Here is a 47,145-nt window from a genome sequence, read left to right on the forward strand (position 1 = left end):
CATATTGCCCAGCAGGTGGTCGCTCAGGTCGGGGTGGTCTTCATCATTCTTGGAGGCAGCCGCTTCTGCCGCGCGCATGCTGTCACGCACCGTGGCAGGGTCAACCTCGGATACCAGAGGGCCGGAATTGCCCAGACGCCGGCGGTCCTGCTCCAGCTGTGTCTCCGCATTCTGCGCAAACGCGGCTGCGGGCAAAAGCACACCGGCAGCACCTACGGACTGGCACAAAAGCGCCAGACGCCAGCGCATACGGGCTGTTTTTTGTAAAAAAATCATGGAATCAAGCCTGTTTTCCCCACCCCGGAGCGGGGCGTGCTGTTGAATGAAATGCGCGTATGGGAAAAAGGGCCGTCAGGGATAAAGTAGCATGGTCGAGCATCCATCTCCGGCACCCCCGTCCGGCGATCAAGGCATGAGCGGCAACGGCAGGTCTCCTGACTTGCGGATCAACGCATCGGGCCCAACCTTCCCGGTTGCGGGGCAACCAGTGGCAGCGATGCACAACACCGCTCGGGCCAGATACTCTCCGCCTACAGTTGCGGGGGCAGTCGCCGACTGATCTCCCACGGGGGAGAATACGGCATTCCCTTTTATTCCGCTTGCGCGGGACCGTTGGCTATAATGAACTGCGCAATAGCCTATATTTTAACCGATTTGCAACGCAAAAACCCCACCTACGCCCCATACCGCCCCAACATGGCCAGAGGCAAACATGGGGCGGGTGCTTGCTTTTTGGGCCATTTACCCTCCAATGGCGGGCCAGCCACCCCGGACATGACCCAGCACACCAGACCCATGGACCCACGCTACCGTATTCCCCCCCTGTCCGCCCTGAACGCCTTTGTCGCCTTCGCCCGCACGGGTGGCATCCGGCGGGCGGCCACGGAACTGCGCGTGGACCACGCCGCCATCAGCCGCCATATCCGCGACCTTGAACTCTCTCTGGGCATCACCCTGCGCGACAAGACCACTGGCGGGCTCACTCAGGCAGGCCAGACCTATTACGACCGCATAGCCCCCCTGCTGGACGGTTTGGCCACGGCCACGGCAGATATGCGCAACCGCGTAGCCCCCCTGACCGTGACCTGCGTGCACGGGTTTGCCTACCACTGGCTGCTGCCCCGGCTTTACGCCTTTCGCAAACTGCACCCGCATATGGAGGTGCAGCTCCGCTCGGTGGATGCCAGTGCGGCCTTCCACATCAGCGGTGTGGAATCCACCAACCATGCCCAGATCGGCTATGTGCGCGATGGCAGCACAACGCCAGAACCACGCACCATCCGGCATATGGCCATTGCCCGCCCGCCGGTTTTTCCCGTCGCATCTCCCCAGTGCATTCAGGCCCTTGGCGGCCAGCCCCACACAACCGAAGACCTGCTGGACGCCCCCCTGCTGCATGAGGAGGACGATACGGAATGGCGGCGCTGGTTTGCAGCGCAAGGGGTTCAGGCCGCCACCATTCCCACCGCAGGCAGGTTATGGCAGGCCCATATTACGTTGGCCGCCGCCCGCGCGGGGGAGGGTATAGCCCTTGGCAACCCGTTTTTGCTTGGTGATGACCTGCTTAGCGGGCGGCTGGTGCGCGTGCAGCCCACACAAACCCCGCTCAAGGCCACACCGCTGGGGGCCTACGTGCTGCGCGCCTCCGAACAGATGTGGGAAAAACCCTCCCTGCGCACCTTCCGCACATGGCTGATGGAACAGGTTGCGCAGGAGGCGGACACCCCCCTGCCCCCTCCGGCGTAAACTGCCAGAAGAACGGGTCTGGCGCCGAAGGGTCGGGTGTTGATTTTTCATCACCACCCACGCACCAAAAAAGCGCCTCCCCGCGTGCAATAAAACCACTTACGGAACGAACATGTTTGTCCCGCCCCAAACACGGGCCGGACCATATGACCGCCAACCGGAGCCAAACCTGACATGAGCACCACCAACAAAGACCTGCTGGCCCGCCGTAACAACGCCGTGCCGCGCGGGGTTTCCACCTCCACCCCCGTTTTTGCAGACCGGGCCGAAAACGCGGAGCTGTGGGATGTGGAAGGCCGCCGCTACGTTGACTTTGCAGGCGGTATTGCCGTGCTGAACGTGGGCCACCGCCACCCCAAGGTGATGGCTGCGGTGGCAAAGCAGCTCGAACGCTTTACACACACGGCGTTTCAGGTTTCGGCTTACGAATCCTACATTGAACTGGCCGAAAAGCTGAACGCGCGCGCGCCCTTCTCCGGCCCGGCCAAGACCATTTTCTTCACCACGGGTGGGGAAGCAACCGAAAACGCGGTCAAGATCGCCCGTGCCGCTACCGGCCGTAATGGCGTGATCGCCTTTTGTGGCGGGTTCCATGGCCGCACGCTGCTGGCTTCGGCCATGACCGGCAAGGTACTGCCCTACAAGGCACCTTTTGGCACGCTGCCGGGCGAAGTGTACCATGTCCCCTTCCCCGACCATGACATTACGGTGGAAGACAGCCTGAAAATGCTGCACTTCCTGTTTGCTGCCGATATTGCCCCAAGCAATGTGGCCGCCATTATTATTGAACCCGTGCAGGGCGAAGGCGGGTTCCGTGTGGCCCCCACAGCACTGCTCAAGCACCTGCGCGCCCTGTGCGACCAGCACGGCATTAAACTGATTGCCGATGAAGTGCAGAGCGGCTTTGGCCGTACCGGCAAGCTGTTTGGCATTGAGCACTCCGGCGTGGAACCGGACCTGATCTCCGTTGCCAAATCCCTTGCAGGCGGCATGCCGCTCTCTGGCGTGATTGGCCGCGCGGACCTGATGGACAGCGTGCCCCCCGGCGGGCTGGGCGGCACTTATGCCGGCGCACCACTGGCCTGCGCCGCAGCCCTTGCCGTACTGGACGTGATTGACGAAGAAAAACTGCTCGACCGCGCCAATGCCATGGGCGAACGCCTGAAGGCACGCATTACCGCATGGCACAAGCGCACGGACATGCTGCCCATCAGCATGCCGCGTGGTCTGGGCGCCATGATCGCCTTTGACGTTCTTGAACGCCACGCAGGTGTGGAACAGCGGGCAGGCTTTGCCTCCAAGCTCTGCGCCAAGGCATGTGAAAAAGGGCTGATTCTGCTGGCTTGCGGCGTGCAGGGTGCGACCATCCGCATTCTGACCCCCCTGACCGCATCTGACGCGCTGCTTGATGAAGGGCTGGACATTATTGAACAGATCCTGATCGAAGAAGCCAAAGCCTGATCAGCTCCCCTTACGGGGCTGAACCTGCGGCAAAAGGCGGCTCTCCTTCCCCCACGGGGGCGGGGGAGTCGCCTTTTCTGTATGTCCGGTCACGGGCGGTTGCCTGCACAGGTCAGTCCGGGGTCATAGTCAGGCCATGATTCCCCATTAGGTTAAAAAAGAATTTAAACCGATGGGGGTCACGCGCATGACCGCGTTTGCAGCCTACTGGCAGGCCGTAAAAACAGGGCTGGGCACGCTCCGCTCCGCGCACCGTACCTTCTGGCGGGTCCGTAACGCGGACCGATAACGCACGGACCGCACTCCGCCCTTAATGCTCCGCAGGGCAGGCATGGCGGATAAAGATTGACATCCCTTTCTCCCCGGATCGACAATACCCCGAGTTTTTAAAACCAGCTGATAAGCGAGGCATCCCTTATGTCTTCTTCCATTTCAAATCTGAGCGGCAGCAGTGCTGTGAGCAGCCTGTTTGGCACGTCTTCCTCCTCCAGCACGGCTTCTGGCTCTTCCGCTTCGGGGAGCAGCAACAGCAGCTCCTCCTCTTCTTCCTCTTCCACCACCACAAGCCAGACATTTAATGCCGATGGGTCCATTACAACCATCGTCAAGGATGCCAGCGGGGACATCCTTTCCAAAACCACAACGGGTGGTTCTTCCGGTTCGGCCTCCGATTCCGCACAGAACGACACCAGCGTGCTGGACACCTTCGCCTGATACGGGGCGGACAGTTCCGGCCTGCCGTGCAGAGCCCATAAAAAAAACCCCGCCCTTTCCATTCCGGAGGGCGGGGTTTTTTACAGGCCAGAGTTATCCGGCCTTATTTTTTGTCATCATCCGTAAAGCCGTTACGAATATCGTGCCCGACGGCGGTGCTGGTGTTGCCGATTTTCTGGCCCGTGCGTTCGCCCCACTTGCCTACGTCATGCGCTGCATCGGTGGTGCCGGTTTTGGTTTTGTCCCACGCTTTTTCGGTCCCGGACTTGGTCTTGTCCCAGACCTTTTCCGTGCCAGATTTGGTTTTATCCCATGCCTTGTCCGTACCGGCTTTGGTCTTGTCCCAAGCCTTGTCGGTGCCAGCCTTGGTTTTGTCCCAAGCTTCGGTTGTGCCTTCTTTTGTCTTGTCCCATGCCTCGGCCGTGCCGGACTTGGTTTTATCCCACGCCTTTTCCGTTCCCTGACGGGTGGAGTTCCATGCTTTTGTCAGAGCACCATCTTCCGCATGCACAGGGGCTGCGGGCAGGCTTACAGCAAATACGGCGGCACCCACCATGGTCATTAAAGCGGTAGCAAACGACTGCTTGGTCATTGGGTATTCCTTCTCAAATATCTTGTAACGTCTCTTGTATGCCTAGGTTTGCGGGCCATTTGTGGCAAATGTAAGCCCCTAATCTGGAATCAGAAAGGCGTGATGGCGCTGGGCATGCTGTCCAGCGCTGCCTGCAAAATATAGGCGGCGGCCAGTTTATCCACCGCTTCCGCCCGCTTGGCGCGGGACAGATCGGCCTCCTGTATGAGCATCCGGTTAACCGCGGAGGAGGACAGGCGCTCGTCCCACAGGCAGGTAGGCAGGCCGGTCTGGGCCGACAGGTCCATGGCCCAGTCCCGGCTGGCCTGCGCCGCCGGACCAAACGACCCGTCGAGCGAGAGAGGCACCCCCACAACCAGCCCCGCCACCCCATGCTCCTGCGCAACAGCACGGATAAAGGTAGCCATCTGCCCCAGCTTGCCGCGCTTTACGGTCTGGAAGGGGGAGGCCACCATGCGGGACACATCGGACAGCGCCAGCCCCACCTGTTTGCGCCCGGGGTCTATGCCCAGAAGGCGGGCATGTCTGGGCAGGGTGGCAGCTAATTGGGGAAGAGTGAGAAGAGTCATGCCCATGGTATGTTGCCTTCCGCGTGATTATGCTAGGTGCAATTCTCTATTCAGACTGAAGAAAGAGGGGCCCACTCTCATGTCGCTAGACCTTGCGACCACCCGACGCATCGCAAAACTGGCCCGTATAGGGCTTGAGGAAAACGAGCTGGAGGCCACGCGCCAGAAGCTTAATGGCATTCTGGGCTGGATTGACCAGCTTGCCGAAGTGGATGTTACCGGTGTGCCGCCCATGGTGGGAACAGAAACCGAAACCCTGCGCCAGCGTGAAGACAAGGTGACCGACGGCAACTGCCGCGATGCCCTGCTGGCCTGCGCGCCCGAAACATCTGGCCCCTTTTATACCGTACCCAAGGTGGTGGAATAATGCTGACCGGTCTAACCCTAACCGAAGCCCGCGCCGGGCTTGCCGCCCGCAAGTTTTCCGCGCGGGAGCTGGCACAGGCTCACCTGGACGCCATTGGCCGCCTGAACACCGCCCTTAACGCCTACATTACCGTTCTGCCCGAAGCCGACGTACTGGCCAGTGCTGACGCCGCAGATGCCCGCTACGCAGCCGGCACGGCCGGTATTATGGACGGCCTGCCCATTGGCGTAAAAGACCTGTTCTGCACCAAGGGCGTGCGCACCACAGCTGCAAGCAAGATGCTGGCCGAATTTGTGCCCCCCTATGAGAGCACGGTCACCGCCAATCTGCTGAACGCAGGCGCGGTGTTCCTTGGCAAGACCAATCTGGACGAGTTTGCCATGGGCTCGGCCAACATCAATTCCGCCTTTGGCCCGGCCACAAACCCGTGGAAGCGCAAAGGGGACGAGGCCACCGCCCTTGTGCCCGGTGGCTCCTCCGGTGGGTCCTCCGCTGCGGTTGCCGCAGGCATGGCGCTGGCCGCAACGGGCACGGATACAGGCGGCTCCATCCGCCAGCCCGCAGCCTATTGCGGTATTGTTGGCCTTAAACCCACCTACGGCCGGTGCAGCCGCTGGGGCACCATTGCCTTTGCCAGCTCGCTCGACCAAGCTGGCCCCATGACCCGCAGCGTGGCCGATGCCGGGCTGATGCTGGAAGCCATGGCAGGTTTTGACGCCAAGGACAGCACAAGCTCCAACCGCCCCGTGCCCGCATTCCACAAAGCCGTGGGCAAAAGCGTTAAGGGCCTGCGCGTGGGCATTCCCGCAGAATACCGCGCACCCGGCCTGCCAGCCGAAATTGTGGCCATGTGGGAACAGGGCATTGCATGGCTGAAGGCCGCAGGCTGCGAAGTGGTGGATGTCTCCCTCCCCCATACGCGCTACGGGCTGACCACCTACTACATTATTGCCCCGGCTGAATGCTCCTCCAACCTTGCACGGTATGATGGCATCCGCTTTGGCCTGCGCAAGGACGCTCCCTCGCTGGATGGTGTGTATGAAGCCACCCGTGCCGCAGGCTTTGGGCAGGAAGTGCGCAACCGTATTCTGATGGGCACGTATGTTCTGTCCGCCGGGTATTACGATGCGTATTACCTGAAGGCGCAGAAGGTCCGCACCCTGATCAAGCGTGACTTTGAAAACGCGTTTGAAAACGTGGACGTGCTGCTGACCCCCACCGCCCCGTCCGCCGCCTTTGCACAGGGCGAAAACATGGACGACCCGGTGCAGATGTACCTTAACGACATCTTTACCGTGCCCGCCAGCATGGCCGGCGTGCCCGCACTTTCCGTGCCCGTAGGGCTGAACGATGCCGGGCTGCCGCTGGGGCTACAGGTTATTGGCAAGCATTTTGATGAAGAAACCGTGCTGTCCATTGGCGGCGCGCTGGAAGCGGCGGCAGGCTTTACGCACACGCCATCCGTCCATGCGGGAGCAGGCGCATGAGCTACACGATTGAAGGCCGCACCGGCACGTGGGAAATTGTGGTCGGGCTGGAAGTCCACGCACAGGTTATCAGCCATTCCAAGCTGTTCTCGGGTGCATCCACCACCTTTGGGGGGGACCCCAACACACAGGTCAGTCTGGTGGATGCCGCATTCCCCGGCATGCTGCCCGTCATCAACCACGAATGTGTGGCGCAGGCCATTCGCACAGGGCTGGGGCTTAACGCGCAGATCAACCTGTTCAGCCGGTTTGACCGCAAGAACTACTTCTACGCCGATCTGCCGCAGGGCTACCAGATCAGCCAGTTCGAGCACCCCATTGTGGGCAAGGGCACCATCAGCATCGAACTGCAAAACGGGGATGTGCGCGAAATTGGTATTACCCGCCTGCACCTTGAGCAGGATGCGGGGAAGCTGCTGCATGATCAGGACCCCACAAAGTCCTTTGTGGACCTTAACCGCTCCGGCGTGGCGCTGATGGAAATCGTGAGCGAGCCTGACATCCGTGAGCCCGAAGAAGCCGGGGCCTACCTGCGCAAGCTACGCCAGATCCTGCGTTACCTCGGCACCTGCGATGGCAACATGGAAGAAGGCTCCATGCGTGCTGACGTCAACGTATCGGTCCGCAAGGCGGGGGAACCCTTCCGCACGCGCTGCGAGATCAAGAACGTCAACTCCATCCGCTTTGTCATGCAGGCCATTGAGGTGGAAGCCGCCCGCCAGGTGGAAATCTGGGAAAACGGGGGCGAGGTGGACCAGGAAACCCGCCTGTTCGACCCCGGCCGGGGCGAAACCCGGACCATGCGCTCCAAGGAAGATGCGCATGACTACCGCTACTTCCCCGACCCCGACCTGCTGCCGCTGGTGCTGGAACAGGCATGGGTGGACGAACTGGCCACCAAACTGCCCGAACTGCCCGATGCCAAACGCGCGCGCTTTCAGGCCGAATACGGCATTGCCTTTTACGATGCCGGGGTGCTGATAGCCGAGCAGGCCGTAGCCGACTATTACGAGGCCGTGGCCCGTGGGCGGGACGGCAAGCTGGCAGCTACGTGGGTTATGGGCGACCTGTTTGCCGCCCTCAACCGCACCAGCAACACGATTGAGACCAGCCCGGTCAGTGCGGATGCACTGGGCAAGATGCTGGACCTGATTGCGGACAAGACCATTAACGGCAAAATTGCCAAGGAGGTCTTTGAAGACATGGTGGAAACGGGTGAAAGCCCCGATGCCATCGTGGAAAAGAAGGGCCTGCGGCAGGTTACCGATACGGGTGCGATTGATGCGGCCATTACCGCCGTGCTGGAAAAACACCCCGACAAACTGGCCGAATACCGCTCCGGCAAAGACAAGCTGTTCGGCTTTTTTGTGGGGCAGGTCATGAAGGAAACCAAGGGCAAGGCCAACCCGGCCATGGTGAACGAAGCCCTCAAGACCCATCTGGACGCGTAAAAACGACCAGATAAAAAATAACACCAAATTACGCATCAGGGGGTTTGACGGAACGCGCCAAACCCCCTAAAAGCAGCGATGCAAACGTCGTGTCTGCACTCTTCGGCGGAGGGGTGGCCGAGAGGCTGAAGGCGGCGGTTTGCTAAACCGTTATACGATGTCAAGTCGTATCGAGGGTTCGAATCCCTTCCCCTCCGCCAATCACCCTTACAATCCAGTTTTAAGCTGCATCACAAATGGCGGATTTCTGCGGATATCCTCTCATTTCATGTTGCATCCCGACTCATCAAATTGCACTCTATCCCACATCACGCGTGGTATGGAGTGTGGGAATAGATGGGCCGGTTATCAGCGACCTCTGTAAAAGCCACCAAAGAGCCTGGACGCTACGGAGATGGCGATGGGCTCTATCTCGTCGTGACGCCGTCAGGCAGCAAATCCTGGGTTTGCAGGGTTCAGAAGAACGGAAAGCGACGGGATATCGGATTAGGCAGCGTCAAGAAGGTACCCTTGGCCCTCGCAAGAGAGCGTGCCGTTAAAACGCGAATGCAGGTCGAGGTCGGAATCGACCCCGTCTCAGAGCGCCGTAAAGAAGCGGGTATGGCCATCACCGGACGTTGGGCTTCTGCACGCAAGAACGCTCCTGACAGACGCAGTGTCTCGCGTTGTGTCGTGGCGAGCCCGAATAAGAGTCCGCTTACAAGCGCCACGAACAAGATGATGAGGAACCCCTGACGCGCACGGGCGCCGCTCTCCGCGCGTCGAAGGGCGCGCAAAGCTTGGGCATGACCAAAGACAAACGACAGCGTAAAGCCGCTGCTGAGCTGGCAGACCGCTATATCAGCGGCACGCAACTCGTCTCAGCCCAAACGCTCGCTAAGGCCACGACCAACCCCGATGATCCAGCGGCACTCTTCATCGGATCAGTGCCGATCCCGCGCGGTTTTGAAACCCGCCATTTTGAAATGGATGGCTCGACGGGGTCCGGCAAGACCACAGCCATGCGCCAGATGCTTGATGGCATCGAGGCCCGTGGCGAGCCTGCGATCGTCTATGACATCTCCGGCAGTTTCGTCGCTCAGTATTATAACCCCGTGCGGGGCGACATCATCCTCAGCCCTTTTGATGCCCGCGGGGTTTATTGGAACCTCTTCGACGAAATCCAGCATCCGGCGGATGCAGCGCGTCTTGCGCGCTATCTGATCAATGAAACTGGTGACCGGGATCGGGATGTCTGGTTGGAGACAGCGCGCATCCTGGTCGCCAATATCCTGCGCCAGCTTTGGGAAGAACAACGCGGAACACCGACCGCGTTGATTGAGGCCCTGCAATATATGACGAGCGAGGAGCTGGGCCGATGGCTGGCGCATACCTCCTCAGCACGCACCTTTGCCCAAGATGCAGAACGTGCCACAGCCAGCGTGCTCTTCATGCTCGCCAAGGCGGTCAACCTTCTGATGTTCCTGCGAGCCGATCCGGAACCGGGCGCGACAAGCTTCTCTTTTACTGCGTTCTTCGGTGGCCTGGACAAGCACAAAGGCGGAACACGCGCGCCTTGGGTCTTTGTGCCGCGCAAGGAAGATTACTTCGAAGCCGTCAAACCGCTCATGGCGCTGTGGCTCGAATGCGCGGCCTCGGCGACACTGGCTTTGCCGCCCTCGAACACGCGTCGTTTGTGGTTTGTGCTCGATGAGTTCCCCGATCTTCCCCGCGTCGACAATATGACGCGTCTGCTCCCCCATTGGCGGAGTTTAGAGCCCCGCGCTCTGTATCAACTCCAAAAGCAGCTTGGTGCGCTTTATCGCCAGGAATTGGCGCATGAGGTGACAAAGCTGGGCTACGAGCTCACCAAAGGCAAAGATTCGAGCTTTGAGATTGCCGCTCTCTCTCCTGGGAGCTTGGAGGCATTTAGCCAAAGAGCGCAGGCGATTGAGGCTCAACTGGCGGAGCGTGGGAAGTCGCGCGCTCAGGCGAGTGCCGCCGAAAAACAGACGATCGCGCTTGATACCCGCCAGACCAAAGAGGCCGTGCCCCAGGCTGAGCTCGTGCAGGCCTGGAGAGAGGCCGCAGACTCAGCCGGTCTGACAGAGGAAAAGCGCCGTCAGCTTGTGGCAGAGGCTCAGGGGCGCCTGGCGGCGCAAGCCGATCAAGAGAGTTCCAACACGTTTGGCCGGGAGCTGTTAGCGGATCAAGCTGTTGCTCAAGGGGCGGCGATGCTGGGCGAGCGCAATTCTGTCTTTGCCACGACAGCGCTGCATGAGGCGGCAGGACGTTTTGCGCTTGGCTCGATCAGTCAGGCCGAGATTGCTGAGGCGATCACGCGGGCTGAGACGGCTGGCGGGCTAGAGAGACGGACCTATCTTGATTATCGGGGCGCCGCCTTTGACGGCATGACGACGGCGGCCAATATCGCCAATGAAATGACACTCTTGCGGTTGGAAGAGGACGGACGCCACAAAGCCGCTCCCATTCTCTCACCCCTTGAGGCGGGAAAAACCGTGGCTCAGGCTGAGCAGCGCTCAGTCCTCAAAGCGCACGCCTGGAATGAGGAGCAGCGGACTGCGACCGCGCAGATCCTCACAAGCCGCAATCAGATCGTTGGACTCCAAGGCTACGCAGGCACCGCCAAGACCTCAACCGTTCTGGCAACAGTGGCGAAAAGCGCGGAATTGCAAGGCTATCGCGTCACGGCCCTGGCCCCGACCGCCTCAGCCGCGCAGGTTCTGGGAGATGCGCTCGACAGTCGGGCCGATACCTTGGCGCGGCATCTGCTGGCATCAGGACGCCCGACCTCCCAGCCTCAGCTCTGGATTGTCGATGAGGCGTCGCTTGTCTCTGCAAAGGATATGGCGAAGCTGCTGAGCACAGCGCAAAGCCACCGAGCGCGGGTGCTTTTGGTGGGCGACATTAAACAGCTTGGCTCCATTGAGGCTGGAGCCGCTTTTGAGCAGCTTCAAGAGGCGGGCATGGAGACGGCCAAGCTGACGACGATCTTGCGCCAGACCAATGAGCATACGAAGGCGGCTGTAGAGGCCAGCTTGGAGGGGAACGCCAAGAAGGCCTTGGAGGCCTTGGACCGTGGCGGCGGGCGTGTGGTGGAGATTGCCAGTCGTGAAGCCCGTTTTGCGCAGATTGCTGCGGATTATGCAGCTCTCAGCCCAGAAGAACGGCAGAAAACGTTGGTCATTGAGCCATCACGTGAAGGACGGGATGCTCTAACCAAGGGCATTCGGAATAAACTCATCGAAAGCGGTCAGCTTGGCGCTGAGGCTCGGGTTTTTGCCAATGCGGAGAGTTCGGCCACGCATCTTTTGGAGCAGAAGAGCTTCTATGTGGCCCTCTCACGCGCCAAGGCGGAGAGCGTGCTTTACACGGATGACCGATTTGAAATGCAGGTCGGACTTCAGGAGCGGGTAGGAATAGGGACTCTCGCAGTTAATAAACTCGAAGCTAAAATTCAGGGCGGTAAAGTCCGACATAGCGACAAGGTCCAGAAAATAAGCCTCGCCATGTGAAAATTTTTCTGATGGTGGACCTAATGGGTTTTCAAAAGGCTTAGCCAATGACTCAGGCTCTGGATATGGACGAGATAACAACGAGGCCGTCTAGCTGGAACTATACGTAAAACGAAGCACTTCTTCCTCTGATTTGACAGAAGAGAAGTGGGAATGCCTTGCGACGTCCTTAGTAAGCGGCAGCTAGCCTTTTAATGAGTGGCACGGTAGTATAACCCCTAAATTTTGCTCGTAGAAAGTGTCGATAGCATGGAAATCATCAAGGGCTCAGCCAAGAAGCCGGTATCTACCGATCGGTTGGTAGAGATTTTTGAGAGGCATTTTTCCGACGAGCAAGGTGTTCTCTATGTTGGCTATCCCGTCTTATCCACACCAGACGATGCTGTATCAATCGATGCTCTCCTTATCTCCAAACGACATGGTGTGATTGCTTTCCATCTGATCGAAGGCAAGGAAGCAGGGTCATTTGGAGACGTGCAGGACGACATTGGAAGTCTGCTTGAGACCAAACTAAAAGCTCACAAAGCTCTGCGAAAAGGAAGAAATCTTCTTGCCGAGCCATATACAATCACTTATGCGCCAGCAATAAAATATCTTCCTGATGATGAAGATCATATTATTGCTAACGACTTAAATTTAATAGAAGAGATAAATAAAGTAGACTGGGAAAATCCATATCTTTATGAGTCTGTCCTTTCTGTTATTCAGTCTATTTCTACTATTAGAAGAAATAGACGGCGCAGAATAAACAAAAAATCAGATTCCCATGGCGCTGCACTTCAGGCATTAGAGGATTCAATTGCAAATCTTGATTCTAGGCAAAGCAAAGCAGTAATTGAAACAGTTAAAGGCGTTCAGAGAATACGAGGGCTAGCTGGTTCTGGAAAAACTATTGTTTTAGCATTGAAGGCAGCTTATCTACACACTCAAAATCCCGACTGGAAAATTGCGGTAACCTTTAATACACGCTCATTAAAAGAACAGTTTATTCGTCTCATAGAAACTTTTGTTCTGGAACAAACTGGAGAACCACCTAACGATAATTTAAAGGTAATAAATGCTTGGGGTGCGCCAGGAGGAGAAAGTAGATCTGGTATTTATTATAATTTTTGCTTAGAAAATGGTGTTGAATACATTGATTTTCAGGCGGCAAAAAATAAATACGGATATGATAAGGCATTCTCTGGAGCTGTTACTTCAGCACTATCGTCTACAAAAAATTGCAAACAGCTTTATGATGCAATTTTGATTGATGAAGCTCAAGATTTCGACGCTTCATTTTTGAAGCTTTGCTACCATTCGTTAGGCGCTGATAAGCGTCTTGTATATGCATATGACGAGCTTCAGTCACTTACAGATGCTAGCTTACCTTCCCCGGAAGAAATTTTCGGAAAAGATAAGAAAGGGCAGCCTCTAGTAAAGTTTGACGGATCTGTCGAAAGCCAAGATATCATTCTTGAGAAATGCTATCGTAACTCCAGGCCTGTCTTGGCATCCGCTCATGCGCTTGGTTTCGGCATATACCGTACTCCAGACCCCAAAACTAACACCGGCCTTACCCAAATGTTTGATAGGGCGGAACTTTGGATAGATGTCGGATATCAGGTTACGTCTGGAAACCTTGCGGATAACCAAGAGGTCACTTTAGCCCGTACACCTGAAGCGAGCCCAGCCTTTCTAGAAAATCCATCTAGTGTAGCGCCTTTGATTTTCTTTCAAGAATTTTTAGATGCCGATGAGCAAGCACAGTGGATTGCCTCGCAAATCATCAAAAACCTGAAAGAGGACGAGTTAAAAGCTGACGACATTATTGTTATAAATCCAGACCCTCTAAGCACCCCAAAACAAGTTGGTCTTATTCGAAAAATATTGTTTGATAATGGAATACCATCTCATCTTGCTGGGGTGGACACCAGTTCAGACGTATTTTTCAAACCAGATGACGGATCCGTTGCTTTTACAGGAATATTCCGGGCAAAAGGTAACGAGGCTGGTATGGTCTATGTAATAAATGCTCAGGATTGTTACAATTCATTTGGGGAAATAGGAAAGGTCCGAAATCGTTTATTTACGGCTATGACGCGCAGTAAGGCTTGGGTGCGTGTAGTCGGGCATGGAAAAAATATGCGTCTTCTTAAATCTGAATACGATCGTGTTGTTGAAAATAATTACCAGTTAAAATTCATTTATCCAAATTCTGATTTACGTGCGAAGCTTCGTGTTGTGAATAGGGATATGTCCCTCGAAGAGAAGAAGCATGTAAAAGAAGGGAATGCAGCCGCAAGCGCTTTGCTTAAACAGCTATCTAAAGGACAAATACAATTAGATGATCTATCTGAAACTGTCCTGAACGAGCTTCGCAGACAATTAGGACAATAAGCATGTCCGATATTAATGCTGTTGCGCAAGAAATTAGAAATTTGACCTCTAATTTGATAGGCGTTGGATTATGCGTCGATCAAAATTTTCCAAAGATTTCAAAGAGGCCTTCTAAAGAGGGACAGATAACAGAAATATCTATATCTGGTTTATCCGAAATTTCTGCTGCGCTGCGGCACAGGCCTTATTTAGAAACCTATAATGAACTCGGAAGTGAGCGTTCTTTTAATATGAAATTAATTGACGGTGCACTTATTCAAATGAGATATTTGTTTTCTCGAAAAGAACTAAAAAAACACGTTTTATCTTTTCTACCTTCTCCAGATCTCCTTGAATATCAAAATGAACCTGAAATTTATGAAAACGATATATTATATTCTGAAATAATACTTAAGGATATTGTTACTTCTCCAATTAGATTTGATTACGACGCGGATGCTTCAGTAGACTATATTCACCCAACCTCGCATTGTACATTTGGGCAATATAAAAATTGCCGCATACCGGTGTTGGGTGCATTGACACCATTTAGATTTGTTAATCTTATATTGAGGTCTTTTTATAATACGGCATTTAACGAACGTTGTTCTGACTGGTCGGCAACAACAAAAGATTTTTCATATACTCTTACAAGTCGAGAACAGGCTGATATGCATTGGTCATTCGGCAGAGCCGATATGTAGAAATTTTTCACTCCACAAATGCGGATATGAAGCTTTTATTAGTGGCTGATTTTATGTGGGAATAAAAAATATAATCTATGAAAATATTCAATGATATCAGCTTTTTAATTGATATTTTTGGCAGACTTCCCCTCCGCCAAAGTCTTCCTGAAATCACATTTATTCTGCTGCAACGTTACTGCAGACCATAAACGTATGGCCTTGCTCAACCTGTCTGTGTTGGGTGGCAACGACAATGCATGCCCGCAGGTCGGCCTGATAGATTGGATTTTTCTGGCCTGCGACCTGTAGGCTCCGGTCTTTTTATGCCATTCAGACTAGACTATAACACAACGGCATAGTTTAGATTCTGAATGTTTCTTATTCCATTCCTTATTCTGGTCATGGCGCTGACAGATATTGCAGGCTGCCACTTTGCCGGACTTGATTTTACCGGCTTTGCAAGACCTTTTCTTATTTGTCTTGTTTCTGCTCCCATCGCAATTTTTTATTCCTTTCTGCGACCTAGCAAAATTATTGTAGAAGCCATTCTTTACGTTCAGGCGTGGATTCTTTTTTCATTATTAGGATCCATCCAGACCTACCTTGCTTGCACGGTAGGGGGGCCAACGATCGATAAAACCCTCATTACTCTAGACCGTCTTGCCGGATTTGACTGGCCCGCCTGTTTTAGTTTCGTACGGTCTCATTCCATTTTATATAATTTTCTTGCCCTGTTTTACGGCACTCTTCTTGTTCAGATTGTTATCAACATTCTTATATTTTCTTTTTATGGGGACCAGAAAAGAAATAGAAGAATGCTATTGTCTGCTATTGCCGCGATATTTATTTCCAGTTTTATCGTGATAGTTTTTCCATCACTCGGACCATTTTATGCATTCGGATATTACAGCAAAGGTGTGCCGGGAAGTGAATATGTTTATACTTTTCTAGCACTTAGAGATAGCGTGGCACCCCATACATTCTCGCTCGACCACATGGAAGGCCTGTATAGCTTTCCATCTTACCATATTGTTCTTGCTATTATTTTTACTTATTACAACCGCGGGTTACGCAGTTTTTACCCTTTTGCTGCTGTAAATTGCATTATGGCCATATCCACCATTCCCGTAGGTGGGCATTACCTGATGGATGTCCTGAGTGGTGCTCTTGTGGCCTGTGTGGCCATTCCCCTAGCTAATAAATTTGCCTGAAATGACGAGCGCACACCTCATGTCATCCGGTTTTTCATTCTACAGGCTTTGCAGGTTATAGAGCCGCTGGTACAGCCCGCCCTCCTGCTGGACCAGTTGCGCATGGGTGCCGTCCTCCACAATCTGGCCGTGTTCAAACACAAGTATGCGGTCCAGCCCCACAACGGTGGAAAGGCGGTGTGCTACAATCAGCACCGTGCGGCCTTCCATCAGCCGTTCCATGGCCTCCTGCACCAGAGCTTCGGATGCGGAATCCAGACTAGCCGTGGCTTCATCCAGCACCAGAATACGGGCATCGGCCAAAAAGGCGCGGGCTATGGCCACACGCTGGCGCTCCCCGCCTGAGAGCTTGATACCCCGCTCACCCACCAATGTTGCGTAGCCTTCGGGCAGGCGTTCTATAAAATCTGCCGCATTAGCCAGACGGGCCGCCTGCACAATCTGCTCGGGCGTGGCATCCGGCCTGCCATAGGCAATATTCTCGGCCAGCGAGCGATGGAACAGAACAGGCTCCTGCGGCACAAGGGCAATCTGGCGGCGCAGGTCCGCCTGACGCACGCTCTGCGTATCCACACCATCAACCAGAACACGGCCGCTGTTTTGGGCATATAACCGCAAAAGCAGCTTGGTAAATGTGGACTTCCCCGACCCCGAAGGCCCGACCAGCCCCACCCGGCTCCCCGGTGCAATATGCACTGACAGGTCGGTAAAAAGGGGTGTCTGCTGCCCCGGATACTGGAATGTCACGTGTTCGAACGCGATTTCCCCATGTGTGACATGCAGCGCAACCGGCTGTGCGGGGTCTGCCACTCCTGCGGGGGTGCGCCAGAGCAGAAGCAGCTCTTCCATCTCGTTCACCGAACGTTGCACAACGGAAACCTGCTGCCCGATCTCCCGCAGGTAGCCCTGCACCAGAAAGGTCATGGTCAGCACATAGGCCACATCCCCCGGCCCGGCCCGGCCCTTGCACCACAGCCAGATAGCCGCAGCCGCCAGAGACAGACGCATGACCACCACGGCAGCGGCCTGAATATTGGCGCTATCCGTGCCGCGTATCCACATCCGCGCGGTTGCGGTGCGCCACTGGTCCAGTATCCGGGCCAGATGGGCTTCCTCCCGCGTTTCGGCCCCGAATGCCTTGACCACGGCGTTGCAGGTCATTGCATCGGCAAGGGCTGCGCCGACCTTGCTGTCCCCCGCATTGGCAGCCTGTGCGGAAGGCGCCACATAATACAGCGTCAAGGTGCAGGACAGCGCCACAAACAGCACCGACAGAACACCAAGCAGCACCCCCATGGCAGGCCAGTGCCAGCCCAGCACAAGGGTTGTCAGCACCAGCAGGCAGAACTCGGGCAGCAGCATGAGCAGGAGCGTGTCGTCCAGCATGTCCACCGCCCACATCCCGCGGGTGAGCCGCCTGACCGTGGAGCCTGCAAAGGTGTTGGCGTGCCAGTCGGTACTCAGGCGCTGCACATGCGCAAACGATTCCGTGCCGATTTTCTGCATGACCCGCGTGGTCAGCCGCGTAATGCCCAGATAGGCATAGCGTTTGGCCAGCACGCTGCCAAACCCGCAGGCAGCAAGGGCTGCCAGCATCCACAGCGCATCTTCCAGCCGGGTGGGCTGGCTGGCGGGTTCGGCCACATCGGCCACAAGCCGGCCTGCGGCAAGGGGCATGAGCACATCGGCCAGCGTAGCCAGCAGCACCGTGCCCACGGTAACCGCCAGAGGCCGGGGAAAAGCCAGCCACAGGCGCATGACAAAGCCCAGCACATCCACAAACAAAGACGTTTTGCGTGCGACAGAGGCTGTGCTGGAAGCAGAAGTGACCATGGACCCAAAAACCCGAAAAAAAGCGTGTGCACCCACGCCAACAGCGCAGGTGTTTAGCCTGTAGCGTGATGGCGCGATATTGCGCAAACCCGCTACGGCTGGAAAAATGGCCGCCCCAGCCCATTTGCAACAAGCAGCCCCATGCCCCCCAAAGCCCCCCGCAAGACCACCCATAACAGGACCAGCACACAGCCAGCCCCAAAGCAGGATGCCCCCGTGCGACGTACCAACGGGCAAAAGGCCCCTCTGCCGGGCCATACGCCTGAACCTGCACCGGCAGAAGACACTCCCGCACAGGCCACACTGGCGCCACAGGCCAGCGGCAGGCGCACGGCAAAACCGGCCAGCACCCCGCGTGCCCGCAAACCGGCCGCCGGAACCACAGCCAAACCCCGCGCCAAAGCTGCCAGCCCCAAAGCCCAGACTGCGCCCCAGACCGCCTTGCGGGATATGACAAAGGCAGAGGTCCAGCAGTTCCTGACCGACCTGTCCCGCGCATGGCCCGATGCCCAGACGGAACTGCACTACACCACACCCTTTACGCTGCTGGTGGCTGTTGTGCTGTCTGCTCAGGCGACCGATGCCTCGGTCAACCGCGTAACCCCGGCCCTGTTTGCCGCAGCCCCCACCCCGCAGGCCATGGCCGCACTGGGGGACGAGCAGGTAGGCCAGTTGATCCGCACCATCGGGCTATGGCGCAACAAGGCCAAAAACGTTGTGGAACTCTCCCGCCAGTTGCTGGCCGAGCATGACGGGCAGATCCCCCACACGCGGGAGGCGCTGGAAAAACTGGCCGGTGTTGGCCGCAAAACCGCCAATGTGGTGCTGAATGTGGCCTTTAACCAACCCACAGTACCCGTGGATACGCATGTGTTCCGGCTGGCCAACCGCTCGGGCCTTGGCCGTGGCCGCACGGTAGAGGCGGTGGAAAAAAAGCTGGAAGCGCGTATCCCGCTCCCCATGGTGCGCGACTCCCACCACTGGCTTATTCTGCAAGGGCGGTACGTGTGCAAGGCGCGCAAGCCCGAGTGCTGGCGGTGCGCGGCACAACAGAGCTGCCTGTTCCCCGACAAGACCCCTCTGCCACGCCCCAAAACCCCACGCGCCGCGCCATAACGCGAAAGCCCCATCTGCACGGCTAGCCCGTGCGGAGAACCCCGCAGCCACGCCCGGCAAACCACCACACCCCGGCCTTGGCAGGGGTGCCGGGCAAACCCTCGCTACAGCCAGCCCTGTAGTTCGCGCCGGACCAGTTTTTCCAGCAGGCTGATGCTGGCGGGGCTGTCGTTCAGGCAGGGGACAAGAGTAAAGGACTCGCCACCCGCCTTCATGAACTCCTCGCGCACTTCGTGGCCGATTTCATCCAGTGTTTCCAGGCAGTCTGCCATAAAGCAGGGGGTTACCACCGCAATACGCTTGATACCCTTTGCAGGCAGGCCCGCAATAAAGGGCGCGGTGTAGGGTTCCAGCCATTTGGTTGGCCCAAAGCGGGACTGGAAGGTCATGGGCAGGGTGGCTTCATCCATCCCCAGTTCGGCACGCAGGGCGGCCACGGTGCGGGTACATTCCGCCAGATACGAATCGCCCTTGTCCACATACTGGCGCGGCAGCCCGTGGAAGGAGGCCACCACCATCTGGAACGGCTGCTCCGCGTGTATCTGCTCCTCGCGGATGGAGGAGGCCACGGCGGTAATAAAATCCGGATCATCGGGGAAGGAGGGCACCGTGCGGATGGCAGGCTGGTTGCGCAGCTTCATCAACACCCGGAAGAGCTGGTCATTGGCGGTGGCCGTGGTGGTTGCACTGTACTGCGGGTACAGGGGCAGGCACACAATGCGGTCACACCCCTGCTCCATAAGCGAGCGGAGCGCCTGCGCCACACTGGGGCGGCCATAGCGCATGCCCCATGCCACTGGCACACCATCGGCCTCGAACTGTCTGGCCAGTTTTTCACCCTGATGGCGGGTGTAGGTGCGCAGCGGGCTTTCATTCCGCTCGGCATCCCACACACGGGCATAGGCGCGGCCACTGCGCGTGGGGCGGGTGGTGAGAATAACGCCCTGAAGCAGAGGCTGCCAGAACAGGGGCGAGCCCTCGATCACCCGGCGGTCGGACAGGAACTCGGACAGGTAGCGGCGCACGGCGCGGTACCCCGTGCCTTCGGGCGTGCCAAGGTTAAGCAGCAGCACACCCGGCCTGCCATATGGAGGCTGGCCCTGAGCGGGCAGATGGGCCTGTGGCGGAATATGGTGGAAAACCATGCAACCTCTTTTTTCTTTTTTACGGCCCGACCCGCACGGGCCGCCCTACCGGGTGCTGTGCGCCAGAACACTCCGTCTTTTCATGCACGATGCAGGAAGTTGTACCCTGTTGACATACATTTTTGCATAATTGATGGCAGCGATGCTGTTTTGGTCTGTGCCGCAGGCAACAAAAACCCTTCCCCCACATCCTGATTGGAAAAGCGCTCCACCTGCGCGGCATACACAACCACGTTCAGCGTAAAATGCGTAAACACGTGTTTGACCGCGCCTGCATTGCTCCACTGCGCGGCAACGGGGGCATGGGCCAGTGCCTCGGCCTCAGTCCATGGTGTTGCGCGCCATTCGGTGCCGGGCAGTTCGGTCATGGCGGCCAGCAGGCCTGTCTCGGGCCGTTTGCGGAGCAGCACGTTCCCGGCCCGGTCCATGACCATAAAATGCACACCATACCGCACGGGGCGTTCGGCCTTGGGGGCCTTGCGCGGCAAGGTGGCGGCCGTACCCTGTGCATACCCTTCGCACACACCCTGCCACGGGCATAACCCGCACGCAGGCTGGCGGGGGGAACACAAAGAAGACCCCAGATCAAACAAAGCCTGTGCAAAATCGGACGGCCGGGCACGGGCCGGGGCATCCGTATTCAGCCCGCTGGCCAGTTGCGCCAGCGTTTTACGGGCAGCCGGCAGCGGGTCCTGCACATTGTACAGGCGCGCCGTAACACGCTCCACATTGCCATCCACCGGCACAACCGGCACGCCAAAGGCTATGGCCGCCACGGCGGCAGCCGTGTAGGCCCCAATGCCGGGCAGGGCGCGCAAACCCTCTACCGTGCGGGGGAAGCTCCCAAGGGCCGCAACGGCCTGTGCGCAGGCATGCAGGTTGCGCGCGCGGGAGTAGTAACCAAGCCCGGCCCAGGCGGCCAGCACATCATCCCTTGGGGCACTGGCCAGTGCCTGAACTGTTGGAAATCTTTCCACAAATCTGAGATAATATGGCCCGACAGCCTTGACCGTTGTCTGCTGAAGCATGATCTCGCTCAACCAGACACGATACGGGTCTGGTGCTTCCCCCTCCGTGCACCGCCATGGCAGGGTGCGGCGGTGTCGGTCGTACCAGTGCAGCAGGGCGTGGGCGGGTGGCGTAATCACGGAGGCTGTTATGGCGAAGGAACTTCATTCGGGCAAGGCGGGTACCCCCGCACGGCAGGCCAGCACCCCCCGCAAGCCCGCCGCACGCACGCGCGCAAAGGAAGAAGCACCACCACAGCCCCCCCGCCGTGTGATGAAGGCCCGCACCCTGGCCGCCCTGCTCCCCAATGTAACAGCGCCCGCCTTCCGCCGCCGCTCCCCCACAGGGGCCATGCTGTTTGCCCGCTGGGCCGATGTTGTTGGCCCGGCCCATGCGGCTGTTACCTCCCCACGCAAACTGAGCGCCGCCACGCTGACCGTGGCCTGCACCGGCCCCGCCGCCATGGAACTGCAACATCAGGGCGACATGCTTGTGGCGCGGATCAACACATGGTGCGGGGAGCCACTGGTTGCCCGGCTGCGCTTTGTGCAGGACCCCACGGCAGGCACACGCCGCAGGCTGCCCCCCCGCAGGGGAGCCACCCCCACCTGCACCCTGCCCGACATGGGTGATGAGTCGCTGCGCATGGCGCTGGAGCGGCTGGGCACGGAAATTTTACAAAGCCCGATAAAAAAAACCTAACAAATATAACGGGTTATTTCTTTTATTGTCATGGTTTTATGACAAAACCGCTTAGCGCTTGAAATTGACACATTGTGGGTGTTCTAAGGCCCCGCACCCGATGCGCAGTGGCGCACCTGTGCAACAGTCAAGAGCAGAGCAGCCTAACTAACAGGATTTATGATTATGTTGCGTAAACCCGGCACCACGCCAGGGATTACTACCCCAGCCGCCCTGAAAACACTGCGGCAGCATGGGCCAGAAACCCTGTCTGATCTCCAGTTTCTGGAAAACTGGACGACCCGGCCGTGCTACACCGCAGCCAGCGTGCTGCGTGCAGGCCAGATCCGCCGCACAAACCCGGCACTTATGAACGACATTACCGCAGGCATGCGCCAGCACGGCAAATAGCATCCGGCAGGGCGTACCCCGGCCAGCATGACCATTTGCATCTGCCCGCCTGAACGGGCACCATGCGTGCCATGTTGCCACGTGTTTTTACCTGTGCGGACCAGCGCATCTGGCGCAGGGCCTTCTCCCTTATCGCTCTAGGCGGGCTGGCTGTGCTGTCCGCCTGCGCGGGGCCGGGTAAAACATCGTATAATGCGCCGGGGTCGGCCCTTAATCCGTGGGGGCCTTATATTCACGAAGCCTCGGACCGGTTTTCCGTTCCCCAGTCCTGGATCCGCGCTGTGATGCAGCAGGAATCGGGCGGGCACCAATACATGAACGGGCACCTCACCCGTTCCGTGCATGGTGCGGTCGGGCTTATGCAGATCAAGCCAGATACATACGCCCAGCTTGCGCAGCGTTACCGCCTTGGCTCCGACCCCTATAACCCGCACGACAATATTATGGCCGGGACCGGCTATATTCGCGAATTATACGACCGCTTTGGCTCCCCCGACTTTTTGGGCGCGTACAATTGCGGGCCACAATGCATGGAAAACCACCGCTCACGCGGGGCTCCCCTGCCCGGTTACGCCCGCACCTACATGGCGGCTATTACCCCCCACCTGAACGACCCCGTGCCCCCCAGCACCCTGCCTGTGCAAACCGAGCCCAACCTGGCACCGCAGCAGATTGCCCCCGTGCAGGTGGTCCAGAACACCGCCCAGCCCTATGGCCCGGCCAGCGCACCACCGCTGGAGGATGAGACACTCCCCCCACCCTCCGCCGGAGCGGACAGCCCTGCCCAGCAGGATGACAGCTCCACCATGCAGCTTGCAGGCGACTCCACCCCGCAGCCCGCAGGCTACCAGCCCGCCGCTTACCGGAGCGTGAGTTCCACCCCTCTGGCCGGTCCGGGTATTGTCTGGCGTTCTGCGGGAAGTGGGGGCAATGCCATTATCCAGATCGGGGCTTTTTCCACCCCGGCACGGGCCATGCATGCCATTGCACTGGCACGGCAATCCTCCCCCGCACTCAGCCATGCCCTCAACCGGGTGGAAAAGGTAACGCCCACAGGCCGGGCACCGGTATGGCGCACCCGGCTGGCGGGGCTTCCTTCCGGGCAGACAGACACCATATGTTCTGCCCTGCGCCAGCAGGGGCTTTCATGTATTGCCATAACGCCCTAGAATATTACACCACTGTTAAATTTACTGTTTGCTAAAACCTTCTTTTTACAGGGAAATACAAAAGCATTTTTTTCTGACCGGCAGGAATAACTTTAATGTTCGTGATCGGTGTCTTACTGGTAATTAACGGACCTTCTGCCCATGCACGCATCCCCCGACACCACAGGCGCACCACCAGACAACCCTTTGCTCCATATTTTTCTGCTCGGGCATATGCGCGTCCTGTCCAGTACGGGGCTTTCCCTTTTACCTACGGGCACCAAAACCAAGGCGCTGCTGGCCATTCTGGCACTTTCCAACCGGCGGCCCGTGGCCCGCACCCGGCTGGCCGAGCTGTTATGGAGCAAGCGCGCCCCCGAGCAGGCGCGCGCCTCCCTACGGCAGGAAATCCACCGGCTGATGGATGTCCTCCACCCCCTTGGGCCGGAAGTGTTGGACGTTCAGCGCCACACACTGGCCATACGCCCCAACCTGACTGACATTGATACCGAGCGCGTATTCCGCGCCACACCACAGACGGTCATGGACCTGCCCGACCCCCTGCCCCCGTTGCTGGAAGACCTGAGCGCGGTTGACCCCGGCTTTGCCACATGGCTGGAGGAAGAACGCAACCGCCTGCTCGACTACAAGACCGCACAGCTCGAAGCCCTGCTGGCCAGCACAACCGAGCCTGCCACGGTTATGGCCGCAACCCGCAGGCTGCTCCGCCTGAACCCGCTGAACGAAGGCGCATGGCGCGCACATATTCAGGCCGCCATGTACAGCAAGGAGGAAGGTACCGCCCTGCTGGGGGCCGAAAACTGCCTGCGCACATTCCGCCACACCATTGCCACCACACCGGGGCAGGAAACCATGCGCCTGATTGCAAAGGTGCGTGCCACACACCAGCAGAACACGCAGGGGGCCCAAAGCACGCTCCCTCCGCTGCCCCATGCCTCTTCCGCACTCTCCCGCTCCCCTGTGACGGATGACCCGCTGCGCATGCTCAGGGCCACGGTGTTTCTGGCCTGCCCCACAGCCGGCAGCACGCCAGAAAGTGTGGCTCTGGCCGAGCGGTTCCGTGATGAGCTGGGGCTGGATATTGCTATGCACGGCATGCTGGACATAAGCGTGCAGACCGAGTGCTTTGCCGCAACGCCCTTCCAGTCGCTCCCCAGCCGCGGGCAGTGGGATTTTCTGGTCGGGATTACCATAACCGGGGTATGCGAGGGCAAAAGCACCTGCCTGTTACAGGCGTTTGACACCCGGCTGAACGACACAATCGTATGGGGCCACAGGATAAGCCTGACCCCCACAACCCTGCGCGCCCTGTCCAACCGGTTTGCCTCGGTGCTTATTCTCAGCCTGTTCAAGGCGGAAGCACGCAGGCTGGCCAGCGTACCTGTGGCGGCCCTTTCCCCCTTCGGGATGGGCCTGCGTGCCTTAACCTTAAGCATGCGCGCCGACCCACGCCTGTATGACACGATAGAACGGCTGATGGCGGAAGCGGAACAACGCGCGCCTGAAAACCAGTTTCTGTTTTTTGTGCATGCGCACTACCTGCTCATCCGCATGTATGATGAATGGCACATGCCCGTGGCTGACTACATTCAGCCCATGGTCACCATGCTCAAGCAGAACTTCACCCTGTTCCCCAGCAACATTGCCACCCGCTACCTGCTGACCGCTGGCCTGTTTTACGCCAACCAGCCGGAGGAGGCGCGCTTTCTGCTGGCCCAGATGCACGCAGCCCTGCCCACCGATTCCCCCGTAAGCATGCTGGCCCTGCCCGATGGGCTGGACGCCCTGTGCCGGGGGGACGCCGTAACCGCGGCCCGCATTTACACGTCATTTTTTGGCATGGCCCCCAGCGTGCCGCTTTTTAGCGCCCCTGATCAGGAATTTATTCTGTCGTGCTTTTTAGCCGACCAGTACGAGGAAACCCTGCTCCACGCCCGCGGCATTCTGGCCACCTCGCCCGACCGTTCGGCCATTCTGGTCCCCGCCCTTGCGGCGGCCAACATGCTGGGGCACCAGTCTTTAGCGCAGGATTACCGCCAGCGGCTGCACCGTTTGCACACCCCGCTCTGCGCTTCGGCCATAGAAGGGCACTATGCTTATCTGCCCGCGCACCTGCGCCAGAAACTCTGCAACGCACTGCACCTGACCCTGCCCTGAGCACGCGCCCCACCACCACCACCAGAGCAGACAGGCCACGCAGACGCTTGGCGGAAAAGAGTTGAAAGGATATGAAGACGGACAGGACCACCTGTGCCGCCAGCCAGACCTGACTTCTTTTTTATCCGGCGGACCGGGAAAGACGGATACCCACGTGCCAAGGAGCCACATCAACGCCATGCTTCGCCGTCTCATGCCCAGCCATGCCGCTGCCAGCCGCCCCCATCCCATGCTGCTCCTTAAATGGATGAGCGCCGCAACAGCCGTTGCGGGGATCTGCCTGTTAAGCGGCTGCTCCAGCTCCGACCGGACCCGGACCGGCCTTGCCGCCCCGCACAACCACCTGCTGGCCGAAGATCGCGGGGCCTCTGGCGGGGAAGCCAGCCTTAAAGGCGGCGTAAACGCCTATCTGTGGCGCGCAGCACTGGACACACTCTCCTTCATGCCCGTGGCTACGGCCGATGCGGAAGGCGGGATTATCCTGACAGACTGGTACACGCCCCCCGCCACGCATGACGAACGGTTCAAGATTACCGCTTTTGTGCTGGACCGCCGCCTGCGCTCCGATGCGCTGCGCCTGAGCGTGTTCCGCCAGCTCAAGCAGGACGGAACATGGGTGGATACTCCCCCCGCACCCAATACCGCGTCCGACATTGCCACGCGCATTCTCTCCCGCGCGCGCAAACTCCGCGCCGATAACGGCAATCAGGACTGACCCACCCGGCTCTGGCCACGGTGTTCATCCTTATTTTTTCCTTATAGCCTGCAAGCGTAGATTCTCATTCCATGTCCCAGCCTTCCAGCCCATCCCCCTCCTATGACTTCAACGCAGTCGAGCCAAAATGGCAGAAGGCGTGGGAAAAAGCCGATATTTTTACCGTTCCGGATGTCCCTCCGGCGGACAAGCCCAAATATTATGTGCTGGAAATGTTCCCCTACCCATCGGGGCAGCTCCACATGGGGCATGTGCGCAACTACGCACTGGGTGATGTGATTGCCCGCTACAAGCGCGCCCGTGGCTTTGCCGTGCTGCACCCCATGGGGTGGGATGCCTTTGGCCTGCCAGCCGAAAACGCAGCGCGCGAACGCGGCGTGCACCCGCAGGAATGGACGCTCAACAACATTGCCGCCATGCGCGCCACCCTGCAGCGGCTCGGCTTCTCCCTCAACTGGGACCGTGAAATTGCAACCTGCCTGCCCGACTACTACGGCAAGCAGCAGAAGCTGTTCCTCGACTTTATGCAGGCCGGGCTGGTTGAACGGCGCGAAAGCTGGGTCAACTGGGACCCGGTGGACCAGACCGTTCTGGCCAACGAACAGGTGGTGGATGGCAAGGGCTGGCGCTCTGGCGCACCGATTGAAAAGAAAAAACTCTCCCAGTGGTTCCTGCGCATTACCGACTTTGCCCAGGACCTGCTGGACGGGCTGAAAACGCTCGACCGCTGGCCCGAGCGCGTGCGCACCATGCAGGAACGCTGGATTGGCCGCTCCGAAGGGGCCAAGCTCACCTTCTCGCTGCATGAACCCCCCACGGGGCTGGATACCAACCTGAACGCGGTGGAAGTGTTTACCACCCGCCCGGATACGCTGTTTGGCATGTCCTTTCTGGCCATTGCCCCGGACCACCCGCTGGCCCAGTGGGTTGCCGAGCGCAACCCGCAGGCTGCGGAGTTTGTGGCTGAATGCCGCCGCCTTGGCACCTCGGTCGAAGCGGTGGAAACAGCTGAAAAACGCGGGTTTGATACGGGCCTGCGCGTGAACCACCCGTTCATGGACAAGAGCTTTCCCATCTGGATCGCCAATTTTGTGCTGATGGACTACGGCACGGGTGCGCTGTTCGGCTGCCCGTCGGGGGACCAGCGCGACCTGGACTTTGCCCACAAATACAACCTGCCCATAACCCCCGTGGTGCTGCCAGAAGGCAAGGATCAGGCAGACTTTGCCATTACCGAACACGCCTTTACCGGCGATGGCACCATGATCAACTCCGGTTTTCTGGACGGGCAGAGCACCGAACAGGCCCGCAAATCCGCCATTGCCCGTTTGCAGGACCTTGGCGTGGGCCAGGGTGTTGTCAACTGGCGGCTGCGCGACTGGGGCATTTCGCGCCAGCGGTACTGGGGCTGCCCCATACCGGTCATTCATTGCGACACCTGCGGCGCGGTGCCGGTGCCCGACGAACAGCTCCCCGTCAAACTGCCCGAGGATGTCACCTTTGACAAACCGGGCAACCCGCTGGACCACCACCCCACGTGGAAGCACACCACCTGCCCATGTTGCGGCAAGCCCGCCACGCGTGAGACCGATACGTTTGACACATTCGTGGACAGCTCGTGGTATTTTGCCCGCTTTACGGCCCCCCATGCCGCAGCCCCTACCGTGCGGGATGCCGCCGATGGCTGGCTGGCCGTGGACCAGTATATTGGCGGGATTGAACACGCCATTCTGCACCTGCTTTACGCACGCTTCTTTACCCGCGCCATGCACCGCACCGGCAACCTGAACGTGGATGAGCCGTTTGCTGGCCTGTTTACCCAGGGCATGGTCAGCCACGAAAGCTACAAGGACAACGCAGGCCACTGGCTCTACCCCGAGGAAGTGGAACGCACGCCCGAAGGTGTGGTCAAACGCGGCACCACCGACCCCGTGACCGTGGGCCGGGTGGAAAAAATGTCCAAGTCCAAGCGCAACACGGTTGCCCCCGTGGCTATTATCGAGCGCTTTGGAGCCGATACCGCACGCTGGTTTGTCCTGTCCGACAGCCCACCCGAGCGTGACATGGAATGGACCGAGGCCGGTGTGGCCGGGGCTGCGCGCTTTGCCCAGCGCCTGTTCCGCACGGTTTGTAGCGTTGCCGCCAGCGTACCCGCCACCACCACCTGCCCCGCTGATATTGACCGCAAGGCCGATACGCTGCGCCGCACCACGCACCGCACGCTTGCCGCCGTGACCGAAGCGCTGGAAAGCTTTGCCATTAACGTGGCCGTTGCCCGTATTCATGAACTGACCTCCGCTCTGGCGGATGCGGAAAAAGCGGCCAGCGTTGCGGGCATGGACTTTGCCCGGCGCGAGGCAGCGCATAGTCTGTGCCTGCTCTGCGCCCCGATGATGCCGCATCTGGCCGAAGAAATGTTTGCAAGCCTTGAGCCCACCGCAGGGCTTGCGGCAACGCAGGCATGGCCTGCCCCCCAGCCCGACCTGCTGGCGGCAACGCAGGTCACCATAGCGGTGCAGATTCTGGGCAAACTGCGCGGCACTGTAGAAGCGCTCCCCGATGAGGACCCCGCCGCCGTGCTGGCACGGGCAGAAGCCGAACCCAACGTGGCGCGGCTGCTGGAGGGCAAGCGCATTGTCAAACGCGTGCATGTGCCCAACCGCATTGTTAACTTTGTAACGGCAGGCTGATGACCCGGACCCGCTCCCTTTTTTCTCTCTGCAAGGCCACACTGGCCGCCACAGCCCTTATGGCGGCTCCGCTGCTGCTGAGTGGCTGCGGCTTCAAGCCTTTATACGGGGAGGAAAAAGGCGCGGTTGATGTTACAGCCGAGCTTAAAGATATTTACGTTGCCAATATTCCGCAGCGCTTTGGCCAGCAGATCCGTCTGGCGCTGCAATCCCAGATGGCGGGTGATGGGCCAGAAGACCCGCGCAAATACAAGCTGGTGGTCCAGCCCACCATTAGTGGTGAAGCCATTGACATTCATGGCGACAACACCACCGGGCGGACCCGTATGCTTGCCACCGCGCACTGGCAGTTGCTCACCATTGAGCAGACCCCACAGCTGATCACGCAGGGATACGCCCAGACGCTGGATGGGTACACCAACACCTACGAACAGTATTTTGCCCAGACCCTGAACATGGAAAGCACGATGGGCCGCATCGCGCAGGCATTGGGCGAGCAGATTACCCAGCAGGTGGCCACCTGGTTCAAAACCCACGCCACCCCGGCGGATGTGCCCGATAACCAGCCCAAAGCACTCTACCCATCTCCCAACCTTATTCCCGATTCCGATCAGGGCACCCCCATGGAGCAGGAAGGCCCGGACGCCATTCCCAACATGGCCACGGGGCGTGCCCCCATTGATACCAACTTCTAGCCACCGGGCGGGCTGGTCATGAAAATAGACGCCCGCGGCACTGCCCGTGTTCTCAACGACCCCGGAGCGTGGCGCGTGATCCTGCTCCATGGGGAAGATACGGGGCTGATCCGCGAACGGGCCTTACAGGCCACGCACCGGCTGGCCGGCACGCTGGACGACCCGTTCCGCATTGCCCTGCTGGACCGCGAAACCCACAACAGGCTGGAAGAGGAAGCCACGGCTCTCTCCCTTATGGGCGGCCGCCGGGTTGTGCGTGTGCGGGATGCCTCGGACGCGCTGCTCAAACCCGTAGAGCATGTTCTGGCCCAGAACACGGACACACTGGTTATACTGGAAGCTCCGGGCCTTGCCTCCCGCTCCAAGCTGCGCCAGCTCATGGAAAAACTGCCCGTGTGCGCCAGCATTGGCTGCTACCCCGAAGAAGGGCGTAATCTGGAATCCTCCATTACCCAGATGCTGGGCGCCCACCATGTGCAAATTGACAGCGATGCCCTGCACTGGCTGGCAGGCCGCTTGGGGGCGGACCGTGCGGCAGCCCGCAGCGAGGTGGAAAAACTGGCCCTTTACGCGGGGGACACCGGCACTCTGGCGCTGGAGGACGTGCGCGCCTGCATTGGCGATGCCGGGAGCGTATCGGTTGAAGATGCAGCCTTTGCCGCAACAGAGGGCAACCGGACAGAAACCGATACCGCGCTCGAGCGTGCACTGGCCGAAGGCACTGCCCCCATTGCCATTATCCGCGCTTTTATGGGCCACATGCACCGCCTGCGCAGGGTACGGGCCGCCATGGCGGCGGGGCAGAGCCGGAGTGACGCGCTTAAAACCCTGCGTCCTCCCGTGTTTTTCAAGCGTACGGCCAGTTTTAGCCGTGCGCTGGAGTTCTGGTCCTTACCAGCGTTAAGCAAAGAGCTGGCAGAGCTACAGGCACTGGAGCTGGCCTGCAAGCAGACCGGGGCCCCCGACCTGCTGCTCTGCCGCCGCCATATTGCAACATTGGCAGCCCGCGCAGCGCTGTACAGCCGCCGCTAGCGCCTGCTTTTCCCCTTGTCCGCTCAGGGGGCATTCAGTATACAAAAGCGGTGTGTCCGCGTAGCTCAGTAGGATAGAGCACAGGATTCCTATTTAATTGGGCACCATAACTGGAAACATTATGGTGAATCCGCTCAAAGTCGGGGAACGCTACGGCCTGCAAGGGCCTTGCCAATCCCGAGCCAAGCCGTTCCACAGGAACGGAAGGTGTAGAGACTGGACGGGCGGTGCCTAAAGGCCTGTTGTTTACAGGTCTATGGTAAAGGGACAGTCCAGCCCACAAACGCTTCGGCAACGCAGCGGCAGTGAAAGCTGTAGTGGGATGAATCCTGGGGCCGTGGGTTCGAATCCCGCCGCGGACACCAACACACACTCCCCCTTTCCCGGTCCGCCTGCATGCCCCTGTGCGTTATGCTTTGATCAATGCACGCGCTCTGCCGCATGGCGGGGGCATACTGCGACCACCCACAAAGTAATGTTTAGTATTAAATAACAAGTTATAAAATACTAAACGAAATACATTTGAAAATATCGTCACAAAAAAGTTATTCTTCCATTCCACCTTGCCGGGTAAAAGAAATAATGCTCTAAAAAAGTCCATTATATCTTAGTCATAGAATGTTTGAGACCATCCAGCATTCTGAAAGGTGACACATGAGACGTGTAGCTGAAAGAATATTGTGTTGCTCTCTTATTTTATTCACAAGTGGCTGTTATAGTATTGGAAGCTATAAGCTCGGAAAAGATCAGGACCAGTATGCAAGTTCCATGATCGAAGCCAGTAAACGGCAGACACTCTCCAACCTTGTGCGCCTGCGTTATGCAGATACACCCGGATTTTTGGACACAACGCAGCTTATTTCAGGCTACCAGTTGCAGCGCAGTGGTTTTCTTGGTGTTGCATCAGACACTTTTCCCATTCGCCCCAACGGGGGCATAGCCGCACAGTTGCAGGAAAGCCCGACCTTTACCTTTCAGCCCGTAACGGGTGATGCCTACGCCCATAATTTTTTACGCCCGCTGCCCCCCGCCAGCCTTTTGCCGCTGGCCATGGGCGGGTTGCCTATAGATGTCCTGTTGCGGCTGTCCGTGCAGTCCATTGATCTTTTCAGTAATAACCGTCCATTTTCACGCAATGCGGGGGATATTGATGCCGAGGTTGATGCCCATAGTGCAGCTTTTTTCAGCCTTCTGCATGACCTGCGTCTTTTACAGGCAGCGGGCCTGCTGAACATTCAGCTCCAGCAGGCATCTGGCACAAATGGTAAAGAAATTGAAAACAGCCGTGTTTTCATGAGTATTTCATCAACAACAGACCCCAACCTTGCAGCTATTGCGGAAAAAACCAAAAAACAGCTTAACTTTTCGCCCAAATCTGAGCGGATGGAAGTTGTATACGGTGTCGGTGCCCCCAGTCCGGGGCAGATCAAAATGCTGACCAGAAGCATGCTGAGTATTCTTGGCCAGATCGCCTACCAGATTCAAATCCCTGATGATGAGGTTTCCTCCGGTAATACCCGCAAATCCGTTGATGTGGCGGGCAATAATGGGGCCAAACCCCTGATGAATGTACATTCGGGGCACAAGCAGCCTGATAACGCGTTTGTATCCATTCTGTACGACCATTATTATTACTGGATTGATCGCGGGGATTTTGAAAGCAAACTGGCGTTTACAATTACCCAGATGCTTCTGGAACTGTCCAAAACAACCCTGAACCCCGGAGCCGTGGTGACTATTCCTGTCAACAAATGACAGGACACCCTGCCCTACCATTCACAAAATAAATACATTTTTCTTCAGTTTTTTACAAAACAGGAAAAATCTGCATGACCTCCAGCACTCCTTGCGATCAGCCTGTGCGTTCGCTTATCAGCACCACACTGGCAACTCCTGCCCTGCGCGCGGACCGGTGGCTTCTGGTCCTTGATCTGGCCCGCAAATGGTCCACGACCAATGCGGCAGATATTAAAAAAAGTCTTTCCAGTTCATTGGAAAAACTGGATGAGGTTGAACGGTTTTTTGCCTATCCGGGCGCACAGCTGCTTGAGCGGCTGAAAAGCTGCCTGAGTGATGACGACAACAAGGCCTTCCTACGCCTTGCCCAGCGTATTTCCACCACCATTGTCTCGCGCAAATACCACCGCGATGCCTCTGCGTGGAACATGGATGACCATGATGATGAACCCCTTAACCGCCTGCCGCAGGCCATAACGCACCTGAAAAGCACGCCCTATTTTGAGGTCCTGAGCGTGGTGCCCCATGCCCGCTCGCGCTGGCCGCTTATTCAGGAAGAAGCACGCGGTGTGCGCCGTGCGGAAGACGACTTTATTTACCAGCCGGTTATTGTAGGCAACGCACAGGACGCCCTGACAGGGATCCTGCTGAACCCCGATATTGGGGCCGTAGTCCTTTACGAAGGGTTTACCGCGCAAAGCCTGACCGAAAACCCGCTTCTGGCGGCTTTTCAGAGTGTGATCGACTTCTCGACCATTGGGGATGACGAAACACTGGTGTTGCAGCTTGCGCAGGCCATTAAAAAAATCCGTCCCGAAATGGACATCTACCTGCTGAGCGACAGAAATATCGAAACACTGGCAGGCAAGCCCGAGAGCCGGTTTTTCAACCGTATTTTCTACCAGATGGAAGAACCTCTGGAACTGCACCTGTCCATTCTGGAAGGCATACGCAACCGGTATAAAACGCCGTTTTTTGACAACCTCAAACGCTATGCCCAGCGCCCCATTGCCACGTTCCATGCCCTGCCCATAGCCCGCGGCAAGTCGGTCTTTACGTCCAACTGGATCAGCGACATGGGCGAGTTTTACGGCCCCAACCTGTTTTTGGCCGAAAGCTCCGCCACCACCGGCGGGCTGGACAGCCTGCTGGAGCCGACAGGCAATATCAAGGATGCGCAGGCCATGGCGGCGCAGGCCTTTGGGGCCGACCACGCCTTTTTTGTAACCAACGGCACGTCCACCAGCAACAAGATGGTGCTTCAGGCCCTGCTGGCACCGGGCGACATTGTTATTCTGGACCGCAACTGCCACAAATCCCACCATTACGGGTGCGTGCTGGCAGGCGCACAGCCCTATTATGTGGAGGCCTTCCCGCTGGTGGAATACTCCATGTATGGGGGTGTGCCGCTGCGCACGATCAAGCAGGCCCTGCTGGCCCTTAAAGCGCATGGTGATCTGGCCCGTGTAAAAATGGTGGACCTGACCAACTGCACGTTTGACGGCCATGTGTACGACACCCGCCGGGTTATGGAAGAATGTCTTGCCATTAAACCGGACCTGATCTTTTTGTGGGACGAGGCCTGGTTTGGCTTTGCCCACTGGTCACCCCTGCTGCGCCAGCGCACGGCCATGGGCGCCGCTGCGGCCCTGACCGAATCCCTTACCCGGCCAGAGGCCCAGCAGGCATGGGACAAGCAGGCCAGCACACTGGGCAACGCCCCCGATGATGAAACCCTGCTGAACACACGCCTTGTGCCCGACCCGCGTGCCGTGCGGCTGCGGGTGTACCAGACCAACTCGGTGCATAAATCCATGTCCGCGTTGCGGCAGGGCTCCATTGTGCTGGTCAAGGATGTAGACTTCGAACATGTAGAGTCCCAGTTCCATGAGGCCGTGTTTACGCACGCCTCCACCAGCCCCAACCTCCAGATTATTGCATCACTGGATGTTGCGCGCCGCCAGATGCAGCTTGAAGGTTACGGGCTGGTCAGCAACGCCTTGCAGATCGCGCTGGAAATTCGCAAACAGGTCAACAGCCACAAGCTGATTTCCAAATACTTCCGGGTGCTCAACAGTGCGGAAATGATCCCCGGAGCGTTCCGCCAGTCCGGGCTGACGGATTACAATGACCCCAGCATAAGCTGGGACAAGGCTCTACAGTCCATCAAGACTGATGAGTTCCTGCTTGACCCCACACGCATGACCCTGTCCTGCGGGGCGGCGGGCTTTGACGGCACGACATTCAAGAACGTTCTGGCCGACAAGTTCAACATCCAGCTCAACAAAACGTCACGCAATAGCGTTCTGCTTCAGTCCAACATCAACAACACCCGCTCCGACATTGCCCTGCTGATCCGGGTTCTGGTGGACATTGCCACCGATATTGACAAGAAAATTGCCGATAACGACGAAGGGTATCAGAAAACGTTTGAAAACAGGGTGCACGCGCTGGTGGATGACCTGCCCGAGCTGCCCAACTTCAGCCATTTTGATGACCGCTACCGCGACCAGCCCAAAGCCCCCACCCTGCACGGGGACATCCGCCGCGCGTTCTATGATGCGTATAATGAAGCCGAGTGCGAATACATACCACTCGACAGCCCAGAAATTGCCAAACGCCTGCAATCTGGTCCGGCGCTTGTTTCCGCCAACTTTGTTATTCCCTACCCTCCGGGTTTTCCCATCATGGTGCCGGGGCAGGTTATTACGCAGGGCATTGTGGATTTCATGCGCAAGCTGGATGTGAAGGAAATCCACGGCTTTAACAAAGCTCTGGGCCTCAAGCTGCTCAAGCGTGTTCCCGGCAAAAACAAAGGCTGATCCCACTAACCTGCCCGCTCCCGCACCCTGCGTGCGGGAGCATGGTTTTTGCACAGGCTCTGCAAGGCGCACTTGCGGGTAAAGGAGCTTACACATGACAGTGCACTGGATTGCAGAGACGCTACGCGCCTCTCCGGAGCTGGCAATCTTTCTGACACTGGCGATCGGCTTCTGGGTCGGGTCGCTCAAGTTCGGCAGTTTCAGCCTTGGGGCCGTTACGGGCACGCTGCTGGCCGGGGTGCTGGTCGGGCAGTTGGGCATTGCCATTTCGCCCCAGGTTAAATCCGTCTTTTTTATCATGTTCCTGTTTGCCGTAGGCTTTGGCGTTGGCCCGCAATTTGTGCGCGGCATTGCCAATGACGGTTTGCCACAGGCAATTTTTGCCATCATCATTTCCGCCCTGTGTCTGGTGTGTGTGTATGTGGCGGCTATTGTCTCGGGCTATGGGCCGGGTATGGCGGAAGGGCTTTTGGCCGGTTCGCAAACCATTTCCGCCTCCATTGGTCTGGCGACCGATGCCATAAACCGTAGCGGGCTACCAACAGAGCAGATTCAGGCCGAACTGAACGCCATACCCGTTGCCTACGCGGTCACCTACCTGTTTGGCACGGTGGGCACGGGCTGGATGCTGGCATTTCTGGGGCCCAAGCTCCTGCGCATCAATCTGGCGCAGGAGTGTGAGCGCTATGAGCGCGAGATGAACATCCGCCCCATAAACGAGAATGCCGATACCGCATGGCACAACTATATTATTCGTGCGTACAGGCTAAAAACCACCGGCCTGATTGCCGGCAAAACCGTAGCGGAAGCAGAACAAGCGCAGGATACGCGCATTTTTCTTGAAAACCTGCGCCGGGACGGAAGGATTATTCCCTTCACGCCCACAACCCTGCTGCGTGAGGGCGATATTGTTGCCGTATCCGGCCCGCATGATGCACTGGTTTACTGGTCCAACCATGCCGAAGAAGTGGCTGACCAGGAACTGATTGAAATACCGGTAGAAACGGTGGATGTGGTGGTTACCAGCAAGCAGCTTGGCGGCCAGAGCCTTGTTGACCTGTCCACCGCTCCGTATGCGCGTGGCATTTACATTAACGCCATCCGCCGTGGCTCCATGAATGTGGAAATACCCGTTCTCTCCCAGACGGCCATCAACCGTGGGGATATTATCAACATTACCGGCAGCCGCAGGCACGTGGCTGACGTGATCGCGAATGTGGGTTATGCCGACCGCCCAACCAATGCCACCAGCATGGTACTGGTAGGGGGCGGTATTTTTGTAGGGGGGCTTCTGGGCTCGCTTGTGCTGCCTGTGGGCGGCGTGCCCATTACCCTGTCCTCCTCCGGTGGGGCGCTGATCGCGGGGCTGGTGCTGGGCTGGCTGCGTGGTGTTACCCCCAAGCTGGGGAGCGTGCCTTCGGCCTCCGTATGGTTCATGAACACGGTGGGCCTGAACATCTTTATTGCGGTTGTGGGCATTTCTGCCGGTCCAACCTTTATCAAGGGGTTGCAGGAGGCCGGGATTAGCGTGTTTTTCTGGGGTGTGTTTGCCAGCGCCATGCCCATGCTGCTTGCCCCGCTTATTGGCAAATACATCTTCCGCTTTGACCCCGCGATCAATCTGGGGTGCTGTGGGGGCGCGCGCACCAGCACCGCCTCGGTTGCAATGGTGGCCGACGTGGCCAAAAGCAACGTGCCCATGCTGGGCTACACAGTGCCTTACGCGGTCAGCAACACCTTGCTGACCATGTGGGGGCTGGTCATAGTACTCCTGCTTGCCTGAGCATATTACCCCCATACCGCGCCGCACATAATACGGCGCGGCACAGGCGGGCACGCCTTGTGCGCGCCAATCTTTTTGTGTCTGGCTGGTCCATATTGGCCCCCATACGGGCAGAACACCCCCTTACCGGCCAGACACCTCCCCCCGATAAAACAAAGCTCCCGCAAGCACGCAGCCCTTGCGCGTGCACCTGCCCGAGCATCGCCCGAAGTTGAGTTGCCCCCGCCGGACCGATGGGGGCAGCGTGCCTTACCTTGTAAAAGCCCGGGAAATCCTTTTTATAAGTGCGCCACAAAATACTTAATTTAAATATGAATTAACGGAATAATCGCATGCCCTCGGCCCCGCAACCGGTTCCTTCCCCCACGCACAAACCCGCCATAACCAACCAGAACGCCTATGTTGTCGCGTGGTTTTTGTGCCTGGTGTTTTACTGGTTGCAGTATTCCACCCGCTCCGCCCCCAGCGTGATGGTGGGCGAGCTTGTATCCACCTTTGGGCTAACAACCGTTGGGCTGGGCTCCCTGCTGGGACTTTACTATTACACCTATTCCCTGTGCTCCATTGTCTCGGGTGCCGCGGTGGACAGGTGGGGGGCCAAATACACCATTTCCTTTGGGGCACTGGTGCTGGCAACGGGCACCTGCCTGTTTGGCTGGGGCAATGAGTGGATGGCAGGTCTGGGCCGGCTGATGCAGGGTGCGGGCTCGGCCTTTGCGTTTGTCGGGGCCGTGTACCTTGCCGCGCGTGGCTTTTCCAAACAGCATCTGGCAACTGCCGTGGGGGTTACCCAATGCGCGGGCATGATGGGGGGTGCCATGGGCCAGTCTACCGTGGCATGGCTGATCCATGGTGTGCTCAACTGGCATTTTTTCTGGATTGATACAGGCGGGTTGATCGCCCTTGTGGCCGTGTTCATTTTTTTCCTGACCCCGGGCGAGCACAAGAGCGCCACCGCCGCGCACCGCCCGGCAGGGTCCATGTTCGCGCCTTACAGGAGCGTGCTCTCCAACCCGCAATCCTATTTGTGCGGGTTGTGTTCTGGCCTGCTGTTTTTGCCAACAACCGTTGGCAGCATGACATGGGGCATAACCTTTTTAACCCAGAGTTGGCACATTGGGTACCATGAGGCCGTGATGCGTGCCGCCATGGTGCCAGTTGGCTGGATGGTGGGCTGCCCCGCCCTTGGCTACCTGACCGACCGCATAGGCCGCCGCAAACCCGTGCTGCTAGGTGGCATTGTGGTTATGGCACTGACAGTTGCTGCCATTATTTACCTGCCGGGCAACACATTCCCCCCTTATGTTCTGGCCTTTATGCTGGGTGTGTCCTCCGGTGCCGCCATGATCCCCTATTCCATTATCAAGGAGGTCAACGCCGATGAGGTAAAAGGCAGTGCAACCGGCGCCATTAATTTTCTGGTGTTTGTCATGAGCGCCATTGCCTCCCCCCTGTTTGCCGCCTTTTTGCAGCATCTGGGCCACGGGCAGGCTTTGACTGGCGTGCAGTTTTCGCAGGCGTTCAGCTTTGGGCTGGCGGGTATTGTGCTGGCAGGGGTGCTGACCTTTTTCCTGCATGAAACGGGGCCACGCCGCTGCACCAACCGCTAGGGCTGCCTGCGCAGGCGCTGGTTGGTGCGCTCCATCAGGTCCGCTCCGTAGGGGGCGGGCATGAAGGGCAGAAGTTTCTGCATGGCCATAAAACACGCATCAAACCCGGTTTCAAGCGTTTGGCAAAAAAACGCCTGTGCGGCTGGAATATCGCCTGCCTGCAAGGCCAGCCGGGCCATGTTCAGCGCCCCCCAGCAATCCCCCGCCTCTGCCGCCGCCATGTAATACTGGCGGGCTACGGCTATGCTGGGCGGGTTATTATCCTCATGCAAAAGTCCAATCATGTTCAGGGCTTTTGCAACACCGGCCTGCGCTGCCCTCACGTAAAGGGCATAAGCCCGCTCCACGTCACGCGGCAGGCCATGCCCTGCCATGTACAGATCCGCCATATTAAAAAACGCCCAGCCGTAATTCTGCTGTGCGGCCATTTCAAAATACTGCATGGCCAAAAGCGGATTGGGGGTTACTCCCCAACCCCGCTCATAGGCGCGGCCAAGCATGTTCAGGGCCGGGGCAGAGCCACTTCTGGCAGCAACTTCAATCATGCTGAAGGCCGCCTGCATCTGCCCACGGTCCAGATAAATCTGTGCCAGCACAAGCTGCCCCATAGCGGGGGAGGACGGAGTTCCCCCACCCGCGGGCCTTATGGTGGCCGGCATCAGGGGCTTGCCGGGGGTATTCACCCCAGCATGTGGCACACCCCCAGCACCCTGACCTGCAGGTTCTGGCATAGAGTTAGAACGTAACACCAACGTTGCCAATAAAGGTGCGCCCGGCAGCCGGCACAGCCCGACTACCCGAGAAGGACGACGCGTAGTTCAGGTGATTGGTAATGTTGTTGGCATTGAACGAAACACGATAATGCCTGTATTCCCATGACAACATCCCGTTAAAATTGAAGTTGTGCGGCATGCGTGCGGTGTTGGTCGTATCCGGGCCAGCCCAGTAACCTGATGCATACTGCACCCCGCCCCCAACCTTGAGGTCACCCCAGTTCGGATTAAGGAGTGCGCGGGACAGGTCGTACGAACTCCAGACCGACATGGTGTTATGCGGCACCTGCGGCGCGGTTTTGCCATTGGAAGTTGCGCTGTGGGTCACCTTGCCATCCATATAGGAGTAGGATGCAAAAACCTGCCAGTCGTCGGTAATCTTTCCGGTTGCGCTCAGTTCAACACCACGGATACGGCGGCCACTCCCGGCATCCCCGAAGCCGGTCGTCAGGTCCCCATTGACGTCGGTGTACTGGGAGTTGTTTTCACTGATCTGGAAAAAAGCCAGTGTTGTCCCAAGTTTTTTGTTCAGGAAGTCAGCCTTGCTACCAAACTCGAACAGGTCACTCCGCTGGGGGGAAAGATCAACCCCCTTTTGCGCCACGTCATGCGTGGTGGCCCTGAGCGTGACCTGAGAGGACACATCCGTGCCAACCGGCTTATACGAGCGGGCAAATGTGAAGTAGAATGAAGCAATTTTGAAAGGTGAATACACAATACTGCCCGATGGGCTCCAACGGTCGGACTTCTGCTCCGCACGGCCATTCGCCTGTGTGGCGCGGGAATAGTACGTACTGGCAAAGGAATCCCACCGCCCGGTGCCAAACAGGGCAAGCTGTTTGGTCAACTGGATTTTATCTGCAATAAACAGGCCAAGATCACGCGCATTGGCGTTGCCATACCCTGCATCGGGGAAGCGGAGCGTTGTGCCGCTGGCTTGATATTGCGGGTTGCGAATGCTCTGGTCGTTGCTGCGGTTGGCATAGCTGCCCGGCCAGCGTGAATCGCTTGTATAGTTTATATCCACCCCGGCTTTAAGGTCATGTTTGACAAAACCGGTGTTAAAGCGCGCTCGCCCCATAAACACGTTCTGTACCCCCCAGCCCTGCTGGCGGTAAGCAGCACCGCCACCCGCACCATAAGGCAGGGTCGGGTTGCCCCCATTAAGGAACGCCGTTGCGCAGGCCCCACTACAGGCGGCGGGGGTGGTGGCGGCATAGTCACGCTCGTACAGACTAAGCCGCGTATCGTTGCTGATGGTCAGCCAGCTATTGACCTCGGATTTCAGCACCGATGTAATGGTATGAATATTGGACTGGTCGCGGTCGAAACTGCGGGTGTAGCTGGTATTGCGCGGCAGGCCGTATTGGGTAATCGGGCGATAAATGCCGTTTACCTGCAACATGCTAACCCCGTAATCCGGGTTGCTGTCACTCCCCAGCCACTGCCACGTCAGATGCCACGAGGTTTTGCTGCGCAGGCCAACACCAAAATCCACCGCTGCACCATAGCGGTTGGCGCTGACGTTATTCCGGTCCACAATATCCTGCCGGTTGAACATGCCGTTCACCCGAATGGCCATGTCATTATTGATCTGGTAGTTGATGTCCCCTTCCCCGCGGAAGAGGGGGCCGCTACCAAAAGACTGGTCATAGCTAAAGGACTTGCCCAGATGGGCGTGCTTCTGGGTCTGGTTGATCACCCCGCCCACATTGCCCGCACCAAAATACTCACCCGATGGTCCTTTGATGACCTCTACACTCTCGGTATTGAACATATCGCGCGTGTAGGTGCCAAAATCGCGCAGGCCATCGGTGTACATATCACCCCGCGCCTGCAAACCCCGGATACGGAACTGGTCACCGTTAAGCCCGCCTGCGCCCTCACCGGTAGACATGGTAATGCCCGGTACGTTGCTAAGGGCCTGGTCCAGTGTAAAGGCACGCTGCTGCTTGATCAGCTCCTGAGGGACAACACTGATCGTTTGCGGCGTATCCCGCACACTATCTGGCATTCTGGAAATATTGAGTATCTGGCTGTTGGTATTGCCAGACTGGTATCCGTTCTGGTCATCCTGCGTGGCGTGGCCACCAACGCGCACGGCTGGCAGTTTGATGGCATGATCAGACGAGGATGGCTCCGCCCCACCTGGCAGGTCCTGTGCCTCGGCCTCCCCTGCGGCAAAACCAAACCCCACCGAAACACCAATGGCCATGGCGGTGCGCAATGTTTTGCCCTGTGCTGGAGGCCGCTGTGAGTAACCCATGCACTATACTCCCCGTTCCGCCCTTGGGATGAGACGGAACGCTTTCAGAATCTGATTGAAACACACCGCCACATAATTTTAATCAGGTCTGATATGCAAATGATTATCAATAACGACAATTGCCTTGATATGATGATTGTGTTAAATTTACCACAACCAATGCATACCAATCCGGTGCTGTTTTTTTGGTTCCCCCTTACATAATCAGGCTAAATGCAAAACGCCATTTTTTGGACCAGACGGCCTAATTCTGGATTTTTCCAATTTGATAAAGATTCTCACTTGCAATTAAAATCGCGTTTAGGCATTGCTCAGGCACCGCGCGAGGCCTCATCCGCTCAGGGGTGAGCTGCGCAAAAACCATAGTCCCGGTACGCTCGGGGACAGAAAAAACGCCATAACTACAGAAAATAAAAGGCGTTTTCCCCTTACTGCCAATATCTGGATTGTTACTGAACAGGTAGGAACCATGCCCTCTGCCCCGCAACTTTCACAGAATTTTTCCCCGTGGGAGATGTTCCTTGGCGCAGGCCCCATTGTGCAGGGCGTTATGGTCATTCTGATACTGGCCAGCCTGCTCAGCTGGACGGTACTGCTCGCCAAATCCATAGAGCTCATCCGCACGAAAAAAGGCCTGACACAGGCTGAAACCATTCTGGAAGAAGCCGACACGCTGGACGGGGCCGAAGCCCATACGCGCGACTGCCGTATTGCCCACACACTGGTTATGGCCGCCGAAACAGAGCGTGCCCGCTCGCAGGATATTCCTGACGATACGGAAGGGCTGAAAGAACGCATTGTTCTGCACCTTGAACGGCTGGAAGCGGCAGAAAGCCGCCGCCTGCTGCGTGGCACCGGCCTGCTGGCCACCATAGGAGCGACCTCCCCCTTTGTGGGGCTGTTTGGCACGGTCTGGGGGATCATGACATCCTTTACCGGCATTGCCGCCAGCAAGGCCACCAGTCTGGCTGTGGTGGCACCCGGCATTGCAGAAGCCCTGCTGGCAACGGCTCTGGGGCTGGTTGCGGCCATTCCCGCCGTTGTTATTTACAACCATCTGGCCCGCCAGTCGGCCGCATGCCGGGCACAGGTGGGGGATATTGCCTCCCTTGTCATGCGACTGGTCTCGCACGATCTGGGGCGGATGCAAAGCCTGCTGGACAAGGGCCGCGTGGTGCGCTTTGGCAGCCGCGCGACCGGCGCAGAGTAAAAGGGAGCCACAGCCATGGCCATCCGCCTGCGCCATACAGATGACACCCTCCATGAGGCGCACGAAATTAACGTCACCCCGTTTATTGATGTCATGCTTGTTCTGCTGATCATTTTTATGGTCACGGCCCCGCTGACAACCGTAAACGTACCCGTGGACCTGCCATCGTCCACACAGCAGCCCGCCCCCCGGCCAGACAACCCTGTGTTTGTCACCATAAAAGCCGACCAGACCCTGGCTGTAGGGGAGAACAGCGTTGCTCAGAATGACCTGCCCACCGCCCTGAATACCGCAGCAAACGGGAATAAGGACGAGCGGATTTTTTTGCGCGCTGACAAAACCGTGGATTACGCAACCCTTATGAGCGTCATGGACAAGCTGCGCACGGCCGGGTTCCTCAAGGTGGCTCTGGTCAACCTGCAAGGGCAGGAAGAAGGCGCACAGGTTCCATGAGTGCCTCGGCTTCCCCCCTCCCATTCTCTTTCCACCACTGGAAGGCCGAGCGGCTACGCAGGGAGCAGCGCCGCGAGGCACGGTTATGGGGGTTTTCCCTTCTAGGGGTCAGCGCCATTGGCGGGGGTGTTCTTGGCTGGCTCCTGCTGCTGCCACCACCCACCGCTCCTATGCAGGATGCGGCTCCCCCCGCTATTGCCATGGACCTGGCACCCAGCCCACTCTCCATTCCCGCCCCCCCGACAGATGCACCACCGGGGCCGCAGCAGACCCTCTCCCAGCCCGATCCGGCACCCGAGCTGCCGCCGGAAGTTTCCGCCCCGCCAGCACCGGCCCCCAACCCGCCGGTGCCCGTGCCAATGCCGGAAAAACTCCACAAGATTGTTAAAAAGCACACACCTGCACCACGCCTGCCCACACCCGCACCAGACCTGCGCAAAACAGCGGAACAAACCACCGCCCCACCAGCCTTTGCGGCGGCCCCGGCCAATACGCAGGCAGCCCCCCCGCCCGGGCTGGCCTCTGCCCAGAACACGCACGAGCCTGCCACATGGCAGGGCCTGCTACTGGGGCGGCTGGAAAAATACAAACGCTACCCCGCGCAGGCACAGGCCAACGCTCAACAGGGCACAGCACTGCTGACTTTTACCATGGACCGCAAAGGCCGCGTGCTGTCCGCCAGACTAGCTGGCAGTTCCGGCCATGCCCTGCTGGATGCGGAAACACTGGCCCTTGTCCACAGGGCAGAACCCCTGCCCAGCCCACCAGAAAGTGTACAGGGCGAGCGGATTACCCTGACCGTTCCCGTAGAGTTCGACCTCAAACAGAATAGTGACTGAAACCAGCCGCCGGGGCGGGAGTTACCAGACAGGAGCAGCTTTGCGCCACACAGGGCGCAAACGCCACGCCGCCCACATGGCAGCGCACCCAAAACGCGACATAAAAGGAAAACCGTTATGGCTTTTGAACTGCCAGCTCTTCCCTTTTCCTATAACGCCCTTGCTGGCAAAGGCATGTGCCAGGAAACTCTGGAACTGCACCACGACAAGCACCATCAGGCCTATGTTACGGCGCTCAATGGCTTTGTGGACAGCAAACCGGAGCTACAGGGCAAATCACTTGAGGAGATTATTCTGGCTGCCAAAGGCAAGGCCGATCTGGCTCCGGTCTTTAACAACGCAGGGCAGCACTGGAACCATATCCTGTTCTGGAACAATCTCTCCCCCAACGGTGGTGCTATTCCCGGCGCGCTGGAAGCAAAAATAAAGCAGGATCTGGGGAGTATCGAAGCATTTAAGGAAGACTTCAAAAAAGCCGCCATCTCGCAGTTCGGGTCAGGCTGGGCATGGCTGGTGCTGACCCCATCGGGCAAGCTGGCCGTAACCAAAACCGCCAATGGCTCCAACCCGCTGGCCGAAGGGCAGGGGCAGGCCCTGCTGGGGCTGGACGTGTGGGAACACGCTTATTATCTGGATTTCCGCAACCGCCGCCCGGATTACATTACCAACTACCTCGACAAACTGGCCAATTATGAGTTTGCCGAAGCCCAGCTAAAAGCGGCCTGAACCTTCCCCCACCTCTGGCGCAGGCTCACTCACCCACACGGCGTGCGGGCCTGCTCCAGTTCGGCCTTTAGGGTGCTGACCAGCTGGGCGGCGGGCATAGCTCTGGCCAATGGTGCGCCCTGCCCCGCCCAGTGCGCGCCAAACCCTGCTTCCCCCCCAGCTCTGGCTACGGTGTTCAGGGCTTTGGCGGCAGCGTAGGCAATGGGGTAAGCAGGCGGCAGAGGAGCATTTTCCTGCTCAAGCCAGGCGCTCAGGCGGTTAGCCAGCCCACGCGCAGGTCTGCCGGAAATACCCGTGATCAACCGGGTGTGGTATGCGGCTGGCCCCAACAGCGCCTGCCGGTAAGCCGGGTCCGCGGCAGATTCGGGGCAAGCCACAAACGCCGTACCCATCTGGGCCGCCACGGCCCCCAGTTCCAGCACTGCGGCCACACCTGCGCCGTCCATAACGCCACCAGCGGCCACCACAGGGCAACGCCCCTTACGGACAAGGATACGCGTTAAGGCAAATACTCCCAGAGCATCATCCGGAGCTTCGGCATCAAACACCCCTCTGTGGCCGCCTGCTTCCACACCTTGGGCAATTACGGCATCTATACCCGCCTTTTCGGCCAAGCGGGCTTCCGCCAGACTGGTCACGCTGGCCAGCAGAATGGCGCCAGTGCTGCGCAAAGCCTGCACTTTGGCTGGAGTCGGCAGACCAAAATGAAAACTGATGACCGGTGGCCTGAGCGCCAGCAACATGGCCAGCATATCCGGGTCATCTTCAAAACTGGTATAGGGCGCAGCCAATGCCGCAGGCGCGGGTGCCCCATACTGTGCAAACAAAGGGCGTAGCCAATCCAGCCAGACGGCCTCCCGCTGCGGGTCGGGCTGTGGCGTGGCATGCACAAACAGGTTGACGTTAAAAGGCCGCTCGGTCCGTGCGCGCACCTGTTCAATCATGCCTCGTGCACCAGCTGCATCCGTTGCGCCAAGCCCAATGGCCCCCAATGCCCCGGCATTGCTGACTGCGGCCGCCAGAGCTGGTGTGGAAACACCGGCCATAGGTGCCTGCAACACCGGCACACTCAGCCCAAGCTGGTCGATAAAAGACATATCTGCCCTCCTTTTGCCGTGCGCCGGGCCACTCCGGCTTATCCTGCGTAACCGCACCATAAGTACGGTCCAACAATCATCAGAAAAAAATCGATAGAATAATTACCTATGTATAAAATGTATGGGTTTTCTTTCTAAAGCAGAAAAAACCCTGACCTGACCCGGCTCTGCATTATGAACATAGAGATTTTTTAACATAAATATGCCATAGGGCACACTGCAAAGCCCAACAGGCATATTAGCACCAGAAGGAAAGAGCCATGATGCTACGGAATAACACCGTAAAAACCGTTTTTCTTTTAAGCCTCGCGCTATTTGTCTCGCATCCGGCAAAAGCTGAAACCAGTATTATCGGGCTTGGCAATTTTTCTTGTGAAAAATATCTGAAGCTTCTGGATATCAACCCCCGCTCGGACGAAAAGTTCATGGCCTGGGCGCAGGGTTATATTAGCGGGCTGAGCAACGATCTCTCGCAAAGCAACCCCAATTCCAATCCGAACGACTTTGTCAGCAACATGACGTACGGATCCGAGAAAATAAAACAGTCCTGTATCGAAAACCCGGAATCCAAGTTCTACACGGCCGTGGAAAGCGCCTTCCACGACATTGAAAAACATCAGGGCGCGGAATAATCACCGCGGGTGGTCCCTTCCCCACCCCGGCCGGCGCTGCGTTACTGACCTGCGGCTACCACGCGCAGCGCTTTTCAACCTGACTCACACCCAGGGTACATCCCCCGTGAATAACCCTGTGGATAATGTGTATAAACCAAAACGGGAACGACTCCGCATATTCCTATAAATGGCGGAAATCCGGTCCCATATCCCTTTTTCCACAAGCCTGCAGCCCGAGCGGCACAATCCCCCGACCTATGGCCTACCCCCCCCACGTTTAGAATTTTTCTGGTGCCTAGCTGCTGAGGCTGGGATGATTTTCCGTTTTTCCTGCGGTGTTCAAGCCACAAAAAAACCCGCCGTGGTTGGGCGGGTTTATCGTATCCTATTGAGGACTTGTTGCTTC

At 58.0% G+C, this 47,145-nt stretch carries 37 protein-coding genes, 1 tRNA gene, 1 pseudogene and 1 riboswitch; of the genes and pseudogenes, 30 read left to right on the forward strand and 9 right to left on the reverse strand.

Going from position 1 to position 47,145, the window contains the following annotated elements; genetic code table 11:
• A pseudogene (locus GOB83_RS15015) lies at positions 1-249 on the reverse strand (hypothetical protein); the annotation flags it as partial.
• Between the two features lie 158 nt (positions 250-407).
• Positions 408-629, reverse strand: a riboswitch (cobalamin riboswitch).
• A gap of 166 nt (positions 630-795) precedes the next feature.
• Here GOB83_RS15015 and GOB83_RS12220 point away from each other — a divergent pair.
• From GOB83_RS12220 to GOB83_RS12230, 3 genes are all read left to right on the forward strand, one after another.
• Positions 796-1,746, forward strand: coding sequence for a LysR substrate-binding domain-containing protein (locus GOB83_RS12220; RefSeq protein ID WP_086647106.1), 951 nt, complete (start codon positions 796-798; stop codon positions 1,744-1,746).
• 174 nt (positions 1,747-1,920) lie between these two features.
• Positions 1,921-3,207, forward strand: coding sequence for a 4-aminobutyrate--2-oxoglutarate transaminase (gene gabT / locus GOB83_RS12225; RefSeq protein WP_095350460.1), 1,287 nt, complete (start codon positions 1,921-1,923; stop codon positions 3,205-3,207).
• A gap of 417 nt (positions 3,208-3,624) precedes the next feature.
• The gene (locus tag GOB83_RS12230; RefSeq protein WP_165926275.1) at positions 3,625-3,921 is read left to right on the forward strand and encodes a hypothetical protein; all 297 of its coding nucleotides are present in this window, start codon (positions 3,625-3,627) and stop codon (positions 3,919-3,921) included.
• Between the two features lie 103 nt (positions 3,922-4,024).
• On the opposite strand, the gene GOB83_RS12235 is transcribed toward GOB83_RS12230, so the two are convergent.
• Positions 4,025-4,513, reverse strand: a complete 489-nt coding sequence (locus GOB83_RS12235; protein ID WP_242005857.1) for an endoglucanase — start codon at positions 4,511-4,513, stop codon at positions 4,025-4,027.
• Positions 4,514-4,602: 89 nt separating this feature from the next.
• Positions 4,603-5,082 (reverse strand): Holliday junction resolvase RuvX, encoded by a 480-nt coding sequence (gene ruvX, locus GOB83_RS12240; RefSeq protein ID WP_086647107.1) that lies wholly within the window; start codon positions 5,080-5,082, stop codon positions 4,603-4,605.
• A gap of 79 nt (positions 5,083-5,161) precedes the next feature.
• On the opposite strand from ruvX, the gene gatC reads away from it, so the two are divergent.
• The 9 genes from gatC to GOB83_RS12290 all read left to right on the forward strand — a co-directional run bounded on the left by gatC (position 5,162) and on the right by GOB83_RS12290 (position 16,157).
• Positions 5,162-5,449 carry an Asp-tRNA(Asn)/Glu-tRNA(Gln) amidotransferase subunit GatC gene (gene gatC / locus GOB83_RS12245; protein WP_025828657.1) on the forward strand — a complete coding sequence of 96 codons (288 nt, stop codon included), beginning with the start codon at positions 5,162-5,164 and terminating at the stop codon, positions 5,447-5,449.
• The gene (gene gatA, locus GOB83_RS12250; protein ID WP_165926276.1) at positions 5,449-6,936 is read left to right on the forward strand and encodes an Asp-tRNA(Asn)/Glu-tRNA(Gln) amidotransferase subunit GatA; all 1,488 of its coding nucleotides are present in this window, start codon (positions 5,449-5,451) and stop codon (positions 6,934-6,936) included. Before gatC ends, gatA begins: the two co-directional genes overlap by 1 nt.
• Positions 6,933-8,387: an Asp-tRNA(Asn)/Glu-tRNA(Gln) amidotransferase subunit GatB gene (gene gatB, locus GOB83_RS12255; RefSeq protein ID WP_095350457.1), complete on the forward strand. Its 1,455-nt coding sequence runs from the start codon at positions 6,933-6,935 to the stop codon at positions 8,385-8,387. Before gatA ends, gatB begins: the two co-directional genes overlap by 4 nt.
• A 107-nt stretch (positions 8,388-8,494) precedes the next feature.
• Positions 8,495-8,587: transfer RNA gene (locus GOB83_RS12260), tRNA-Ser, on the forward strand.
• Between the two features lie 136 nt (positions 8,588-8,723).
• The gene (locus GOB83_RS12265) at positions 8,724-9,122 is read left to right on the forward strand and encodes an Arm DNA-binding domain-containing protein (protein ID WP_242005858.1); all 399 of its coding nucleotides are present in this window, start codon (positions 8,724-8,726) and stop codon (positions 9,120-9,122) included.
• Between the two features lie 50 nt (positions 9,123-9,172).
• Positions 9,173-11,902: a type IV secretion system DNA-binding domain-containing protein gene (locus tag GOB83_RS15020; protein ID WP_242005859.1), complete on the forward strand. Its 2,730-nt coding sequence runs from the start codon at positions 9,173-9,175 to the stop codon at positions 11,900-11,902.
• 249 nt (positions 11,903-12,151) lie between these two features.
• A complete protein-coding gene (locus GOB83_RS12280) occupies positions 12,152-14,281 on the forward strand; it encodes a DEAD/DEAH box helicase (RefSeq protein WP_165926277.1) in 2,130 nt (709 codons plus the stop codon).
• A 2-nt stretch (positions 14,282-14,283) separates the two neighbouring features.
• Positions 14,284-14,964: a DUF2290 domain-containing protein gene (locus GOB83_RS12285; RefSeq protein ID WP_165926278.1), complete on the forward strand. Its 681-nt coding sequence runs from the start codon at positions 14,284-14,286 to the stop codon at positions 14,962-14,964.
• A gap of 383 nt (positions 14,965-15,347) precedes the next feature.
• Complete coding sequence (locus GOB83_RS12290; protein ID WP_165926279.1) at positions 15,348-16,157, forward strand: phosphatase PAP2 family protein; 810 nt, start codon at positions 15,348-15,350, stop codon at positions 16,155-16,157.
• Between the two features lie 39 nt (positions 16,158-16,196).
• Here GOB83_RS12290 and GOB83_RS12295 read toward each other — a convergent pair whose 3' ends face one another.
• Positions 16,197-17,990 (reverse strand): ABC transporter ATP-binding protein, encoded by a 1,794-nt coding sequence (locus GOB83_RS12295; protein ID WP_165926292.1) that lies wholly within the window; start codon positions 17,988-17,990, stop codon positions 16,197-16,199.
• 450 nt (positions 17,991-18,440) lie between these two features.
• Here GOB83_RS12295 and nth point away from each other — a divergent pair, with 450 nt between their 5' ends.
• The gene (gene nth, locus GOB83_RS12300; RefSeq protein ID WP_165926293.1) at positions 18,441-19,106 is read left to right on the forward strand and encodes an endonuclease III; all 666 of its coding nucleotides are present in this window, start codon (positions 18,441-18,443) and stop codon (positions 19,104-19,106) included.
• A 104-nt stretch (positions 19,107-19,210) separates the two neighbouring features.
• Here nth and hemH read toward each other — a convergent pair whose 3' ends face one another.
• Together hemH and mutY are read right to left on the reverse strand one after the other, a co-directional pair.
• Positions 19,211-20,251 (reverse strand): ferrochelatase, encoded by a 1,041-nt coding sequence (gene hemH / locus GOB83_RS12305; protein WP_086647088.1) that lies wholly within the window; start codon positions 20,249-20,251, stop codon positions 19,211-19,213.
• Between the two features lie 80 nt (positions 20,252-20,331).
• A complete protein-coding gene (gene mutY / locus GOB83_RS12310) occupies positions 20,332-21,399 on the reverse strand; it encodes an A/G-specific adenine glycosylase (RefSeq protein WP_095350124.1) in 1,068 nt (355 codons plus the stop codon).
• Positions 21,400-21,409: 10 nt separating this feature from the next.
• Between mutY and GOB83_RS12315 the strand changes: the two genes are divergently transcribed.
• The 12 genes from GOB83_RS12315 to GOB83_RS12370 all read left to right on the forward strand — a co-directional run bounded on the left by GOB83_RS12315 (position 21,410) and on the right by GOB83_RS12370 (position 38,761).
• Positions 21,410-21,961, forward strand: a complete 552-nt coding sequence (locus tag GOB83_RS12315; protein ID WP_165926280.1) for a DUF721 domain-containing protein — start codon at positions 21,410-21,412, stop codon at positions 21,959-21,961.
• A 165-nt stretch (positions 21,962-22,126) separates the two neighbouring features.
• Positions 22,127-22,351, forward strand: a complete 225-nt coding sequence (locus tag GOB83_RS12320) for a hypothetical protein (RefSeq protein WP_086647109.1) — start codon at positions 22,127-22,129, stop codon at positions 22,349-22,351.
• A 71-nt stretch (positions 22,352-22,422) separates the two neighbouring features.
• Entirely contained in the window at positions 22,423-23,520 is a 1,098-nt protein-coding gene (locus GOB83_RS12325; protein WP_165926281.1) for a lytic transglycosylase domain-containing protein, read from the forward strand.
• A gap of 141 nt (positions 23,521-23,661) precedes the next feature.
• A complete protein-coding gene (locus GOB83_RS12330; RefSeq protein WP_165926282.1) occupies positions 23,662-25,677 on the forward strand; it encodes an AfsR/SARP family transcriptional regulator in 2,016 nt (671 codons plus the stop codon).
• A gap of 178 nt (positions 25,678-25,855) precedes the next feature.
• Entirely contained in the window at positions 25,856-26,392 is a 537-nt protein-coding gene (locus tag GOB83_RS12335; protein ID WP_086647111.1) for a DUF3576 domain-containing protein, read from the forward strand.
• 71 nt (positions 26,393-26,463) lie between these two features.
• Positions 26,464-29,082, forward strand: a complete 2,619-nt coding sequence (gene leuS, locus GOB83_RS12340) for a leucine--tRNA ligase (RefSeq protein ID WP_165926283.1) — start codon at positions 26,464-26,466, stop codon at positions 29,080-29,082.
• Positions 29,082-29,777, forward strand: coding sequence for a hypothetical protein (locus GOB83_RS12345; RefSeq protein WP_086647093.1), 696 nt, complete (start codon positions 29,082-29,084; stop codon positions 29,775-29,777). The genes leuS and GOB83_RS12345 overlap by 1 nt, the downstream gene beginning before the upstream one ends.
• A gap of 18 nt (positions 29,778-29,795) precedes the next feature.
• Positions 29,796-30,809, forward strand: coding sequence for a DNA polymerase III subunit delta (gene holA / locus GOB83_RS12350; RefSeq protein ID WP_086647094.1), 1,014 nt, complete (start codon positions 29,796-29,798; stop codon positions 30,807-30,809).
• Positions 30,810-31,577: 768 nt separating this feature from the next.
• Positions 31,578-32,564, forward strand: a complete 987-nt coding sequence (locus tag GOB83_RS12355) for a hypothetical protein (RefSeq protein ID WP_242005860.1) — start codon at positions 31,578-31,580, stop codon at positions 32,562-32,564.
• A 74-nt stretch (positions 32,565-32,638) separates the two neighbouring features.
• The gene (locus GOB83_RS12360) at positions 32,639-35,368 is read left to right on the forward strand and encodes an aminotransferase class I/II-fold pyridoxal phosphate-dependent enzyme (RefSeq protein ID WP_165926285.1); all 2,730 of its coding nucleotides are present in this window, start codon (positions 32,639-32,641) and stop codon (positions 35,366-35,368) included.
• A 94-nt stretch (positions 35,369-35,462) separates the two neighbouring features.
• On the forward strand, positions 35,463-37,151 hold the full coding sequence (gene aspT, locus GOB83_RS12365) for an aspartate-alanine antiporter (RefSeq protein ID WP_165926286.1): 1,689 nt from the start codon (positions 35,463-35,465) through the stop codon (positions 37,149-37,151).
• Between the two features lie 332 nt (positions 37,152-37,483).
• A complete protein-coding gene (locus GOB83_RS12370) occupies positions 37,484-38,761 on the forward strand; it encodes an MFS transporter (RefSeq protein WP_165926287.1) in 1,278 nt (425 codons plus the stop codon).
• Here the strand turns inward: GOB83_RS12370 and GOB83_RS12375 are convergent.
• Entirely contained in the window at positions 38,758-39,459 is a 702-nt protein-coding gene (locus GOB83_RS12375; RefSeq protein ID WP_165926288.1) for a tetratricopeptide repeat protein, read from the reverse strand. The two genes, GOB83_RS12370 and GOB83_RS12375, sit on opposite strands and share 4 nt — an antisense overlap.
• 37 nt (positions 39,460-39,496) lie before the next feature.
• Entirely contained in the window at positions 39,497-41,800 is a 2,304-nt protein-coding gene (locus GOB83_RS12380) for a TonB-dependent receptor (RefSeq protein WP_086647100.1), read from the reverse strand.
• Between the two features lie 469 nt (positions 41,801-42,269).
• On the opposite strand from GOB83_RS12380, the gene exbB reads away from it, so the two are divergent.
• From exbB to GOB83_RS12400, 4 genes are all read left to right on the forward strand, one after another.
• The gene (exbB, locus tag GOB83_RS12385; protein ID WP_165926289.1) at positions 42,270-43,010 is read left to right on the forward strand and encodes a tonB-system energizer ExbB; all 741 of its coding nucleotides are present in this window, start codon (positions 42,270-42,272) and stop codon (positions 43,008-43,010) included.
• Between the two features lie 15 nt (positions 43,011-43,025).
• A complete protein-coding gene (exbD, locus tag GOB83_RS12390) occupies positions 43,026-43,463 on the forward strand; it encodes a TonB system transport protein ExbD (protein WP_086647102.1) in 438 nt (145 codons plus the stop codon).
• Positions 43,460-44,302, forward strand: coding sequence for an energy transducer TonB family protein (locus GOB83_RS12395; protein WP_165926290.1), 843 nt, complete (start codon positions 43,460-43,462; stop codon positions 44,300-44,302). Before exbD ends, GOB83_RS12395 begins: the two co-directional genes overlap by 4 nt.
• A gap of 117 nt (positions 44,303-44,419) precedes the next feature.
• On the forward strand, positions 44,420-45,028 hold the full coding sequence (locus GOB83_RS12400) for a superoxide dismutase (protein WP_086647104.1): 609 nt from the start codon (positions 44,420-44,422) through the stop codon (positions 45,026-45,028).
• A gap of 29 nt (positions 45,029-45,057) precedes the next feature.
• On the opposite strand, the gene GOB83_RS12405 is transcribed toward GOB83_RS12400, so the two are convergent.
• On the reverse strand, positions 45,058-46,125 hold the full coding sequence (locus GOB83_RS12405) for an NAD(P)H-dependent flavin oxidoreductase (protein ID WP_165926291.1): 1,068 nt from the start codon (positions 46,123-46,125) through the stop codon (positions 45,058-45,060).
• 260 nt (positions 46,126-46,385) lie between these two features.
• Here GOB83_RS12405 and GOB83_RS12410 point away from each other — a divergent pair, with 260 nt between their 5' ends.
• The gene (locus tag GOB83_RS12410) at positions 46,386-46,757 is read left to right on the forward strand and encodes an HdeA/HdeB family chaperone (protein ID WP_086647105.1); all 372 of its coding nucleotides are present in this window, start codon (positions 46,386-46,388) and stop codon (positions 46,755-46,757) included.
• Positions 46,758-47,145 lie beyond the last annotated feature (388 nt).

The organism is Acetobacter fabarum (genome assembly GCF_011516925.1).
Taxonomy (GTDB): domain Bacteria; phylum Pseudomonadota; class Alphaproteobacteria; order Acetobacterales; family Acetobacteraceae; genus Acetobacter; species Acetobacter fabarum.

Coding starts and splice junctions, on each gene's coding strand:
- ruvX (WP_086647107.1), bottom strand. CDS start 5,082: ATGACTCTTCTCACTCTTCCCCAATTAGCTGCCACCCTGCCCAGACAT.
- GOB83_RS12325 (WP_165926281.1), top strand. CDS start 22,423: ATGTTGCCACGTGTTTTTACCTGTGCGGACCAGCGCATCTGGCGCAGG.
- GOB83_RS12320 (WP_086647109.1), top strand. CDS start 22,127: ATGTTGCGTAAACCCGGCACCACGCCAGGGATTACTACCCCAGCCGCC.
- GOB83_RS12290 (WP_165926279.1), top strand. CDS start 15,348: ATGGCGCTGACAGATATTGCAGGCTGCCACTTTGCCGGACTTGATTTT.
- GOB83_RS12345 (WP_086647093.1), top strand. CDS start 29,082: ATGACCCGGACCCGCTCCCTTTTTTCTCTCTGCAAGGCCACACTGGCC.
- GOB83_RS12410 (WP_086647105.1), top strand. CDS start 46,386: ATGATGCTACGGAATAACACCGTAAAAACCGTTTTTCTTTTAAGCCTC.
- exbB (WP_165926289.1), top strand. CDS start 42,270: ATGCCCTCTGCCCCGCAACTTTCACAGAATTTTTCCCCGTGGGAGATG.
- GOB83_RS12355 (WP_242005860.1), top strand. CDS start 31,578: ATGATCGAAGCCAGTAAACGGCAGACACTCTCCAACCTTGTGCGCCTG.
- GOB83_RS15020 (WP_242005859.1), top strand. CDS start 9,173: ATGACCAAAGACAAACGACAGCGTAAAGCCGCTGCTGAGCTGGCAGAC.
- GOB83_RS12265 (WP_242005858.1), top strand. CDS start 8,724: ATGGGCCGGTTATCAGCGACCTCTGTAAAAGCCACCAAAGAGCCTGGA.
- gatA (WP_165926276.1), top strand. CDS start 5,449: ATGCTGACCGGTCTAACCCTAACCGAAGCCCGCGCCGGGCTTGCCGCC.
- GOB83_RS12235 (WP_242005857.1), bottom strand. CDS start 4,513: ATGACCAAGCAGTCGTTTGCTACCGCTTTAATGACCATGGTGGGTGCC.
- GOB83_RS12395 (WP_165926290.1), top strand. CDS start 43,460: ATGAGTGCCTCGGCTTCCCCCCTCCCATTCTCTTTCCACCACTGGAAG.
- hemH (WP_086647088.1), bottom strand. CDS start 20,251: ATGGTTTTCCACCATATTCCGCCACAGGCCCATCTGCCCGCTCAGGGC.
- gatC (WP_025828657.1), top strand. CDS start 5,162: ATGTCGCTAGACCTTGCGACCACCCGACGCATCGCAAAACTGGCCCGT.
- GOB83_RS12360 (WP_165926285.1), top strand. CDS start 32,639: ATGACCTCCAGCACTCCTTGCGATCAGCCTGTGCGTTCGCTTATCAGC.
- holA (WP_086647094.1), top strand. CDS start 29,796: ATGAAAATAGACGCCCGCGGCACTGCCCGTGTTCTCAACGACCCCGGA.
- gabT (WP_095350460.1), top strand. CDS start 1,921: ATGAGCACCACCAACAAAGACCTGCTGGCCCGCCGTAACAACGCCGTG.
- leuS (WP_165926283.1), top strand. CDS start 26,464: ATGTCCCAGCCTTCCAGCCCATCCCCCTCCTATGACTTCAACGCAGTC.
- GOB83_RS12220 (WP_086647106.1), top strand. CDS start 796: ATGGACCCACGCTACCGTATTCCCCCCCTGTCCGCCCTGAACGCCTTT.
- GOB83_RS12370 (WP_165926287.1), top strand. CDS start 37,484: ATGCCCTCGGCCCCGCAACCGGTTCCTTCCCCCACGCACAAACCCGCC.
- GOB83_RS12285 (WP_165926278.1), top strand. CDS start 14,284: ATGTCCGATATTAATGCTGTTGCGCAAGAAATTAGAAATTTGACCTCT.
- gatB (WP_095350457.1), top strand. CDS start 6,933: ATGAGCTACACGATTGAAGGCCGCACCGGCACGTGGGAAATTGTGGTC.
- GOB83_RS12280 (WP_165926277.1), top strand. CDS start 12,152: ATGGAAATCATCAAGGGCTCAGCCAAGAAGCCGGTATCTACCGATCGG.
- GOB83_RS12295 (WP_165926292.1), bottom strand. CDS start 17,990: ATGGTCACTTCTGCTTCCAGCACAGCCTCTGTCGCACGCAAAACGTCT.
- GOB83_RS12335 (WP_086647111.1), top strand. CDS start 25,856: ATGCTTCGCCGTCTCATGCCCAGCCATGCCGCTGCCAGCCGCCCCCAT.
- GOB83_RS12405 (WP_165926291.1), bottom strand. CDS start 46,125: ATGTCTTTTATCGACCAGCTTGGGCTGAGTGTGCCGGTGTTGCAGGCA.
- aspT (WP_165926286.1), top strand. CDS start 35,463: ATGACAGTGCACTGGATTGCAGAGACGCTACGCGCCTCTCCGGAGCTG.
- GOB83_RS12315 (WP_165926280.1), top strand. CDS start 21,410: ATGGCGAAGGAACTTCATTCGGGCAAGGCGGGTACCCCCGCACGGCAG.
- GOB83_RS12400 (WP_086647104.1), top strand. CDS start 44,420: ATGGCTTTTGAACTGCCAGCTCTTCCCTTTTCCTATAACGCCCTTGCT.
- GOB83_RS12380 (WP_086647100.1), bottom strand. CDS start 41,800: ATGGGTTACTCACAGCGGCCTCCAGCACAGGGCAAAACATTGCGCACC.
- nth (WP_165926293.1), top strand. CDS start 18,441: ATGACAAAGGCAGAGGTCCAGCAGTTCCTGACCGACCTGTCCCGCGCA.
- GOB83_RS12230 (WP_165926275.1), top strand. CDS start 3,625: ATGTCTTCTTCCATTTCAAATCTGAGCGGCAGCAGTGCTGTGAGCAGC.
- GOB83_RS12330 (WP_165926282.1), top strand. CDS start 23,662: ATGCACGCATCCCCCGACACCACAGGCGCACCACCAGACAACCCTTTG.
- exbD (WP_086647102.1), top strand. CDS start 43,026: ATGGCCATCCGCCTGCGCCATACAGATGACACCCTCCATGAGGCGCAC.